The organism is Janthinobacterium sp. MP5059B (assembly GCF_001758645.1).
In the GTDB taxonomy this organism is placed as follows: Bacteria; Pseudomonadota; Gammaproteobacteria; order Burkholderiales; family Burkholderiaceae_D; genus Janthinobacterium; species Janthinobacterium lividum.
Genome location: NZ_LRHX01000003.1, coordinates 1 through 56,620 on the forward strand (window position 1 = coordinate 1; position 56,620 = coordinate 56,620).

52 protein-coding genes, 1 tRNA gene and 1 rRNA gene (1 of these 54 cut by a window edge) are annotated in these 56,620 nt (G+C 63.3%); 34 read left to right on the forward strand and 20 right to left on the reverse strand.

The genetic code is table 11. The annotated features are described in order from the left end of the window. Positions 1-421: ribosomal RNA gene (locus JAB1_RS01925) — 16S ribosomal RNA — on the reverse strand; the annotation flags it as partial. Positions 422-908: 487 nt separating this feature from the next. On the opposite strand from JAB1_RS01925, the gene JAB1_RS01930 reads away from it, so the two are divergent. After that, complete coding sequence (locus JAB1_RS01930) at positions 909-2,288, forward strand: sodium-dependent transporter (protein ID WP_070278398.1); 1,380 nt, start codon at positions 909-911, stop codon at positions 2,286-2,288. Here JAB1_RS01930 and JAB1_RS01935 read toward each other — a convergent pair whose 3' ends face one another. The 7 genes from JAB1_RS01935 to JAB1_RS01965 form a co-directional block, all read right to left on the reverse strand. Then, positions 2,289-2,903, reverse strand: a complete 615-nt coding sequence (locus JAB1_RS01935; RefSeq protein WP_070278400.1) for a M15 family metallopeptidase — start codon at positions 2,901-2,903, stop codon at positions 2,289-2,291. Then, the gene (locus JAB1_RS01940; RefSeq protein ID WP_034782805.1) at positions 2,903-3,805 is read right to left on the reverse strand and encodes a LysR substrate-binding domain-containing protein; all 903 of its coding nucleotides are present in this window, start codon (positions 3,803-3,805) and stop codon (positions 2,903-2,905) included. The genes JAB1_RS01935 and JAB1_RS01940 overlap by 1 nt, the downstream gene beginning before the upstream one ends. 83 nt (positions 3,806-3,888) lie before the next feature. Continuing rightward, positions 3,889-4,689 (reverse strand): N-acetylmuramoyl-L-alanine amidase, encoded by an 801-nt coding sequence (locus JAB1_RS01945; protein WP_034752412.1) that lies wholly within the window; start codon positions 4,687-4,689, stop codon positions 3,889-3,891. Positions 4,690-4,719: 30 nt separating this feature from the next. Next, on the reverse strand, positions 4,720-5,667 hold the full coding sequence (locus JAB1_RS01950) for a BadF/BadG/BcrA/BcrD ATPase family protein (protein ID WP_070278402.1): 948 nt from the start codon (positions 5,665-5,667) through the stop codon (positions 4,720-4,722). A gap of 94 nt (positions 5,668-5,761) precedes the next feature. Continuing rightward, on the reverse strand, positions 5,762-7,423 hold the full coding sequence (locus tag JAB1_RS01955; RefSeq protein ID WP_083299518.1) for a family 10 glycosylhydrolase: 1,662 nt from the start codon (positions 7,421-7,423) through the stop codon (positions 5,762-5,764). Between the two features lie 91 nt (positions 7,424-7,514). Continuing rightward, positions 7,515-8,825: an MFS transporter gene (locus JAB1_RS01960; RefSeq protein ID WP_070278406.1), complete on the reverse strand. Its 1,311-nt coding sequence runs from the start codon at positions 8,823-8,825 to the stop codon at positions 7,515-7,517. Between the two features lie 45 nt (positions 8,826-8,870). Next, a complete protein-coding gene (locus tag JAB1_RS01965) occupies positions 8,871-9,752 on the reverse strand; it encodes an N-acetylmuramic acid 6-phosphate etherase (protein ID WP_070278408.1) in 882 nt (293 codons plus the stop codon). Between the two features lie 191 nt (positions 9,753-9,943). On the opposite strand from JAB1_RS01965, the gene JAB1_RS01970 reads away from it, so the two are divergent. Both JAB1_RS01970 and JAB1_RS01975 read left to right on the forward strand, forming a co-directional pair. Next, positions 9,944-11,002 (forward strand): helix-turn-helix transcriptional regulator, encoded by a 1,059-nt coding sequence (locus tag JAB1_RS01970; protein ID WP_070278410.1) that lies wholly within the window; start codon positions 9,944-9,946, stop codon positions 11,000-11,002. Positions 11,003-11,144: 142 nt separating this feature from the next. After that, on the forward strand, positions 11,145-12,272 hold the full coding sequence (locus JAB1_RS01975) for a nuclear transport factor 2 family protein (protein ID WP_070278412.1): 1,128 nt from the start codon (positions 11,145-11,147) through the stop codon (positions 12,270-12,272). A 2-nt stretch (positions 12,273-12,274) separates the two neighbouring features. Here the strand turns inward: JAB1_RS01975 and JAB1_RS01980 are convergent, their stop codons facing one another. Continuing rightward, positions 12,275-13,015, reverse strand: a complete 741-nt coding sequence (locus JAB1_RS01980) for a GntR family transcriptional regulator (protein ID WP_034782800.1) — start codon at positions 13,013-13,015, stop codon at positions 12,275-12,277. A 226-nt stretch (positions 13,016-13,241) separates the two neighbouring features. Here JAB1_RS01980 and JAB1_RS01985 point away from each other — a divergent pair, with 226 nt between their 5' ends. The 12 genes from JAB1_RS01985 to JAB1_RS02040 all read left to right on the forward strand — a co-directional run bounded on the left by JAB1_RS01985 (position 13,242) and on the right by JAB1_RS02040 (position 27,442). Further along, complete coding sequence (locus JAB1_RS01985) at positions 13,242-14,579, forward strand: serine hydrolase (protein WP_175445005.1); 1,338 nt, start codon at positions 13,242-13,244, stop codon at positions 14,577-14,579. A gap of 81 nt (positions 14,580-14,660) precedes the next feature. Then, on the forward strand, positions 14,661-15,947 hold the full coding sequence (locus JAB1_RS01990; protein ID WP_071653285.1) for a D-amino acid dehydrogenase: 1,287 nt from the start codon (positions 14,661-14,663) through the stop codon (positions 15,945-15,947). A gap of 92 nt (positions 15,948-16,039) precedes the next feature. Next, complete coding sequence (locus tag JAB1_RS01995) at positions 16,040-16,486, forward strand: YchJ family metal-binding protein (protein WP_070278416.1); 447 nt, start codon at positions 16,040-16,042, stop codon at positions 16,484-16,486. A 40-nt stretch (positions 16,487-16,526) separates the two neighbouring features. Continuing rightward, positions 16,527-18,149 (forward strand): carboxyl transferase domain-containing protein, encoded by a 1,623-nt coding sequence (locus JAB1_RS02000; protein ID WP_070278418.1) that lies wholly within the window; start codon positions 16,527-16,529, stop codon positions 18,147-18,149. A gap of 21 nt (positions 18,150-18,170) precedes the next feature. Then, complete coding sequence (locus tag JAB1_RS02005) at positions 18,171-18,959, forward strand: enoyl-CoA hydratase/isomerase family protein (protein ID WP_070278420.1); 789 nt, start codon at positions 18,171-18,173, stop codon at positions 18,957-18,959. 19 nt (positions 18,960-18,978) lie between these two features. Continuing rightward, on the forward strand, positions 18,979-20,307 hold the full coding sequence (bioA, locus tag JAB1_RS02010) for an adenosylmethionine--8-amino-7-oxononanoate transaminase (protein ID WP_070278422.1): 1,329 nt from the start codon (positions 18,979-18,981) through the stop codon (positions 20,305-20,307). A 1-nt stretch (position 20,308) separates the two neighbouring features. Then, positions 20,309-21,505 (forward strand): 8-amino-7-oxononanoate synthase, encoded by a 1,197-nt coding sequence (bioF, locus tag JAB1_RS02015; RefSeq protein WP_070278424.1) that lies wholly within the window; start codon positions 20,309-20,311, stop codon positions 21,503-21,505. Beyond that, entirely contained in the window at positions 21,495-22,286 is a 792-nt protein-coding gene (bioD, locus tag JAB1_RS02020) for a dethiobiotin synthase (protein ID WP_070278426.1), read from the forward strand. The genes bioF and bioD overlap by 11 nt, the downstream gene beginning before the upstream one ends. Positions 22,287-22,344: 58 nt before the next feature. After that, a complete protein-coding gene (bioB, locus tag JAB1_RS02025; protein WP_034782789.1) occupies positions 22,345-23,391 on the forward strand; it encodes a biotin synthase BioB in 1,047 nt (348 codons plus the stop codon). Between the two features lie 156 nt (positions 23,392-23,547). Beyond that, on the forward strand, positions 23,548-25,575 hold the full coding sequence (locus JAB1_RS02030) for an acetyl/propionyl/methylcrotonyl-CoA carboxylase subunit alpha (RefSeq protein ID WP_070278428.1): 2,028 nt from the start codon (positions 23,548-23,550) through the stop codon (positions 25,573-25,575). Positions 25,576-25,584: 9 nt separating this feature from the next. Then, positions 25,585-26,517, forward strand: coding sequence for a glyoxylate/hydroxypyruvate reductase A (locus JAB1_RS02035; protein WP_070278430.1), 933 nt, complete (start codon positions 25,585-25,587; stop codon positions 26,515-26,517). Between the two features lies 1 nt (position 26,518). After that, positions 26,519-27,442, forward strand: a complete 924-nt coding sequence (locus JAB1_RS02040; RefSeq protein WP_070278432.1) for a hydroxymethylglutaryl-CoA lyase — start codon at positions 26,519-26,521, stop codon at positions 27,440-27,442. A gap of 179 nt (positions 27,443-27,621) precedes the next feature. On the opposite strand, the gene JAB1_RS02045 is transcribed toward JAB1_RS02040, so the two are convergent. After that, a tRNA-Pro gene (locus tag JAB1_RS02045) sits at positions 27,622-27,698 on the reverse strand. A gap of 205 nt (positions 27,699-27,903) precedes the next feature. Here JAB1_RS02045 and JAB1_RS02050 point away from each other — a divergent pair. After that, positions 27,904-28,506, forward strand: coding sequence for a hypothetical protein (locus tag JAB1_RS02050; RefSeq protein WP_070278434.1), 603 nt, complete (start codon positions 27,904-27,906; stop codon positions 28,504-28,506). 41 nt (positions 28,507-28,547) lie between these two features. Here the strand turns inward: JAB1_RS02050 and rsmI are convergent, their stop codons facing one another. Beyond that, positions 28,548-29,456: a 16S rRNA (cytidine(1402)-2'-O)-methyltransferase gene (gene rsmI / locus JAB1_RS02055; RefSeq protein ID WP_034782777.1), complete on the reverse strand. Its 909-nt coding sequence runs from the start codon at positions 29,454-29,456 to the stop codon at positions 28,548-28,550. A gap of 165 nt (positions 29,457-29,621) precedes the next feature. Here rsmI and JAB1_RS02060 point away from each other — a divergent pair, with 165 nt between their 5' ends. The 7 genes from JAB1_RS02060 (at position 29,622) to JAB1_RS02090 (ending at position 34,516) form a co-directional block, all read left to right on the forward strand. Next, complete coding sequence (locus JAB1_RS02060) at positions 29,622-30,827, forward strand: penicillin-binding protein activator (protein WP_081345741.1); 1,206 nt, start codon at positions 29,622-29,624, stop codon at positions 30,825-30,827. A gap of 9 nt (positions 30,828-30,836) precedes the next feature. Continuing rightward, a complete protein-coding gene (locus tag JAB1_RS02065; protein WP_070278436.1) occupies positions 30,837-31,196 on the forward strand; it encodes a YraN family protein in 360 nt (119 codons plus the stop codon). Between the two features lie 57 nt (positions 31,197-31,253). Next, positions 31,254-31,850 carry a phosphoheptose isomerase gene (locus tag JAB1_RS02070; protein ID WP_034752465.1) on the forward strand — a complete coding sequence of 199 codons (597 nt, stop codon included), beginning with the start codon at positions 31,254-31,256 and terminating at the stop codon, positions 31,848-31,850. Beyond that, entirely contained in the window at positions 31,843-32,529 is a 687-nt protein-coding gene (locus JAB1_RS02075; protein ID WP_070257900.1) for a BON domain-containing protein, read from the forward strand. Before JAB1_RS02070 ends, JAB1_RS02075 begins: the two co-directional genes overlap by 8 nt. 83 nt (positions 32,530-32,612) lie before the next feature. After that, positions 32,613-33,134 (forward strand): TlpA disulfide reductase family protein, encoded by a 522-nt coding sequence (locus JAB1_RS02080; RefSeq protein ID WP_070278438.1) that lies wholly within the window; start codon positions 32,613-32,615, stop codon positions 33,132-33,134. Between the two features lie 99 nt (positions 33,135-33,233). After that, a complete protein-coding gene (locus JAB1_RS02085; RefSeq protein ID WP_034782766.1) occupies positions 33,234-33,824 on the forward strand; it encodes a sigma-70 family RNA polymerase sigma factor in 591 nt (196 codons plus the stop codon). Next, the gene (locus JAB1_RS02090) at positions 33,821-34,516 is read left to right on the forward strand and encodes an anti-sigma factor (RefSeq protein ID WP_070278440.1); all 696 of its coding nucleotides are present in this window, start codon (positions 33,821-33,823) and stop codon (positions 34,514-34,516) included. The genes JAB1_RS02085 and JAB1_RS02090 overlap by 4 nt, the downstream gene beginning before the upstream one ends. Positions 34,517-34,518: 2 nt before the next feature. Here the strand turns inward: JAB1_RS02090 and JAB1_RS02095 are convergent, their stop codons facing one another. Next, positions 34,519-34,941, reverse strand: coding sequence for a PaaI family thioesterase (locus JAB1_RS02095; RefSeq protein WP_034782761.1), 423 nt, complete (start codon positions 34,939-34,941; stop codon positions 34,519-34,521). An 84-nt stretch (positions 34,942-35,025) separates the two neighbouring features. Next, positions 35,026-36,183 (reverse strand): PepSY-associated TM helix domain-containing protein, encoded by a 1,158-nt coding sequence (locus tag JAB1_RS02100; RefSeq protein WP_070278442.1) that lies wholly within the window; start codon positions 36,181-36,183, stop codon positions 35,026-35,028. 150 nt (positions 36,184-36,333) lie between these two features. Here JAB1_RS02100 and JAB1_RS02105 point away from each other — a divergent pair, with 150 nt between their 5' ends. Next, complete coding sequence (locus tag JAB1_RS02105; protein WP_070278444.1) at positions 36,334-36,690, forward strand: hypothetical protein; 357 nt, start codon at positions 36,334-36,336, stop codon at positions 36,688-36,690. A 92-nt stretch (positions 36,691-36,782) separates the two neighbouring features. Beyond that, a complete protein-coding gene (locus JAB1_RS02110) occupies positions 36,783-38,939 on the forward strand; it encodes a TonB-dependent receptor (protein WP_070278446.1) in 2,157 nt (718 codons plus the stop codon). 68 nt (positions 38,940-39,007) lie between these two features. Here the strand turns inward: JAB1_RS02110 and JAB1_RS02115 are convergent, their stop codons facing one another. From JAB1_RS02115 to JAB1_RS02130, 4 genes are all read right to left on the reverse strand, one after another. After that, complete coding sequence (locus JAB1_RS02115) at positions 39,008-39,670, reverse strand: uracil-DNA glycosylase (protein WP_070278449.1); 663 nt, start codon at positions 39,668-39,670, stop codon at positions 39,008-39,010. A 143-nt stretch (positions 39,671-39,813) separates the two neighbouring features. Further along, the gene (lipA, locus tag JAB1_RS02120; RefSeq protein ID WP_034782748.1) at positions 39,814-40,830 is read right to left on the reverse strand and encodes a lipoyl synthase; all 1,017 of its coding nucleotides are present in this window, start codon (positions 40,828-40,830) and stop codon (positions 39,814-39,816) included. A gap of 39 nt (positions 40,831-40,869) precedes the next feature. Further along, positions 40,870-41,574 carry a lipoyl(octanoyl) transferase LipB gene (lipB, locus tag JAB1_RS02125; RefSeq protein ID WP_070257891.1) on the reverse strand — a complete coding sequence of 235 codons (705 nt, stop codon included), beginning with the start codon at positions 41,572-41,574 and terminating at the stop codon, positions 40,870-40,872. 75 nt (positions 41,575-41,649) lie between these two features. Next, a complete protein-coding gene (locus JAB1_RS02130) occupies positions 41,650-43,122 on the reverse strand; it encodes a PLP-dependent aminotransferase family protein (RefSeq protein ID WP_070278451.1) in 1,473 nt (490 codons plus the stop codon). Between the two features lie 125 nt (positions 43,123-43,247). On the opposite strand from JAB1_RS02130, the gene JAB1_RS02135 reads away from it, so the two are divergent. Next, positions 43,248-44,447: a multidrug effflux MFS transporter gene (locus JAB1_RS02135; RefSeq protein ID WP_070278453.1), complete on the forward strand. Its 1,200-nt coding sequence runs from the start codon at positions 43,248-43,250 to the stop codon at positions 44,445-44,447. Here JAB1_RS02135 and JAB1_RS02140 read toward each other — a convergent pair. The 3 genes from JAB1_RS02140 to JAB1_RS02150 all read right to left on the reverse strand — a co-directional run bounded on the left by JAB1_RS02140 (position 44,440) and on the right by JAB1_RS02150 (position 47,553). Beyond that, positions 44,440-44,736, reverse strand: coding sequence for a DUF493 family protein (locus tag JAB1_RS02140; protein WP_034782741.1), 297 nt, complete (start codon positions 44,734-44,736; stop codon positions 44,440-44,442). The genes JAB1_RS02135 and JAB1_RS02140 overlap by 8 nt on opposite strands. 321 nt (positions 44,737-45,057) lie before the next feature. Next, a complete protein-coding gene (locus tag JAB1_RS02145; protein ID WP_070278455.1) occupies positions 45,058-46,800 on the reverse strand; it encodes a DUF6600 domain-containing protein in 1,743 nt (580 codons plus the stop codon). A 111-nt stretch (positions 46,801-46,911) separates the two neighbouring features. Continuing rightward, entirely contained in the window at positions 46,912-47,553 is a 642-nt protein-coding gene (locus JAB1_RS02150) for a LysE family transporter (RefSeq protein ID WP_070278457.1), read from the reverse strand. Positions 47,554-47,734: 181 nt separating this feature from the next. Between JAB1_RS02150 and JAB1_RS02155 the strand changes: the two genes are divergently transcribed. The 8 genes from JAB1_RS02155 to JAB1_RS02185 form a co-directional block, all read left to right on the forward strand. After that, on the forward strand, positions 47,735-48,682 hold the full coding sequence (locus JAB1_RS02155; RefSeq protein WP_034752497.1) for a DUF808 domain-containing protein: 948 nt from the start codon (positions 47,735-47,737) through the stop codon (positions 48,680-48,682). An 85-nt stretch (positions 48,683-48,767) separates the two neighbouring features. Continuing rightward, positions 48,768-49,199 carry an inner membrane protein YiaA gene (gene yiaA / locus JAB1_RS02160; RefSeq protein WP_034782737.1) on the forward strand — a complete coding sequence of 144 codons (432 nt, stop codon included), beginning with the start codon at positions 48,768-48,770 and terminating at the stop codon, positions 49,197-49,199. Between the two features lie 93 nt (positions 49,200-49,292). After that, complete coding sequence (locus JAB1_RS30150; protein ID WP_254671941.1) at positions 49,293-50,066, forward strand: PAS domain S-box protein; 774 nt, start codon at positions 49,293-49,295, stop codon at positions 50,064-50,066. Then, positions 50,042-51,352 (forward strand): EAL domain-containing protein, encoded by a 1,311-nt coding sequence (locus tag JAB1_RS30155; RefSeq protein WP_254671942.1) that lies wholly within the window; start codon positions 50,042-50,044, stop codon positions 51,350-51,352. The genes JAB1_RS30150 and JAB1_RS30155 overlap by 25 nt, the downstream gene beginning before the upstream one ends. A gap of 195 nt (positions 51,353-51,547) precedes the next feature. After that, the gene (locus JAB1_RS02170) at positions 51,548-53,215 is read left to right on the forward strand and encodes a PAS domain-containing methyl-accepting chemotaxis protein (protein WP_070278459.1); all 1,668 of its coding nucleotides are present in this window, start codon (positions 51,548-51,550) and stop codon (positions 53,213-53,215) included. Between the two features lie 24 nt (positions 53,216-53,239). Next, positions 53,240-54,688: an oxygen-independent coproporphyrinogen III oxidase gene (hemN, locus tag JAB1_RS02175; RefSeq protein WP_070278461.1), complete on the forward strand. Its 1,449-nt coding sequence runs from the start codon at positions 53,240-53,242 to the stop codon at positions 54,686-54,688. Between the two features lie 9 nt (positions 54,689-54,697). Continuing rightward, entirely contained in the window at positions 54,698-55,468 is a 771-nt protein-coding gene (locus tag JAB1_RS02180) for a sulfite exporter TauE/SafE family protein (protein ID WP_070278463.1), read from the forward strand. Between the two features lie 22 nt (positions 55,469-55,490). Then, positions 55,491-56,620, forward strand: partial view of a heavy metal translocating P-type ATPase gene (locus JAB1_RS02185; RefSeq protein WP_070278465.1) — the 5' end (the start) only. Its footprint extends 1,309 nt past the window's final position; only the first 1,130 of its 2,439 coding nucleotides appear in the window; the start codon lies at positions 55,491-55,493; the stop codon falls past the right edge of the window.

A 56,620-nucleotide genomic window follows, 5' to 3' on the forward strand; every position in this document is an offset into this window, starting at 1 on the left:
AACCCGAAGGCCTTCTTCACTCACGCGGCATTGCTGGATCAGGCTTTCGCCCATTGTCCAAAATTCCCCACTGCTGCCTCCCGTAGGAGTCTGGACCGTGTCTCAGTTCCAGTGTGGCTGGTCGTCCTCTCAGACCAGCTACTGATCGATGCCTTGGTAGGCTTTTACCCTACCAACTAGCTAATCAGATATCGGCCGCTCCACGAGCATGAGGTCTTGCGATCCCCCACTTTCATCCTTAGATCGTATGCGGTATTAGCGTAACTTTCGCTACGTTATCCCCCACTCTAGGGTACGTTCCGATATATTACTCACCCGTTCGCCACTCGCCACCAGAGCAAGCTCCGTGCTGCCGTTCGACTTGCATGTGTAAGGCATGCCGCCAGCGTTCAATCTGAGCCAGGATCAAACTCTTCAGTTTAATCTCTGTTACTTTGCCGTTTTACCGGCACCATCATTGCTGATGGGTCGCTCACTCAAAAAACTGACAGGCTACTTCCGAAGAAGTATCCTATTTCATTATTTCTTGTGAACATTTGATATTTTAAGTTTTACAGCGATCCGAAGATCCCTGCTGCACTTACATCAAATGCCCACACTTATCGACTGTTAATTGTTAAAGAACTGTATTCGGTTACTGCTTTCGCGCCATCAACAAAGCGTTGTGTTTGTCAGCTGCGAAGAAGGAAGAGTATGAAGCATTTCAGCACAATCGTCAACACCTTCTTTTCTACTACCCAGCCCCTGAAGGCTGTCCCTTTTCTGCCGCAAACTAGTGCGTCTCATTGGGGAGGCGAACTATAGCAAAGCGCCCCAGCGGAAGCAAGGCTTTTCCCGGGTATTTGCGGCCAACTGCTACAATTTCGCCCCCTCAGCGCACATTCGCGTCCCACCATAGAAGATTCACCATGAAACAACAAGCTCAAAGATCAGGCCTGACCCTGAAACGGGCTGGCTTTACCACTGGCTTCGGCGTGCTCGCCGCCACCCTCGGTTCCGCAGTCGGTCTCGGCAATATCTGGAAATTCCCCTACCTGACGGGCGCCAATGGCGGCGCGGGCTTCCTGCTCATCTATCTGCTCGCCACCTTATTAGTAGGGTTGCCCGTGATGATCGCGGAAATCACCCTGGGACGCCGCGCCAAGGTCAACCCGATCTCCACCATGGAACAGCTGGCGCCCAAGGGCAAGCCCTGGTGGCTGGTCGGCGTCATCGGCATGATCGCCGCCTTCCTGATCGTGGCGTTCTATTCGGAGGTAGTGGGCTGGGTGTTTGCGTATATCGCCAAGGCCATCGATGGTTCCATCCTCAGCAGCGACAAGCTGGTAACAGAAGCGGCCTTCGCTTCGCTGATCAGCAATCCCCTGCAATCGCTGTTGTGGCAATGGGGCGTGCTGCTGTTTATCGGCGGCATATTGATGTTGGGCGTGACCAAGGGCATCGAAGCGATCGCCAAGAAACTGATGCCGCTGCTGTTCCTGCTGTTGCTCCTGCTGTGCGCGGTCAGCCTGTCGCTCGATAAAGCGGGCGAAGGACTGGCGTTCCTGTTCCGCCCTGATTTTTCCAAGCTGACGGCCTCCGTCGTGCTGACGGCCATGGGTCTGGCCTTCTTCAAATTGTCTGTTGGCATGGGTACGATGATGACGTACGGCAGCTATTTCCGTGACGACCAGAATATCCCCGTCACCACCTTGCGCGTGATGGCGGCCGACCTCGGTGTATCCATGCTGGCCGGTATCGCCATCTTCCCCGCCGTGTTCACCTTTGGTTTCGCCCCCAGTGCGGGGCCGTCGCTGGTGTTCATCACCATCCCCGCCGTGTTCTCGCAAATTCCGATGGGACAAGCTCTGATGGTGGTGTTCTTCATCCTGGCTGCCGTGGCCGCCACGGGGGCGATGCTGTCGCTGATGGAAGTGCCCGTCGTGATTTTCCATGAACGTTTCGGCTGGACGCGCACCAGGGCCACCATCGTGACCATGCTGCTGCTGGCCGTGCTCGGTTCCGTATGCGCCCTGAGTAACAGCAGCCTGGCAGACTTCAAGCTGTTTAACTTGAATATGTTTGATCTGTTCGACTTCGTCTCGTCGAATATCTTCCTGCCCGTCGGCGGCATCGCGATTGCCTTGTTTACAGGCTGGGCCTGGGGCAAGGACCATTTCATTGATGCGATCGGCAACCATGGCCAGCTGCAAAATAAAACCCTGGCGCATGTGCTGCTGTTCCTGCTGCGCTTTGTCTCGCCCGTGCTGATCCTGATCGTGATGCTGAAGGGTTTACAGGTCTTCTAATCAGAGAACCCGGGTGTAGGTCTGGCGCACCAGCACCCGGTCGCCGCAATCGAAATGCCACCATTCGCTGTTGATGCCGAAGAAGCCCGCCTGGAACATGGCGTCGCGCAACAGGCGGCGGTGCGCCACGTGTTCCTCGGAAATGTCCCCTTTCTCCAGCAAAACCAACTCCAGTGCCGGGTGCGAGCGCTCACTTAAATCGTCAAAGCCAGTCCCCATGTCCAGTTCCTGCCCATCCGGGCCGACGATGGTGATGTCGAGCGCCATGCCGAACGAGTGGATCGAGCCGCGCGACGGTTCGGCGATATAGCCCAGCAACTCCGTTCCTTGCAACGCATCCCACAATTGCTGCTGCACCCGTTGCGGACGCAGGGCATCGAGCACCAATAAATGATGATCGGGGCGCTTCACGGCCAGCCAGGCCACGGCTTTTTCCAGGGCGGCCGCCGCATCGCGGTGCAGCCAGGCGCAATCGATGGGACTGTATAAGTCGCGGCCGACGAAATTGTCGGGCGTGGCATAGCGCAAGTCGACGGCGATGCCGGCGATGCTGCTCAGGTGGCGAAATTGCGGATCGCTGCCGACCGCTTCTAATTGCAAACTTGCAACAGACATCAGACTCCTCTTTCCAGGCAGTTGCGCGCCGCCACGCCGATGCTGTCGGCCAGGCGCCGCGCGCCATGCGACAGCGGCGAGTGGCTCGCCGTCAATAAATACAGTTGGATGGGGATGGTGGGCGCCCAAGGACGGCGCTGCAGGCGCTCAGGCGAGCCGGACGCGGCAGTAAAAGGATCGACCACGGCCATGCCGGCGCCCGCTTCCACCAGGGAACGGGCGATTTGATAGGTCTGCACCACGGTAGAAAAGACGGGGTGGATATCCTGCGCCTCGCAGGCGGCGACCACCAGTTCGCCCAGTGGATCGTTGTCCGCATGGCCGATCAACTCGCCGTTCAGGCCATGCGCCGTCAACGGCGTGCCGCAATCGGCCGCATGCCAGGTGCCGGCCGGCGCAATCACCGTCATGACGCCCTGCGCGATGGGTTCAGCCACGATGCCCGGATGGCGCGGGTCTTGCAGCGACACGGCCAGATCCGCTTCACCGAGGCGCAGGGTATTGACGATCTCGCCCGTGTGGTGGGTAGCCAGCTGACAACGCGTGTGGGGAAAGTCGCGCCGCCACTCCGTCATGGCAAACGGCAAGACGCTGATGGCGATCGTCGGCGTGGAGACCAGGCGAATGGTTTCCACCGCATGACCCTTCAGGCTGGCTGCCAGGCGGCGGATACCCAATAAATCGCGGTTGAGCTTTTCCGTCTCGACAAACAAGCGGTGTGCCTCGGGCTTCGGATACAACTTGCCCCGTACGCGCTCGAACAGCGGCATACCCAGTTGCAATTCGCAATGCTGCAAGACCTTGGTCACGGCCGGCTGCGAAATATGCAGCACCTGGGCCGCACCGCTGATGGTGCCAACTTGCATGATGGCGTGAAACACTTCGATATGACGCAGCCGCATGAGCTATTCCTTTACCTTGCCGTGGCCACCTGGGCCTTCAACGTTCAGCATATAAGAAAAAGTCATGGGCTGGAACGGCTATGCTACTTTGCAACAACAGCTGGGGCCGGCGTCGTCAGCACTTCCAGCAGGGCCGCCGTTTCGCCATCGGGCGTGCCATCGAACAAGGTGTTGCGGTATTTCATCTGGAAAGCGATCAGCACATTGCGCGTCGCTTCATCGAAGACGCCCGTGTTCGGCGTCGCATAGCCGTGCTGGGCCAGCTTTTTCTGGAACCAGACGGCGTCCGGCACTTGCTGCTCAAAAATGAGGCGCTGCGCGGCAACACGGTTCGCGTCCGGCCAGACGATCAGGCCCGCATCGGCCAGCTGGCGCCAAGGGAACAGGGGGCCCGGGTCTTGCTTGCGCTGTGGGGCGATCTCGTTATGGCCAAGGATATTTTCCGGCGCGATGTTGTAGCGGGCCTGGATATCTTTCAGCAGTGGAATCAACTCATCGATCTGCGCTTGCGGGAATGGATACCAGAGGCGGCCTTCCGGCGTGTCCTTGTAGCCCGGGTTGACGATCTCGATACCGATCGAGCTGACATTCAGCTGTGTATAAGTCTTCCAGTTACTCACACCCGCATGATTGGCCTGGCGCGATTCGTCGACCAGCACGTAAAACTTCGGCTTGTCCGTGTCGGTCAGCAAATAATGGCTGCTGACCACTTGTTCCGTCAGGATCTTGATCGAGCGGGGCAGATCGCTGACCGTGTAATGGATGACGATGAATTTCACGCGCGGACTCTGGCTGCGCGCGTTCAAGCTGTGGTCGAGGTGCGGCGCGGGCGTGGTACAGGCGGAGAGCAGGGCCACCAGCAGGGCGAGGGCGATTTTTTTCATGAAAGATCCGTGTTCGGGTTGGTAAAATGTTCAGTTCTTGCCAGTACGCTGGCTGGCTGCCCGGGCTGCCACCTTGGCCGCAGCCTCATGCGAACGGGCAACTTTTTGCTCCATCATCAACGATACCGGCAAAGCGGCGCGCATGGCAACCGCGATGGACGGGTGCAATTGCGCTGCGCGGCCCGCCAGCACCACAGGACGGGAACCGTAGCGCGTCGTCAAGGCCAGCGCCAAACGCGCCAGTTCCTGTCCCGCGCGCTGCAAAATGTCCAGCGCCAGCGGGTCGCTTTCCGCACTGGCGGCCACGGCCAGCGCCAGCCGGCCGATGGCGCCCCGATCCTGGCCATACATGAAGGCACGCGACAGCGACCAGTCGCTGCCGCCCAATTGCGCAAACACGGCTTCGGCCATGGACGAGTCTTGCCAGCTGCCAGGCGCCTCGTCTTCGCGGCGCCAGATGTGGCGCAAGGCTTCGCGCGCGATCCAGTAACCGCCGCCGCCATCGTCAAGCAGCACGCCGCGCCCGCCTGCGCGGTGAAACACGCCATCCGCATCGATCCAGGCGGCAATCGAGCCCGTGCCAGCGTAGACCAGATATCCTTCGCCGGGTTCAAAACTGTCGCGATAAGCGATATCAATATCGTTGCCCAAGCGCACGTCGCCGGCGTCCAGCGCCAGCAACTCTGCCAGCATGGGCGCCAGCGCCACATCATCGCCGCCAAAGCCCGTCAAGCCCGCCACCACGGCACGCGGTTGGCCAACGGCCAGCACGGCCTCGCACAACCTGGAAAATGCGGCGTGCACGGCCACGCGGCCCGCTGCGCTGCTCATTTGCAAGGCAGACAAGCCCTCCACAGCCCCATCGGCCACGATGACGCCGTCCCCGTTGGCCAGGGCCCAACGCGTCTGCGTGCCGCCCGCGTCGATGCCCAGCCCCAGCACGGCAGTGTCAGTATTGGTTACAGGGAAGGAAATCATGGCATGAGTGTAAAGCCAAGCTGAGCTTGCAGGCATGAAAGCTTGCGCATGTTTCATGCCTGCAGGTTATGGACTAGCGGTGAACGGTCAACAACTACTTGGCGGGGGCCGTAAACGGTGCGCGCACGGTAACGCGGGGGCTTTCATTGCCGAGGCGGTCCACGGCGCTGACCACTACCGCATTGACTTTACCAATGGCATCGTCGACCAGGGTCAGCTCGCCTTGCACGCCCGTGACCACGGTAAAGCGCCAGTCTTCGCCGTAGCGGGCCCAGACCGCGTACTGCGCCACGGCTTTGCCGCCGCCCGCCGTCAATTTGATGTTCAGGCTGGTGGAATCGCGGCGCAAGGCCAGCACGGGCGTACCCGGTGCTTCCTTGCCCAGCCACGGCGTGGCGGGAATCAGGGCAGGGCTTTGATATACGGTCGCCTTGAGTTGCTCGCTGACACCCTTGCGGTTCTGCATCAGCGGCACCATGCTGAAATGCACTTGTCCATTCGCGCCGGGGCGCGTGCGCGTCACTTCGATCTGCTTGATGATCTCTTGCGGCGTGAAGGACTTGGCGGAATTGTCGATGCGGCTCGTGTATAAACCGGGCCACACGTGGCGGCCATACGGATTTTGCGCCAGCCAGTAGTCGAGCAGCACGCCAAACGCTTGCGGTGCCTGCGCCACGGGCCAGTACAACTGCGGCGACAGGTAATCGAGCCAGCCCTTGGCCAGCCACAGTTCCGCATCCGCATACAATTTATCGTACTGGCTGAAGCCAACGATGCCGGAAGGGCGGCGGTCAGGACGGCCGATGCCGAACGGGCTGATGCCGAAGCGCACCCAGCTCTTTTCGCGGTGGATGCCTGTATATAAGGCTTCGATCAGCTGGTTGACATTCTGGCGGCGCCAGGAAGGGCGGTCCAGCTGGCCACCGGCCAGCAAATATTGCTGCCAGGAAGGCTCATCGGGGAACGGCAGTTCGCGCTTGGCGCCGCCATTGCCCGCGTCCAGCGCGGCTGTTTCCGCACCGGCACCGGCGCCAGGCGCATCGATCGGGTACGGATAAAAGTAATCATCGATGTGCACGCCGTCGATATCGTAGCGGCGCACCACGTCCAGCACCACGTCCGTCGTGTGCCTGGAGGCGGCGGCGTCGCCCGGGTCCATCCACAGGTAGCGGCCGTATTGCTTGACGGACGCCGGGTTGGTGGAAGCGAAACTGTCGCGTGCCAGCGGCGACTTGGCCGTCGCGTGACGGGCACGGTAGGGGTTGAACCAGGCGTGCAATTCCAGGCCGCGCGCATGCGCCTGCGCCACCCAGAAGGCCAGCGGGTCATACATGGGCAACGGCGGCTGGCCTTGCTTACCGGTCAGATATTCCGACCACGGCTCCAGTTGCGATGGGTAAATCGTGTCGGCGCTGGGCCGCACCTGCAGCACAATCGCGTTCAGATTCAAGGACTTGGCGCGGTCGAGAATGGCCAGCGCTTCCGCTTGCTGCTTGGCGACAGGCAAATTGCTGCGGCTGGGCCAGTCGATATTGGCGACCGTCGAGACCCAGGCAGCGCGGAACTCGCGCGGCGCCGGCGGCGGCACTTCGCCCGTGATGTGCTGCACGGGCGGCACGGCCGGCAAACCCGCTTCGCCTGGCGTCACTGCGGAGGGCAGCCTGGTGCTGGTACAACTGCTGAGCAATGTGGCGGTGGCCAGCGCGGCCAGCACGCCGGCGGTGGCGCCCAAGCGTTTTTTGAAAGTAGACAACAAAACAATTCCTTGCAGTGGTGAAGCGCAGGTCTATCGGTGCGGGCATTTTACTGTGCGCCCGCCATCCATGCGGGCGCACAGTTCAAAAGAATCAGGCTTCGGCCTTCTTGCCGAATTCGGGATCGATCTTGACCAGCGCGGCCATGATGAAAGCGGGAATGGTAGCGATGCAGACCCAGATGAAGAAATGCTGGTAACCGAGCATTTGCTGGATCCAGCCGCTGGCCATGCCCGGCAGCATCATGCCCAGGGCCATGAAGCCCGTGCAGATGGCGTAATGGGCCGTTTTATGGGCGCCATCGGAGACCATGATCATGTACAACATATACGAAGCGAAACCGAAGCCATAGCCAAATTGCTCCAGGGCGATGCCACTGGCAATCACATAGATGCTGCTGGGCAAAGCGGTGGCCAGATAGACAAACACCAGGTCGGGCAAGTGAACGGACAGCACCATGATCCACAGGCAACGTTTCAAGCCGAAGCGGGAAATGATGAATCCTCCCAGCAAGCCGCCCAAGGTCAGGGCGATCACGCCGATGGTGCCGTAGACGAGGCCCACCTGTTCCGTGCTGAGGCCCAGGCCACCCTTGGCAACGGGGTCCAGCAGGAAGGGCGCGGCCAATTTGAGCAGTTGCGCTTCGCCGAGGCGGAACAGCAGCAGAAAGCCCAGGATGACGAGAATATCCTTCTTCTTGAAAAAGGAAGCAAAGGTGGCGACGAACTCCTGCAACGGAGAAACACCGGCGCCCTGGATGCTGGGACGGTCATCCTGCGGTTTCGGCAGGACAAAATAGTGGTACAGGAAGAGGGCGATGAACAGGCCCGCCAAAATCGCAAACACGACGGACCAGGCCAGCTGCACATTGCCCGTCGCATGCGTCAGATAGCCAGCCAGATACACGAGGCCGCCCTGGCCGGCGATCATCGCCAGGCGGTAAAACGTGCTGCGCACGCCGACAAAGGCCGCCTGCTGGTGTTCTTCCAGGCCCAGCATATAAAAACCGTCGGCGGCAATATCATGCGTGGCGGAACTGAAGGCCATCAGCCAGAAGATAGCCAGGCTGATCTGGAAAAAGTGCGGCAGCGACGTCGTCAGGGCCACCAGCGCCAGCGCGGCGCCGATCACCAGCTGCAAGCCGACGATCCAGAAGCGCTTGGTGCGGTACATATCGATAAAGGGCGACCACAGGGGCTTGATGACCCACGGCAAGTACAACCAGCTCGTATACAGCGCGATATCCGTATTGGAAAAACCGTAGTTCTTGTACATGATCACGGACAGTGTCATGACCACTACATAGGGGATGCCCTGGCCAAAATACAGGGAGGGGATCCACAGCCACGGCTTATTTGACGGCTTACTCGCGCGCGCCGGGGCGGTTTGTTTCACTAGCTCCATACATCCTTCGTTGTCTCCCAGACAGAAGAATGCCGCGCCATCGGATCACGCCGCCAGTGCCGCCCGCACACTGCCGTCCGCGCCGGCCAACAATGCCTGTGCCTGGTTTGTGTTGATTTTTTTGATCAAGGCAACTATCGCCACCTTGACGTGAAATTGGCATTGCTCCAGCACGGTCCTGGCCTGCACTTCGCTGGCGCCGGTGGCGTGCATGGTGAGACGCACCGCCCGCCAGATCAGCTTGGCGTTGGTCGGCTTCAAGTCTACCATCAAGTTTCCGTAAGTTTTATGCAAACCGACCATCAGCGCGCTGGAAATCGTGTTCAGGGTGATTTTTTGCGCCGTGCCCGCTTTCAGGCGGGTGCTGCCGGAAATGACTTCCGTGCCCGTGTCGAGCACAATGCCGCATTGCGCCTCGTGCGCCACGGGCGCATCCACATTGTTGGCGATGCCTATCGTCAAGGCACCCGCCTTGCGCGCGGCCAGCAGGGCGCCCAGCACATACGGCGTGGCGCCGGAGGCGGCCAGCAGGATCACCACGTCATTGTCTTGCGGCTGCAGGGACAGCAAGTCCGCCTCGCCTTGCTGCAAATTATCTTCCGCCCCTTCGACAGCCGTGAACATGGCGCCCGCGCCGCCGGCCAGGATGGCGACGGCCCGCTCGGGCGGCCACGAAAACGTGGGATTGAGTTCGACACTGTCGAGTACGCCCAGGCGGCCCGACGTGCCCGCGCCCACGTACAGCAGGCGTCCGCCGGCAGCGATGCGGGGCAGGGCGGCCGTGATGGCCGCAGCGATGTCGGGCGACGCCAGCCGCACGGCCTCGACGGCCCAGAACTGGTCATCGACCAGCGCCGCCACCAGTTGCTCCACCGGATACAGGTCCAGATCCGGATGCCGCCGGCTCGGAGTTTCAGTTTTCAACATGATTTCAGAACATGGTTGACCGTGAAACCAGTTTAATACCAACGAGCGGGATCAACCATGAAAGGATGGCGGGCGGGCATAACGGGAGTTTATGGCTGGCGCAGGAACGTGATGATGTCCTTACTTGTACTTCGATACGCTCCCGTTTGTGTCTATACTTGGGTTCGACGCCAACATCCACGACACGCCCCATGATCGCTCGCCAATTGCTGTTCCTGTTTAGCGCCCTTGGCGCCATCAACGGCATTTTCCTGGCCGTCTATTTTTTCAGCCGCCGGCCCCGCTGCCTGGCCGACTGCATGCTGGGCGCATTGCTTCTTGCCGTCGGGGTGCGCACCGCCAAGTCCGCTTTCCTCTACTTCAACCCGGCGATCGCAATCGAATTCCGCCAGCTGGGCCTGTCGGCCTGCCTGCTGATCGGTCCCTTGACCTATCTCTATGTGCGCTCTTTCTTGGCCGGGCTCGCGCAATTGCCTGCTGGACAACAATGGCGTTGGCACCTGGGCTTGTCCTTCCTGCTGATCGGCATTGGCGTTGCCTTTCCGTATTCCGCGTATCGTTCTGTATGGAACCAGTCGAGCCATGCCATTCATGTGTTCTGGCTATGCTACCTGCTGGCAACCGCCAGGCTGCTGTGGCAAAGCCGCCGCGCATGGTGGAACGAGGGACAGCGGATGGCGACCAGCAGCGTGCTCCTGCTGAGCGTCTTTGCAGGCAGCTGCGTCATGCTGGCGGCGTACGCGAGCACGCCGTTCACGTCCTATATCGTTGGCGCCTTGTCATTCACCTTCTCGCTGCATGTGGCGGTGATGGTCTTTCTGCTGAGAAAGGAAGGCTTGACACCATCCGAGCCCAAGCAGAAGTACCAGAATAACCGCCTGGCGCACGAAGATACGCTGGCCGTGCTTGCCGCGCTGGAACAACAGATGAGCGGACAGAAATCCTATCTGAATCCGAACCTGACCCTGGCCCAACTCGCCAAGCGGGCGGGATGCACGCAGGCGCAGGTGTCGCAGGTACTGAATGACAAGCTGGGCAAGAGCTTCACGACCTACGTCAACGAATACCGTATCGCCGAAGCGAAACAGGTATTGAGCGACGAGCCGCAATGGAACATGGATACCGTCGCCGAGCGCTGCGGGTTCAATTCCAGTTCCACCTTCTACTCGACCTTCAAGAAAGTGGCTGGACAGACGCCCGCCAGCTTCCGGGCTCAATCTGGCCAGCCGGCCAGGGCCATTTCCGCATGAAAGCACTCCGGAATCGCCATTCCGGAGTCTGAAATCGTGTTTGGCGACATCCATTCCCCTGCACTTCGATAAATTATCGAGCACCAGCGATCTGAAATAGTCGTTGCTCCGATAAACGCAGTTCTATATGCAGGGTACATCCATGATTCAGTTTTTATTGCGAACGATACTCGCCTGTTGCTTCCTGAGCATCACCGCCATCGGCACCGCCGCAGACCAGGACGAAAATGCCATCCGGGAAACCGTGCGCTTGTATATGCATGGCACCAGCTTTAACGTACAAAGCGAGATCAACCAGGCCTTCCATGCAAATTCCCGCCTTTACCTGGACGGCAAAAACGATGCGGAATGGGAGTTGAGCGGTCCGGAATACGCCAAACTCTTTTCCCAGGAGAAAGCAGGGCAATTCAATGGGCGCCACGGGCGACTGATCAAGGTGGATGTGAGCGGCAAGGTGGCCACCGCCAAGGCCGAAATCCACATTCCTGAGCAAGGGGTGCGCTATGTGGATGTCTTTCTGTTGAAAAAGATCGCCGGCAACTGGAAAATCGTCAGCAAGTCGGCCCATCGCGAGCCAGCAGCCCCGCGCCACGCACGCAAGGTGCTGCTGGTGGTGTCGAATGTACATCAGTATCCGGGCACAAAGGTTAACGCTGGCAATAATTTTCCGGAGATCGCGTATACCTATGATGTCTTTCGCAAAGCGGGGTACGCCGTCGACTTCGTCAGTCCCGAGGGTGGCGCCATTCCCCTGGAAATGATCGTCACGTCGGACGCGCTGCTCAAGAAGTACCTGTACGACAGTGATTTCATGTGGGCACTGGCCCATACCAAGCCCGTTTCCGAGGTCCGGGCGGACGAGTATGCGGGCATGGCTTTCGTCGGCGGCGGCGCGGCCATCGTCGGTATCCCGGAAAACAAGGCGCTGCAGGACATCGCCTTGCGTATCTACGAACAACAGGGCGGGGTGATCGCGGCCATCTGCCATGGCACCGAGGGCATCAAGAATCTGAAGCTGCGTGACGGTACCTTCCTGATCCAGGGCAAGGTACTCACCTCGTTCCCCGATGCGTTTCTCAACAAGGAATCACCGGTATACAAGGCCTATCCCTTTTCGGCAGAAGCGAGCATCAAGCGCCATGGCGGCATATTCAGGCACGGCGCCAACGGCAAGAGCCACGTCGAGGTCGATGGCCGGCTGGTGACCGGCATGAGCTGGGAAGCGTCCGTCGGCGTGGCGGAATCCATGATCCGCCTGATCGAGCAGTAAGCTTACGGGGCGCGGCGCATTTCCGCCACAAAGTCGTAATGATCGCTGCGGCAATACGAATGCGTGAGTTCCACCGCTTCGCCCGACTCCAGGTAGGCGATGCGCGTGATGAACAGCACGGCCTGGCCATCGGGGATGCCCAATTGCTTGGCCAGCACGTCCGTCGCATTCATGGCGCGGATGTGCTGCAAGGCGCGCACGGGGGCCTTCTTGATGCTGCTCAAGTATTCATACAGCGAGTCCCCCATCGCCTCAGGCTCCGGCACCACGCTGAACGGCAAGACGCTCACTTCATATGCCATCACGACGTCATCGGCCAGGCGCAGGCGCTCCAGGCGCGCCACTTTCGTGTTCTGCGCCAGGCCCAGGCTCAGCTGTTCATCGCTGCTGGCGATGACGACTTCGCGCTTGAGCCAGCGCGAGCCGGGGCGGTAGCCGCGCTGCTGCAGCTGCTCGGAAAAGCTCGACAGGTTCGATAGTGGCTGCTCGATGCGCGGGGCAATATAGTTGCCCGAACCGCGGCGGCGCACGACGAGGCCTTGCTCGACGAGCTGGTCGATGGCCTTGCGGGCAGTCACGCGCGATACGTCGAGCAGTTCGGACAGGGTACGTTCGGATGGCAGGGCCTGGTCTACCTGGTAGCGGCCGTTGCGTACGTCATCGCTCAGCTTGCGGGCGATCTGCATATATAAAGGCGAATTGTCATTTAAATCGACCTTGAGTTCTACGCTGGTCTGGCTCATACAGTTCTCCTTGTCCTCCTAGTGTAATAGCGATGGCGCCTGCGCGTAGCCCGTCCACCCATGAATAAATGGAAAATGACCATAAATAACGGTTATACACTTAAAAAAACAATGTTTTACCGTACGTATAGCTTTGCATTATGGATAAATAAGCAATTTTCATTAGCGCAGTAAACCATCGCGCCCTATGCTGGTGGCGCCTCCACCACACCGCGAAACAGGGAACATGCACAATAAAATGACGGGTTTACTGGGCTTGCTGCTGCTGGGTACGACGTGGACGGCGCTGGCCGCCCCGCCCGGTAGCGGCAAGGACCAGCAGCGCGCGCTTGATGCCACGCTGGCCGCCATCGTCGATGATGCGGCCCACCCGCTGGCCAGCCTGTCCGTCCTGGCCATCCGCCACGGCAAGGTGTCGTATCAGCAACAATTTGGCTACCGGCACATAGCCGCCACTCCGGCGGACAGCTTGCCCGTGACGCCGGCCACCCTGTTCCGCATCGCTTCCGTCTCGAAGATGATGACCACCCTGGGCCTGATGCGGCTGGTCGAGCAGGGCAAGCTGAGCCTGGACCAGGACGTGGGTATCTATCTGGGTTTTTCCCTGCGCAACCCGCATTTCCCCCAGCAACCGTTGACCTTGCGCAGCCTGCTCAGCCACACTTCCTCGCTGCGCGATGCGGGCGGCTATGCCTGGGGCCCCGAACGCAGCTTGCGCGACGTGTTTACGGCCGGCACCGATACGATGTGGGATGCGGCCGCGGCGCCGGGCCGCTATTTCACGTATGCCAACCTGAACTGGGGCGTGATCGGCACCGTGATGGAAAAAGTCACGGGCGAGCGCTTCGACTTGCTGATGCGGCGCCTGCTGCTCGATCCCCTCGATGTGCGCGGCGGCTACAATCCGGCCGCCTTCCCGGCGGAGGACGTGGCAAACACGGCTACTCTGTACCGCAAGCGCACGCTCGACACGGAGATCTGGCAGCCACACGGCCCCTGGATCGCGCAAGCCGATGATTTTTACCAACGCCCACCGGCCGCGCCAGCCGGCCTCGAACGGTATGTGATCGGCAGCAATGCCACCGTCTTCAGCCCCACGGGCGGCTTGCGCATCTCTGCTGCGGGACTGGGCAAGGTCATGCAGATGCTGCTCGACGGCGGGCGCTATCAGGGAAAACAACTATTGCAGCCGGCCAGCATCGCGCTGATGTTTGGCCGCCAATGGCAGCTGGCGCCAGACGGACGCAATGGCGACAGCGAACGGGGCCTGTACCACGCCTGGGGCCTGGGCAACCAGCAATTCGATGCGGTGGCAGGGCAGGGCAACCGCCTGGTCGAGGGTGCCGGCTTCACGGCCGTGGGCCACCTGGGCGACGCGTATGGCCTGGTCTCCGCCTTCGTGCTCGATTTCAAGAGCAGGAACGGCCTGGTGATGCTGGTGGGCGGCACGGGCAGCGATCCCGAACACTATCCTGGCACGTATTCCGCCATGGGGCGCAACGAGGAATTGATACTCACCGCGCTATACCGTGGTGCGATTGACAACAATCCATCCTTGCATTGAAATGGTGCATTCCTGAAAGTTATGGCTGCACCATGATGTTTCATTGGCTGCGCTGACGGCCAGCCTCTAAGCTCTTCCCGAATGCTCCCGCACCATGGGAGCGCAACGCAGCGAGGCAACATGCAGCAACAAGTCATCATCATCGGCGGCGGCATCGTCGGTCTGACATCGGCCTGGTGGCTGGCCGAGGCCGGCTACAAGGTCACCTTACTGGAACGCAATGAGCAGGTGGCGATCGCCGCCAGCTACCGCAATGGCGGCCAACTCAGCTATCGCTATGTAGCCCCGCTGGCCGATGCGGGCGTGCCCTTCAAAGCCCTGCAATGGCTGCTGCAGAAAGACGGTCCGCTGCGCTTCCGTCCCGAAGCGGACTGGCGCCAATGGCGCTGGATGGCCAGTTTCTTGCGTAATTGCAACAGCGCCAGCAATGCCCGCACGACGGCCAAGCTGCTGCAACTGGGAGAATGGAGCCGCGCCGGCATGGCGCAGCTGGAGCTGACCGTGCCGCCCGAAGCGTATGCCTGGCGCGATGCGGGCAAACTCATCGTCTACCGTTCGCCCGCCATCTTTCAGCGGGCCGTGGCCCGGCCCGAGTCGGAAGAGGCGCGCATCGTCTTGTCTCCGGCGGAAGCCGTGCAGCGCGAACCGGCGCTGGCGGCCTTGCAAGGCGCCCTGGCGGGCGGCATTTTTACGCAAGGCGAGGCGGTGGCCGATTGCCACGCCTTTTGCCTGGCGCTGGAAGCGCGCCTGCTGCAGCACCCGAATTGTTCGCTCTTATTAAAAGGCGAGGCGCGCCGCCTCGTCACGCACAAGGGCAGGATCACGGGCGTCGATACGAGCCTGGGCTTGCTGCAAGCGAATCACTATGTGCTGGCGGCCGGCATCCAGAGCCGCGACCTGGCCGCCACGGCGGGCATCTACCTGCCCCTGTACCCGCTGAAGGGCTACAGCCTGACGGCGCCCATCCGCGCGCAGCACCGGGCGCCCGAGATCAGCATCACGGATTTCGAACGCAAGGTACTGTATGCGCGCATCGGTGGCGACTTGCGCGTGGCCGCCATGGTCGACATGGTGGGCGCCGACAACAGCATCGACTGGGGCCGCATCGCGGGCCTGACGCGGCTGGCGCGCGAAGCCATGCCGCAGGGCGCCGATTACGACCAGGCCACGGCCTGGGCCGGCCTGCGCCCCGCCACGCCGAACAGCGCACCGCTGGTGGGCGCCAGCAAATATGCGAACCTGTGGCTCAACTTGGGCCATGGCCCCTTGGGCTTTACCTTTGCCGCCGGCACGGCGCGCATCCTGGCCGACCTCATGGCTGGCAAGGCGCCGCCGTTCGCGCTGGACTTCCTCAGCCCCACAAAGTAGCCAGGCAAGGCGCGGCGCACGCGCCGCTGCCGATATGGCGGATAATTGCGGAACTTTTCAGTTCCCTCTTTTCTGTTCCTGATTGCCAGCGCATGCCCACACTCTCGACATCTGCCGCCTGCCCCTGTGGCGGCGCCTCCTACGCCGGCTGCTGCGGCCCGTATATCGCGGGCGACGCCTTGCCGCCCACGGCCGAAGCCCTGATGCGATCGCGCTACACGGCGTTCACCCTGCGCAACGAGCCCTATCTGCTTGCCACCTGGCACGCCAGCACCCGTCCCACCGACGCTTTATTTGCCGAAGAAGAAAAAGTCCACTGGCTGGGACTTGAGGTAAAATCTGCTTTACGTTTACGTCAACGTAAAGCAGTATCAGCAGATCAAGCCGAAGAGATACAGCGCGACAGCGTGGAATTCGTGGCCCGCTACAAGGTCAACGGCCGCGCGCACCGCCTGCATGAAGTGAGCCGCTTCGTGCGCGAAGCGGGTGAGGGCGGCGCCCTGCGCTGGTTTTATCTCGACGGCAGTTTTCCCGAATAGCGCGACCCGAGAGACCGGGCGATAATAAAAAGGAACCGCAATGCCGCACATCGAAAGCAAACTCAATCCGCGTAGTGAAGATTTCAAGGCCAATGCCGCGGCCATGCAAGCCATCGTCGACGATTTGCGCGACAAGGTCGAGAAAATCGCGGCCGGCGGCGGCGAAGCGGCTGCCGCCAAGCACCTGGCGCGCGGAAAGCTGCTGCCGCGCGACCGCGTGCAGATGCTGCTCGATCCCGGCACGCCCTTCCTCGAGTTTTCCCAGATGGCGGCCTACGCCATGTACCAGGACGCCAAGGGCGTCGATGCGGCGCCTTCCGCCGGCATCATCACCGGCATCGGCAGGGTCTCGGGCCAGGAATGCGTCATCGTCTGTAACGACGCCACCGTCAAGGGCGGCACGTATTATCCGATGACGGTGAAAAAGCACTTGCGCGCCCAGGAAATCGCCGACCAGAACAACCTGCCCTGCATCTACCTGGTCGACTCGGGCGGCGCCAATCTGCCGAACCAGGACGACGTCTTCCCCGACCGCGACCATTTCGGCCGCATCTTCTACAACCAGGCGAACCTGTCGGCCAAGGGCATCCCGCAGATCGCCGTCGTGATGGGCTCTTGCACGGCCGGCGGCGCGTACGTGCCGGCCATGAGCGATGAGTCGATCATCGTCAAGGAGCAGGGCACGATTTTCCTCGGCGGCCCGCCACTGGTCAAAGCGGCCACCGGCGAAGTGGTGACGGCCGAAGACCTGGGCGGCGGCGACGTGCACACGCGTTTGTCCGGCGTGGTCGACCACCTGGCGCAGAACGATCTGCACGCGCTGTCGCTGGCGCGCACCATCGTCTCGAACCTGAACCGCACCAAGCCGCAACAGATGGCGATGCGCGAGTCCGTCGAGCCAAAATATCCGACGCAGGAACTTTATGGCGTGATCCCCGTCGATACGCGCAAGCCCTTCGACGTGCGCGAAGTGATCGCGCGCATCGTCGACGGCAGCGATTTCGACGAATTCAAGGCCCGCTATGGCACCACCCTGATCTGCGGCTTCGCGCATATCTATGGGGTGAAAGTCGGCATCATCGCCAACAACGGCATCTTGTTCTCCGAATCGGCCCTGAAAGGCACGCATTTCATCGAATTGTGCTGCCAGCGCAAGATCCCGCTCGTCTTCCTGCAAAATATCACGGGCTTCATGGTGGGCCGCAAATACGAAAACGAGGGCATCGCCCGCAATGGCGCCAAGATGGTCACGGCCGTCGCCACGGCCGCCGTGCCGAAATTCACGGTGATCATCGGCGGCAGCTTCGGCGCCGGCAACTACGGCATGTGCGGCCGCGCGTTTTCTCCCCGTTTCATGTGGATGTGGCCGAATGCGCGCATTTCCGTCATGGGCGGCGACCAGGCCGCTTCCGTGCTGGCGACCGTCAAGCGCGACGGCATCGAAGGCAAGGGCGGCGAGTGGAGCGCGGACGAGGAAGCGGCCTTCAAGCAGCCGATCAAGGATCAATACGAACACCAGGGCCACCCGTACTACGCCACCGCGCGCCTGTGGGACGATGGCGTGATCGACCCGGCCGATACCCGCATGGTGCTGGGCCTGGGCCTGTCGGCTGCCTTGAACGCGGAAATCCCGGACACGAAGTTCGGCGTATTCCGCATGTAAGCGGCATTCAGGGAGAAGAGAATGGAATTTGAAACCTTAAAGCTGGTCATCGAGGGCAATGTCGCCACCGTGACCCTGAACCGGCCCGACGTGCGCAATGCCTTCAACGAGACGACGATCGCCGAACTGGCGCGCGCCTTCGAGGGCCTGGGGCGCAGCGACATGGTGCGCGCCATCGTGCTGGCGGCGAATGGCGCAGCCTTTTGCGCCGGCGCGGACCTGAACTGGATGAAGAAGATGGCAGGCTACACGCATGCCGAAAACCAGGCCGACGCGCTGCAGCTGGCGCAGATGCTGCGCACGATTTACCTGTGTCCCAAGCCCGTGGTGGCGAAGATCCAGGGCGACTGCTATGCGGGCGGCATGGGCCTCGTCGCCGCATGCGATATCATTCTGGTTGCGGAAGACGTGCATTTCTGCCTGAGCGAAGTGCGGCTGGGACTGATCCCGGCCACTATTTCACCGTATGTCATCAAGGCCATGGGCGAAAACGCGGCACGCCGCTATTTCCTGACCGCGGAGCGATTCTCCGCGCAAGAGGCGCTGCGCATCGGCTTTGCCCACGAGGTAGTCGCTGGCGACACGCTGGACGCGAAAACGGCCGAGGTGCTCAAAGCGCTGACGGGCAACAGCCCGCACGCGGTGGCGCAAGCAAAAACGCTGGTGCGCGAGATCGTTGGCCAGCCGGTTGACGATGCGCTGCTGGCCGACACGGCCGAGCGCATCGCGCAGATCCGCGCCTCGGAGCAGGGACGCGAAGGCGTGCAATCGTTCCTCGACAAGCGCAAGCCGAGTTGGCTCATGGGCTAGCAATATCATTGGAGCAGTTTTGAAAGCAGAAAAACAATCGGGCTGGGTCGAACGCAGTCTGCGCAGCGTGTGGCATCCGTGCACGCAAATGCAGCACCACGAGACTGTACCGCTCATCCCCGTCAGCCATGGCCGCGGCGCCTGGCTGTATGACCACGAAGGCCGACGCTACCTGGACGCCATCAGCTCCTGGTGGGTGAACCTGTTCGGCCACGCGAATCCGCGCATCAATGCGGAATTGAAGGACCAGTTGGACCGCCTGGAACATGCGATGCTGGCCGGTTTCACGCATGAACCGGTGATCGAACTGTCGGAAAAACTCTCCGCCTTGACGGGTGGCGTGCTCGGTCACAGCTTTTACGCGTCCGATGGGGCGTCCGCCGTGGAAATCGCCCTGAAAATGAGTTTTCACGCCTGGCGCAACAGCGGCAAGAGTGAAAAGCAGGAATTCGTCTGTCTGAAAGGCAGCTACCACGGCGAAACCATCGGCGCGCTGGCCGTCACCGATGTCGCCCTGTTCAAGGATGCCTACGGCCCCTTGCTGCGCGCCACGCAGACGGTGATGTCGCCCGACTTCCGCCAGGCGGCCGAGGGCGAGTCCGCCCAGGACGTGGCGCGCCGCGCCGCCGCCGAAGTCGAACAGCTTTTCCAGCAAAAAGCGGACAAGATCGCCGCCATCATCATCGAGCCGCTGGTGCAGTGCGCCACCGGCATGGCCATGCACGATCCCTTGTACCTGTCGCTGGTGCGCGCCCTGTGCGACCGTTATCAAGTCCATTTGATCCTCGATGAAATCGCCGTCGGCTGCGGACGCACGGGCACTTTCTTTGCGTGCGAACAGGCCGGCATCTGGCCCGATTTCGTCTGCCTGTCGAAAGGCATCAGCGGCGGCTATCTGCCCCTGTCCCTGGTGATGACGCGCGAAGACATCTACCAGGCTTTCTACAGCACCGACGTGCGCCGCGGCTTTTTGCATTCGCACTCGTACACGGGCAATCCGCTGGCCTGCCGCGCGGCGCTGGCGACCCTGTCGATTTTCGAGGAAGACGATGTGCTGGCGGCCAACCGGGAACGCGCCGCCAGGATCACGCGCGCCCTGGCGCCGCTGGCGCAGCATGAAAAAGTCAAACACTTCCGCCAGCAGGGCATGATCTGGGCGTTTGACGCCGTCGATGCGGCGCCCGACTTTTCGCGCCGCTTCTTCAGCACGGCGCTGGAACACGAACTGCTGATGCGCCCCATCGGCTCCACCGTCTACCTGATGCCGCCGTACATCCTCGACGACGAGGAAATCGCGGGCCTGGGCCAGCAGACGCTGGCCGTCTTCAATCATGTGATCGGGGCCTGAGATGGAACTGATCGCGCGATTACAACAACAGTTGCAAGGACTGGAAGAGCGCAGCCTGATCCGCCGCCGCCGTACCGTCGACACGCCGTGCGCGCCGCGCCTGACGGTGGACGGGCGCGCCATGCTGGCCTTTTGCAGCAATGATTACCTGGGCCTGGCGTCGCATCCGCGCATCGTCGCCGCGCTGAAAGAGGGCGCCGACCTGTATGGCGCCGGCAGCGGCGCTTCGCATTTGATCAGCGGCCATAGCCGCGCCCACGCGCAGCTGGAAGAACGGCTGGCGGCTTTCGTGGGCGCCAACCTGGAGCAGGCGCGCGCCCTGTATTTCTGCACCGGCTACATGGCGAATCTGGCCGTGCTGACGGCCCTGTCGGCGGGCGACACGGACGCGGAGATGTTCTCGGAAGCGCTGAACCACGCTTCGCTGATCGACGGCACGCGCCTGGCGCGCGTGAAGACGCGCGTGTATCCGCACGCCGACCTCGATGCCTTGGCGGTTCTGCTGGCGGCCAGCACGGCGAAAACCAAGATCGTCGTCACCGACAGCGTCTTCAGCATGGATGGCGACCTGGCGCCGCTGCCCGCGCTGCTGGCCCTGTGCGAACAACATGGCGCCTGGCTGGTGGTCGACGACGCGCACGGCTTCGGCGCACTGGGAGCCCATGGCCGCGGGGCGCTCGAACACTTCGACCTGCATTCGCCCTACCTCGTGTATGTGGGCACCCTGGGCAAATCGGCCGGCGTGGGCGGCGCCTTTGTTGCCGCGCACGAGGCCGTGATCGACACCCTGATCCAGAAGGCCCGCCCGTACATCTTCACCACGGCGGCAGCGCCGGCGCTGGCGCATGCGCTGCTGGCCAGCCTGGACATCATCGCCGGTGAAGAAGGAAAACAACGCCGGATGCACCTGGCGGCGCTGGTGGCGCAATGGAACGACGGCTTGCAGCTGCAGCGCTGGCAAGCCTTGCCATCCGTGACCGCCATCCAGCCCGTCATCATTGGCGAGAATGCGGACATGCTGGACATCGCCGCCACCCTGTACCAGCAGGGCCTGTGGGTCGGCGCCATCCGCCCGCCCACCGTGCCAGCGGGGTCGGCGCGCCTGCGCGTGACCCTGTCGGCCGGCCACACGGCGCAGGAAGTGGCGCAATTGATCAACGCAGTCAACACCCTGGAAAGGAATCGCCATGAGCCTTGATGATCCTATCGCGGCGGAAGTGCTGGCGGACCTGGCGCCGGCCGTGCAGCCGGCTCCGGCCGCCACCGGCCTGCCATCGCGCTTTGCCTGTTTCGTCACCGGCACCGACACGGAAATCGGCAAGACCCTGACGTCGTCGGCCCTGCTGCACGCACTGGTGGCGCGCGGCGTGCGCGCCTGCGGCATGAAACCTGTCGCCGCCGGCGCCGAAATGCGCGACGGCGAACTGCATAATGAAGACGCCGACAGCCTGATCGCCGCCGGCAACGTCACCATGCTGCGCAGCCTGACGACACCCTACATGCTGAAGGAGCCGGCCGCGCCGCACATCGCCGCCGCGCTCGAAGGCGTCAGCATCGAATCGGTGCCGATTCTGGCCGCCTACCTGGAAATCGCCGCCGCCTCGGACGCGGTCGTGGTCGAAGGCGTGGGCGGATTCCGCGTGCCGCTGTCTCCCGGCTTTGATTCGGCCGACCTGGCGCAGCAGCTCGATCTACCCGTGATCCTCGTGGTCGGCATGCGCCTGGGCTGCATCAGCCAGGCCTTGCTGACGCTGGAAGCCGTCGAGGCGCGCGGCTTGACGGTGATCGGCTGGGTCGCCAACACCCTGGAAGTGGAAATGCGCTTCCTCGACGAAAATATCGATGCGCTGATCGAGCGCATCCCGGCGCCGCTGCTGGGCAAGGTGCCGCGCCTGGCGCAACCGAGTGCGGAAGCGGCGGCGGCGTATCTCGATTTCAGCAGCTTGCCGAACTGGCCGGCGCAGCAGTCGCAGAACTAGACCAAACAATTAAGCCAAACAACTGAACGTACTCAAAAATAGAAGCGAAGGAATCACCATGTCTTTAGTCCAAGAAGCAGCAAAAACCGTCGAACTGCACCGCCCTGCGGCGCGCATCACCCTGCCCGAAGCGGCCACCTGGCCCATCGATGATGTGCTGGCCCTGTTCGACCTGCCTTTCAATGACCTGATGTTCAAGGCCCAGCAAACGCACCGCATCAACTTCCCCGATGGCGACGTGGAACTGGCGACCCTGTTGTCGATCAAGACGGGCGGCTGCGAGGAAGACTGCGGCTATTGCCCGCAGGCGGCCCGCTACGACACGGGCGTGGAAGCGAAAAAAATCCTCGACATCGACACCGTGCTCGACGCGGCACGCCAGGCAAAAGCCAACGGCGCCACGCGCTTCTGCATGGGCGCCGCATGGCGCGGCCCGAAGGACCGCGACATGGACAAAGTCGAAGAGATGGTCAGCAAAGTGAAAGCGCTGGGCCTGGAAACCTGTGCGACTCTGGGCATGCTGGAAGAGGGACAGGCGGACCGCCTGAAAAACGCGGGCCTCGACTTCTATAACCACAACCTCGACACGGCGCCGGAATTCTACGACAACGTCATCTCGACGCGCGAATACCAGGACCGCCTGGACACCCTGGGCCGCGTGCGCGAAGCGGGCTTGAAAGTATGCTGCGGCGGCATCGTCGGCATGGGCGAAACACGTCTGCAACGCGCGGGCCTGATCGCCCAGCTGGCCAATCTGAATCCATATCCGGAATCGGTGCCCGTGAACCATCTGGTGCAAGTGGAAGGCACGCCATTGTTTGGCCTGGAAGCGCTCGACCCGTTCGAATTCGTGCGCACGATCGCCGTTGCCCGCATCACCATGCCGAAAGCGCGCGTGCGTTTGTCGGCCGGCCGCCGCCAGATGGGCGAAGCCGTGCAAGCCATGTGCTTCCTGGCTGGCGCCAACTCCATCTTCTACGGCGACAAGCTGCTTACCACCGACAACCCGGAAGCGGAAGACGACCGCACCTTGCTGGGCAAACTGGGCCTGCAGACGCGCGGCGCCATGCTGGACTCGGTACAGAAAGAGAAGTGCGGCTGCTGATCCAGCCCTGTCGGGTTACGCCATGCCGGCTAACCCGACCTACGAATACCGCCTCACCATCCGTAGGTCGGCTTAGCGCGCAGCGCGTAAGCCGACAAGCCAACAGACCAGGTCCATCAAGAGACCGCTGCACCTTTGAGAGAATAGAGAGAGACCATGTTCACTAAAATCCTGATCGCCAACCGCGGCGAAATCGCCTGCCGTGTCGCCGCTACCGCGCGCCGCATGGGCATCCAGACCGTCGCCGTCTATTCGGAAGCGGACGCCAACGCCAAGCACGTCGCCGTGTGCGACGAAGCCGTGCTGATCGGCCCCGCGCCGGCCAAGGAAAGCTATCTGTGCGGCGACAAGATCATCGCCGTGGCGCTAGCGACAGGGGCGCAGGCTATCCACCCCGGTTATGGTTTCCTCTCCGAGAATGCCGACTTCGCCGACGCCTGCCACGCGGTGGGCCTGGTCTTCATCGGCCCGCCGGCGTCCGCCATGCGCGCCATGGGCTCGAAGTCGGCCGCCAAGTCGCTGATGGAAAAAGCGAATGTGCCGCTGGTGCCCGGCTACCACGGCGAGGAACAGGATGCGGACTTCCTGCACGGCCAAGCCGACAAGATCGGCTACCCCGTGCTGCTGAAGGCATCGGCCGGCGGCGGCGGCAAGGGCATGCGCGTCATCGACAACAGCGCCGACTTCAAGGCCGCGCTGGCATCGTGCAAGCGCGAAGCGATCAGCTCTTTCGGCGACGACAAGGTGCTGGCCGAAAAATACCTGTCGCGCCCGCGGCATATCGAAATCCAGGTGTTTGCCGACACGCTCGGCAACTGCATCTACCTGTTCGAGCGCGATTGCTCGGTACAGCGCCGCCATCAAAAGGTGCTGGAAGAAGCGCCGGCGCCCGGCATGCCGGCTGACCGCCGCGCGGCCATGGGCGAGGCGGCCGTCGCCGCCGCCAAGGCAGTCGGCTATGTGGGCGCGGGCACGGTGGAATTCATCGCCAACCAGGATGGTTCGTTCTACTTCATGGAGATGAACACGCGCCTGCAGGTCGAGCATCCGGTGACGGAAATGATCACCGGCACCGACCTGGTGGAATGGCAGTTGCGCGTCGCCTTTGGCGAGCCGCTGCCGAAAAAACAGAGCGAACTGACGATCCACGGCCACGCCATCGAAGCGCGCATCTATGCGGAAAATCCGGAAAAGGGCTTTTTGCCATCGATCGGCACGCTGCGCCACATGCAGTCGCCTTCCGCCGTGACGTTCGAGCTGGGTGGCACGCTGGTTCCGGCCGCCGTGCGCATCGATTCCGGCGTGCGCGAAGGCGACGCCATTTCGCCATTCTACGACCCGATGATCGCCAAGCTGATCGTCTGGGGCGCGGACCGCCGCGAAGCGCTGGCACGCATGGCGCAGGCGCTGGCCGACTACCAGATCGTCGGCCTGGCCAGCAATATCGCCTTCCTGAAACGCCTGGTCGAAGGCCAGGCGTTTGCCAGCGCCGACCTCGATACGGGCCTCATCGAACGCAATCAAGCGTCGCTGTTCCCCGCCCTGCAGGCGACGCCCGACACGGCCCTGGCGCTGGCGTCCGTCGCCCTGCTGCTGGAAGAAAAAGCGGCCGCCGAAGCACAGTCGGCCAACCGCGCCGACCCGTGGGGCAATGCCCTGGGCTGGCGCCTGAACAGCACCCTGGGACGCAGCCTGGCGTTTGCCGATGAATTCGCGCTCACTGGCGACAGCAAGGCCTATGCCGCGCGCATCGCCTACAAGACGGATGGCTGGCTGTTCAACGGCCAGCCCCTCACCCTGACGGCGCGCAAAGGCCTGGAACTGCACATCAAGCTCGGCGAGCGTGCCGTGCATGGCACCGTGCTGCGCGACGGGGAACAGTTCCACGTGTTCAGCGGCGGCTTGCACTACACACTGCACTACAGCGATCCGATGGCGCATGCGGGCGAAGTGGAAGCGGAAGGCGGGCGCCTGACGGCGCCGATGCCGGGCAAGGTCGTCGCCGTGCTGGTCAACAAAGGACAGGACGTCAAGAAGGGCGAACCTTTGGTCATCATGGAAGCGATGAAGATGGAACACACGATCGCCGCGCCGCACGACGGCCTGGTGGAAGACGTGCTGTATGCCGTTGGCGACCAGGTGGCCGATGGCGCACCGCTGCTGGCCTTCAAGGCTGCCGCGTAAGAGAACGCCATGCGCATCCTTTTACAACGTTCGGACGGCAAGGAAGCGGCGTGGATCAGCGACTTCCGCGACTTGCTGCCCGAGGCCGACATTATCTTCTGGCGCGAAGGCGAAACAGTGGCGCCGTGCGACTACGCCGTCGTGTGGCAGCCGCCCGCCGCCATGCTGCCCGAGCTGGCCCACGTGAAAGCCATCTTCAACACGGGTGCCGGCGTCGACGCGCTGTTGAAGTTTGGCGAGGCGCTGCCCGCCCACGTGCCGCTGGTGCGCCTGGACGACGCGGGCATGGGCGTGCAGATGGCCGAATATGTGAGCCACGCCGTGCTACGCCACTTCCGCCGTTTCGACGATTACGAGGCGCAGGGCCGCGCCGGTATCTGGCAACCGCTACCCGCATTCGACAGGGTGGATTTTCCCGTCGGCGTGCTGGGCATGGGCGTGCTGGGCACCCGCGTGCTGCAAGCGCTGGCGCAGTTCGAATTCCCCTTGCGCGGATGGAGCCGCAGCCGCAAGCACGTCGATGGCGTGCAGTGCTATGCGGGAGAAGAGGGACTCGAAGCATTCTTGCGCGGCACGCGCGTGCTGGTGTGCATGCTGCCGCTCACGCCGGACACGCACAATCTGCTCGACCGCGCGCGCCTGTCGATGCTGCTGCCGGGCGCCTATGTCATCAACGTGGCGCGCGGCGCGCATATCGCCGAACCGGATCTGCTGACCCTGATCCGCTCCGGGCATCTCGCCGGGGCGACACTGGACGTGTTCCGCAACGAACCGCTGCCGCAGCAGCACCCGTTCTGGCAAGAACCGCGCATCACCATCACGCCGCATATTTCAGCGGCCACCCTGCGCCGCGAAAGCGTGGCGCAGATTGCCGCCAAGATGCGCCGCCTGCAAGCCGGAGACTCTGTCGCCGGCATCGTCAACCGTTTGCAAGGATATTGAAATGCATGCTCAAGCTAGTTTGCCGAAACAGGTCAAGATCGTCGAAGTAGGTCCGCGCGACGGCCTGCAAAACGAGAAGGACACCATCAGCGCCGCCGTCAAGATCGAACTGGTCGACCGCCTGACCCTGGCCGGCTTCGCCAATATCGAGGCGGCGTCCTTCGTGTCGCCGAAATGGGTGCCGCAGATGGCCACCAGCGCGGAAGTCATGGAGAAAATCGCGCGCCGCCCCGGCACGATCTATTCGGCGCTGACGCCGAACATGCAGGGTTTTGAGGCGGCGCTGGCGGCCAAGGCCGATGAAGTGGTGATCTTCGGCTCCGCCTCCGAGGCGTTCTCGCAAAAGAACATCAACTGCTCGATCGCCGAATCGATCTCCCGCTTCGAAGGCGTGGCGAAGGCGGCCAAGGAACACGGTCTGCGCCTGCGCGGCAGCATCAGCTGCGCCTTCGGCTGCCCCTACCAGGGCGATGTGCCGCTCGACGCCGTGGCCGACGTGGTGGGGCGCATGCGCGACCTCGGCTGCGACGAGATCGACATCGCCGACACCATCGGCGTGGCCACGCCGCGCAAAACGCAGGCGGTGATGCAGCGCGCCATCGCAGCCTTCCACGTGAGCGGCCTGTCCGGCCACTTCCACGACACCTATGGACAGGCGCTGGCGAATATCTACGCCAGCCTGGAAACGGGTATCGCGATCTATCACTCGTCCGTGTCCGGCCTGGGCGGCTGCCCCTACGCCAAGGGCGCCACCGGCAATGTGGCGACCGAAGACGTGCTGTACATGATGCAGGGACTGGGGATTGCCACCGGCATCGACCTGGACCTGGTGGTCGATGCGGGGCAGTTCATCTCGCAGCAGCTGGGGCGCAAGGGTTCCAGCCGCGCGGGCAATGCCATCGCGGCGAAACGCCTCGCTGCGTAGGTCGGATGAGCGTGGCAACGCCACGCGTAATCCGACGTCACCAAGGTCATGGCCAACACTGTTGTCGGGTTACGCGCTTGGCGCTAACCCGACCTACGCCAACTTATTCCGTCCTGCCTGAACCGTACAGACGAAAAAAAACCCAAGAGCCGAAACTCTTGGGTTTTTTTCTACAAATTTGGTCGGAGTACAAGGATTCGAACCTTGGACCCCCTGGTCCCAAACCAGGTGCGCTACCGGGCTGCGCCACACTCCGAAGACCAAGATAATACAGGCCGTATCGACTTCGGTCAAGGGTCAGGTGAAACTCTATGTAAATTATTTACGGGCGGCACTGGAACCCATGTATTTTTCAAAACGATTGAAGTATGCGACACTGGCTTGGCAAGTTTTCCCGATCAGACATGAAGGCGACGACGGCAATGGAGTTCAGGATAGAAAGAAGCGACGGTGGCCGGCCCATGCCGAACCGCCGCGGCATCGTGCTGGGCATAGCCGTGTCCTTGCTGCTGCATGGCGCCTTGCTCTATCTGTGGCGCCATGTGCAGCCGCCTGTCCAGCAGGACACGGCACCGCGCGTGGAATCAATCGCCGTGTGGATACGTCCGTTAGCCGCCAAGGCGCCTCCGCCGCCTGTCGAAGTCGTCAAGCCGAAACGCGAACCCAAGCCCATCAGCAAGCCGAAACTCGCCACTGCCCGGGAAACGCCGGCGGCGGCCACGGCGCCGGCGGCCAGCCCGCAAGCCATCACTGTCGTGCCGGCATCACCGGCCGCGCCGGCGGCCAGTACCGATACCTTCAGGCAAGAAACCCCGGAAACGCCGAAATTCGATATGGAAGCGGCCAGAAGAACGGCGCGCAAGATGGCCGGCGAGCGCGATCCATCCAAGGTGGGCACGGCCGTGGGACAAATCCCCGACAAGCCGCTGCAAACGGAAACCCAGCTGGCGCGCGACATCGCGCAAGGCAAGCGCGGCGATTGCCGCACCGCCTATTCAGGCGCAGGCTTGCTGGCGCCCGTGCTGATGTTGCTCGACAAGAAAGATAGCGGCTGCAAATGGTAACGATTTAACAATAAACCCATTTTGGCTGGGCCGTCATCCGCTTATTCCTGCCCCTTCAACTGCAACGCCCGTTCATACAGGGCGTTTTTCTTGCGGCCCGTGATCTGCGCCGTCAAATTCGCCGCCTGCTTGACGCTGCATTCGGCCAATAAAATGTTCAGGATGCGTTCCGCTTCCACATCTTCCGCGTCCTGCGCTTCCGTGGCGCCTTCCAGCAGGACGACGAACTCTCCCTTTTCGCGGTGCGCATCGGCGCGTATCCACGCCTCCGCCTCGGACAGGGGGCAGCGGTGGATTTCCTCGAACAGTTTCGTCAGTTCGCGCGCGAACACCACCTGGCGCGTCGGCTCGAACGCTTCCACCAGGGCCGTGGCGCAATCGAGGATGCGGTGCGGCGCCTCGTAAAACACCATCGTTGCGGTCACGCCACGCAGGCTGTGCAGCATATTTTCGCGCTGCTTGGCCTTGGCCGGCAGGAAGCCGACAAAGTAAAACTGGTCATTCAACAGGCCGCTGGCGGAAATGGCGGTAATCGCCGCCGAAGGGCCGGGCAGGGGCAGCACGCGCAGGCCGGCCGCGCGCACGGCGTCGACGATGCGCGCGCCGGGGTCGGAAACGGCCGGCGTACCCGCGTCGGAAACGAGGGCGATGCGCTCGCCGGCGTGCAGGCGGGCAATCAGGGTCTGCGCCACTTCGCGCTCGTTATGTTGATGCGCCGCAATTAACGGCTTGTTCAGGCCAAAGCGCGTCAGCAGGTGCGCCGTGTTGCGCGTATCTTCACAGGCGACGGCATCGGCAAGGCTCAGCAGATGCAGCGCGCGCAGGCTGATATCGGTCACATTGCCGATCGGCGTGGCCACTATATACAATGTTGCGATAGGATAGACCTGGTGCGCCGCCTCTGTCATGATGGGCAGGCTGGCGATGGAACTGATTTCTTGTACGGTCATTTTGGAGGTTAAATGCTTGCTAATAGTGTGAAGTTACTGCTTGTTTGTGCCGCGACCGGCATGCTGAGCGCTTGCAGCACGCCTTGCGACGCGCCCGGGCAATTGTGCGCGCCTATTGAATCTAACACAAGGGCGCTGCCGCCACCGAAGCCGCTGCCACCGCCCGTGCCGCCCAAGCCGCCCGCACCCGAACCGGTGACGTTTGCCGTGGCCGTGCCCGATATCACCGCGTACGACGGCAATGGCGCCCCGCTGGCGCCCATCAATACCAAGCCGGCGACCGGCACGCCGCAAGACATGCCGGCCGCCACGGCACCGGCACCGTCCGACGGCAAGGCCCACCACATCGGCCTGCTGCTGCCGCTGCGCTCGGCTTCGCTGGGTCCGGCCGCCGAACTGCTGCGCGCCGGTTTCATGGCCGCATACGAGCGCGACCGAAGCGGCTTTGAAGTGACGGTGATCGACACGGGCGACGGCAGCAGCGACGTCCTGAACAAGTTTGCGCAAGCACAGGAGGAACAGGACATCGTCGTGGGGCCTTTGTCACGCTCGGCCGTCACGGCCGTGGCGAATAGCGACCTGGTGCGCAAACCGACGATCGCCCTGAACCACCCGGACAACCGCGGCGAGGCGCGCCTGCCGGCCAAGCTGCTGGTGATGGGCCTGTCGATCGAGGCGGAAGCGCGCCAGGTCGCCGCCTGGGCCGCCAGCGAACAGCCTGGTGCCAGCGCGCTGGTCCTGTCGGCCGGATCGCCCTCGCAGCGCCGCATCAGCGCCGCCTTCAAGCAGGAATGGCTGCGCCAGGGCGGCAAGATCGAGACGATGGACTTGACGGCCACGAATGGCTACCTGAGCGATGCCGAACTGGTACAACTGCGCGCGCGCCTGGCCGCCACGCCGCCGGGACTGCTGTTTGCCGCGCTCGACGCCGACCAGGCGCGCCAGCTGCGCGTGGCCATCGGCGGCGACTTGCCCCTGTATGGCACCTCGTCCTTGAATCCCGGCGCCGGGCGCGGCGCCAGCGGCCCCGAGCTCGATGGCGCGCGCCTGCTGGATCTGCCGTGGCAAGTGCAGCGCGACCATCCACAAGTGATGGTCTATCCACAGCCGCCGCAACCGGCCGACACCCGCCTGACGGCCGACATGGAGCGCCTGTACGCGCTGGGCATCGATGCCTTCCGCGTGGCGCGCGAAGTGGCGCTGCGCCCGAACGCACCATTTACCCTTGATGGCGTGACGGGCCGCCTGGCCGTGCGCTTCGAGGGTGATCAAAGCGTGTTCGAACGCACGGAACAGGCCGCCACCTACCAGCAGGGCGTGCTGGGTACCTGGCCACCGGCCGCGCCTGTCGCCGTGCCGCCGGCCCAATAAGGTCACGCCATGCCACCCCTGCCGTTCCAGAATAAACAGGCACGGGGACGGCAAGGGGAAGACGATGCGCTCGCGTATCTGCTGCTGCAAGGCTTGGTGCTGCTACAACGTAACTATCTGTGCAAGGGCGGCGAACTGGACCTGATCATGCGCGATGGCGCATCGGTCGTGTTCGTGGAAGTGCGGCTACGCAGCAGTGCCACCTTCGGCGGCGCCCTGGCCAGCATTACGCCGGCCAAGCAGCGGCGCATGGTGGTGGCCGCGCAAACCTGGCTGCTGGGGCAAAAGGCGCTGCCGCCGTGCCGCTTCGACGCGCTGGCCATCGATGGCGGGCGCATCAGCTGGCTGAAGAACATCCTCGATATGTAAGCATTTTTAACAGTGCTTGTCCGCCATGCCGCGCGCCTGCACTATAATCGGCAGACTATGAATAATCAACGCATCCTCTCGCACTTCCACGAAAGTGCCGAACTCAAGATCCAGGCCGCTACCGTACTGGCGCAACCCATTGCGCAGGCGATCGACCTGATGTTTTATGCATTGTCCAACGGCAACAAGATCCTCGCCTGCGGCAACGGCGGTTCCGCCGCCGACTGCCAGCATTTCGCAGCCGAGCTGGTCGGACGCTTCGAACGCGAGCGCTTTCCGCTGCCGGCCCTGGCGCTGACGACGGATACGTCGATCCTGACGGCCGTGGCGAACGACTACAGCTACCGCGAGATCTTCTCGAAGCAGGTGCAGGCCTTCGGCCAGGCCGGCGACATCCTGCTGGCCATCTCCACGTCGGGCAATTCGGCCAACGTGATGGCCGCCGTGGAAGCGGCGCTCGAGCGCGAAATGCGCGTCGTGGCGCTGACGGGCAAGGACGGCGGCGCCATCGGCAAGATGCTGACGGACGCCGACGTGCATATCTGCGTGCCGGCCGAGCGCACGGCGCGCATCCAGGAAGTCCATCTGACCACCATACATTGCATCTGCGACGGCATCGATGTCGCCCTATTCGGAGGAGACGTGAATGACTAAATTCGGTACTGGCCCAGGCTGGAAACGCGTACAACGCCCGCTGGCCACCGCACTGCTGTGCGGCGCCATGCTCACCTCGCTCACCGGCTGCATCGAACTGATGGTCGGCGGCGCGGTGATGGGCGGCGTTGCCGCAGCGGACCGCCGCACCCTGGGCGCGCAGACCGAAGACAAGTCGATCGCCCTCAAAGGCGAGTCGCGCATCCCCTCCATCGTCGGCGACGTGGGCCACGTGAATGTCACCAGCTTCAACCGCCGCGTCCTGCTGACGGGCGAAGTGCGCGATGAAGCGATGAAAAATGCCGTCGAGCGCGAAGTGCGCAATATCGAGGGCGTGGAATCGGTGGCCAATGAACTGATCATCGCCGGTCCGGCCAGCTACACCTCACGCTCGAACGACGCGCTGATCACCACCAAGGTCAAGGCCAGCCTGGTCGACATGAAAACCATTTCGGCTGCCTCGTTCAAGGTCGTCACCGAGAACGCCACCGTCTTCCTGATGGGCAGAGTCACCCAGCGCGAAGGCACGGTCGCGGCCGACGTGGCGCGCGGCGTGGGCGGCGTGCAGAAAGTGGTCAAGCTGTTCGACTACATTTCGGAAGCGGAACTGAAGCAATTGCAACCCGATCCGGCGCCAGCACGCACGACGAGCAGCGCCAGCGACACGGTACAGCAATAAGCGGCATCCCCCATCCGGCCTACGGCGCCAGACTGATGATGCGTCTATAATGGACGCATCGTAGCGCTACTCTATTGAAAACCATGTCAACTTCGCCATCCGCAAGCAAGTCCTGGATCAAACCAGCCCTGATCGCCGTCTTCGTGGCGGGCGTGGCGGCGGCAGCCTACCTGTCGCTGAATGACAAGCAAAGCGCGCCGGACGTGACGTTCCACGGCATCCATGGCGAGAAAATCACCTCGGCCAGCCTGCGCGGCAAGGTGGTGATGGTCAATTTCTGGGCTACCTCGTGCACCACCTGCGTGGCGGAAATGCCGGACATGGTCGATACCTACAACAAGTACAAGGGGCAGGGACTGGAATTCGTGGCCGTGGCCATGAAATACGATCCGGCCAACTACGTGCTGAACTTCGCCGAAACGCGCCAGCTGCCGTTCAAGGTGGCGCTCGACGTGACGGGCGAGGCGGCCAAGGCCTACGGCGACGTGGCCCTGACGCCCACCACCTTCGTGCTCGACAAGCAGGGCAAGATCCTCAAGCGCTATGTGGGCAAGCCGGAATTCGCGGAACTGCACAAGCTGCTCGAGTCCGCCATCGCAGGCTAAGACAGCGCGCAAACACTGCACAAAACCTTGTTGCTAAAGGTTGCCAACTTGTTATAACCTTCCCAAGTGTGATTTCCACTCACCTTGTGAAGGCCAGCCGTGTCCCCAGCCGCCCAATCGCTCGACCCGCAGCAACTGAAAACCTGGCTGCTTGCCGCCGGCAACAAGGACGCCACCGCGTTCCGCCAGCTCTATCACTCCACCTCATCGAAACTGTTTGGCTTTGCGCTGCGTATATTGCATAAGCAAGAGCTCGCTGAAGAAGCCTTGCAAGAGGGGTTCGTCGCCATCTGGAACAATGCCGCCACTTACCAGAGCCATCTGGCGGCGCCGATGACCTGGATGGCCACCATCGTGCGCAACAAGGCGTTCGATGTGCTGCGGCGCAGCGACGATACCGTGGAAATCGATGCCGAACAATTTGATAGCGAAGTCATGAATGCACTCCGGGATCCCCAGGCCACGCCGATCGAGTCGCTGCAACTGAGCGGTGACGCCAAGGCGCTGGCGTTTTGCATGTCGGCCCTGGAAGGGCTGCACCGGCAGGTGGTCGCCCTGGCGTTCTATCACGACCTGTCGCACAGCGAAGTGGCGCAGCAGATGTCGCTGCCGATCGGCACCGTGAAGACCTGGATACGCCGCAGCCTGGAACGGCTGCGCACGTGCCTGGCGAAACGGGAGGCATCATGAATATCCGCGGCAATGACGTGCTGCGCCAGAAACTGGCATCCGAATACGTGCTGGGCACCCTGAAAGGGGGCGCGCGGCGGCGTTTCGAAGGCTGGCTGCACAACGACGCCGACTTGCGCAATATCACGGCCGAATGGCGCCAGCGCCTGGAACCGATGGCGGAATTTGCCACGCCCGTGGCGCCGCCCAAACGCGTGTGGCAGCAGATCGAGCAGCGCCTGCACCTGGCGCCGCAGGGCGGCTGGTCGTTGTGGCGCGATTCGCTGTCGTTCTGGCGTTCGCTGGGCATGGCGTCGAGCGCCATCGCCGCGCTGCTGGTCATCGTCGTGGCCACGCGCGTGATGGACGCGCCGCAGATCAGCTATGTCGCCAGCCTGACGGACGAGAAAGCGCAAACGGCCCTGCTGCTGACGGCCGACAGCCGCCACGGCGCCCTCGAGGTGCGCATGGTGGGCAACGCGCCCGTGCCTGCTGATCGCGATCTGGAACTGTGGGCCGTGCCGAAGAGCGGCAACCCGCGCTCCTTGGGCCTGCTGGCCGACAAGGGCAACGTGAAACTGGCGTTGTCCCAGCGCGCCATCGGCAACGACGTGGCCCTGCTGGCCGTTACCCTGGAGCCGAAAGGCGGTTCGCCGGATCCGAATGGACCGACGGGACCGATCTTGTACAAGGGTAACTGGGTGAAAATATAGTCTTACTTGGGATACAGAATCATCTGCGTGCAGCGGAACAGGGCAATCGTCTTGCCCGTTTCCTTGCTTTTCACCACGGCATCCCACACCTGCGTGTTGCGGCCCTTGTGCTCGACCTTGGCCGTGCAGGTGAGCGTGCCTTCGCGCGCCGTGCCCAGGTGGTTCGATTTCAGTTCGATGGTCGTGAAATTGCTCGCGCCCTCGGGCAAGTTGACGATGCAGCCATAACCGGAAGCCGTGTCGGCCAGGGTCACCACGCTGCCCGCGTGCAGGTAGCCATTCGGCGCCAGCAAATGCGGCAGCACGGGCAATTCCGCCGTCAGCTGGCCGTCGCCCACTTCCGTGATGACGATGCCCAGGTGGCCGGGCAGGCGGCCGGTGCCGCGTTCATTCAACATTGCTACGGTAATCTCGGGATTGCTCATGCTGGTCCTTGTGCGGGTGAATCCGGGATCCGCCGGAAAATACTATGATGATAGCAACTTTCCCCGCATCGGTTTGGCGGCCGCTTATTTCCGGCCGCGCCGCCGTTTCCACCACACCAGCGTCCCCGTCAGCATGAACAGCAGCGGCATCAGGCCAAAGACGGTAATGAAGGCGCGCCCGGCCGCGCCGAACGCCTGGCCCGAATGCAAGGGGAATTGCCAGCCCAGGAAGACGTCGCCGGCCGGCGCCCGCAAGGGATCGCGTATGCGCAGGGGCAAGCCGCTGCGCGCATCCAGGGTGATGCGCGTGGCGCCGTCGCCGTGGGCGATTTCACCGGGCTGGCGCACGCGCACGTCATACGGCTGGTCCTTTTTCGCCGGCAGCACGATGCGCGACACCCGCGCCTGCGGATACAGCTTCTGCGCGGCGGCCATGGCCTGGCCCGCATCGAGCACGGCGCCGTCCTGCTGCACATTCTTCAGTTTGGCCGTGTCCGGCACCGTCGACACGAGCGCCACCAGCGGCACGATCAATTGCGGCAAATTAAAATAAATGCCGGAAAAGGCGAGCATGGCCAGCACGGGCGCGGCAAAGAAACCGGCTGCCTTGTGGAACGTATAGTTGAAGCGCGGCCAGGAGCCGCCATGCGACACCGTCAAGGCGCGCTTGATCGCCAGCCACTGCAGGCGCGGCCACCACAGATAGATGCCGCTCAAGGCCATCAGCAGCAGCATCACGCCCGAGATGCCCGTAATGGTCTTGCCCGCGTCGCCCGACAGCAGATAGCGGTGCAAATGAAACATGCCCGACATCAGCAGCGGGCGCGTGAGGCCGAAACGGCCCCAGTCGCGCTCGCCTTTGACTTGCAAGGTGTAGGGATCGACCATCACCTGGCGCACGATGGCCTGGCTGAACGGCGATGGCGTGCCCGCCTGGCGGTATGAGGCCACGTACACGTCGCGCGCATCGGCCGGTGGATTGAGCTGGCTCGGCTTGCCGTAGGCAGGGTCGGCCGTGAGCCCGTCCACCACGGCTTGCAGCGTGCGCGGCGTGACCTGGAACACCTGGCCAGGCGCGGGCGTACTCGCCTGCAACAGTGTGGGATTGAGCCAGGCATCGAGTTCCGGCATCCAGGCGATGGCGGAGCCCGTCAAGCCCAGCAGGACGAACAGGGCGCCAAACCACAGTCCCGCATACAGGTGCAGCTTGGCAAACAACCACTTGATCGAACGTTGCGACATGGAAACTTTGGGAAATTTGGGCTGCGAAACGATAGCATGAAAGGCCCGGAGTGAAAATCATTATCAGCTGGCATTCTGTCCTGCCCGCGCAGCGCAAATGAATTGCAACAAGCGCTGACAGCGGGGCGATTTTCTTGCTACTATGCGCCCATGTCTTCCCGCCAGCCCACCCGCACGCCTTACGGCGAGCCTGCCCATCACGGTGCCGCCGCCCTCGCGCGCACGCCGTGGCGGCTGTGCGTGGCGCTGTTCAGCGCGCTGGCCCTCGTGTTCCTGCTGTCGACGGCCGCCTCGCACCTGCACAAGACGACCCTCGACGCGGAAGAGTGCGCGCTGTGCGCCACCGTCATCGACAAGGTGGCCGACATCGCCGTGCCGCCGGCCATCGTCGAGCCGCCCGCCCAATTACTGCCGTACCGCCTGCTGGCCCTGGCTCCCGCCACCCTGGCCCCCATCACCGCGCTCATCTTGCCGCCCGTGCGCGGCCCGCCTGCCGCCTCGTTGTAGTTCCCACGCTGTTTTTATCCTTTTTTCAGGCTGCACCGCCGCGTCCTCATGCGCGCCGGGCTGCCTGGCGTAGACTATTTTCGAGGTTCACCATGCAACACACACCACGCTTGAGCGCGCTGTCGCTCGCCCTTGCCAGCCTGTTCAGCTTTTCCGCCCACGCCGCCGAGCCTGCCGAAGCCAGTGCCGATACCGCACCGCAAGACATGCAAAAGGTGGAAGTCACTTCCGCCCATTTGAAAAGCGCCCGCATCGAGCTGTCGCCGAAAGTCGGCACCACCATCTACAGCATCGACAGTCACATGGTCGACATGCTGGGCCAGGGCGACAACACGCCATTCAATGAAGTACTGCTGCGCCTGCCGGGCGTATCGCAGGATTCTAAGGGTTCCGGCGCCCTGCACGTGCGCGACGATCATGCCAACGTGCAATACCGCATCAATGGCGTGCAGTTACCGGAAAGCATCAGCGGCTTCGGCCAGTCGATCGATACGCGCCTGATCGACAAGACGGATTTCATGACGGGCGCCTTGCCGGCCCAGTTCGGCCTGCGCACGGCGGGCATTGTCGATATTGAAACGAAAGAGGGCGGCTTGAGCCCTGGCGGGCGCATCGGCATCATGGTCGGCAGCCACGACCATGTGGAGCCGAGTGCCGAATTTTTCGGCAGCGTGGGCAAGTTCAATTACTACCTGTCCGGCAGCTACCTGGGCAATTCCCTGGGCGTGGAAAACCCGCAAGACACGCGCAGCGCCCTGCACGACAAGACGCGCCAGAACAAATCGTTCGGCAGCCTGTCGTATTTCCTCGACGACAATACGCGCCTGGGCGCCATGTTCGGCACCTACAACGGCCGCTTCCAGATACCGAACAATCCGGATCAGGCGCCGGGCTTCTCGCTGGCTGGCCACAGCGATGCGCAGGCGGGCACGTCCAGTATCCCGTCGTCGCAGCTGAATGAAAACCAGCGCGAAGTGAACCGCTTCCTCGTGCTGTCGCTGCAAAAGAGCCTGGGCGACCTCAATTACCAGGTTTCCGCCTTCCACCAGTATTCGGAACTGCACTTCACGCCGGACGCCATCGGCGACCTGATCTACAACGGCGTGGCATCGGACTCGCGCCGCGCGAACAGCGCCTCGGGCGCCCAGTTCGACATCAGCTACAAATTGCATCAGGACCACACCGTGCGCGCGGGCCTGGCCTACACGCGCCAGAAGACGACCAGCGACAACACGGTGGCCGTCTTCCCCGCGATGGATGGCGCGCAAACGTCCACCACACCCATCACGGTACTGGACAACAGCGGCAAGACGGGCACCCTGGCCAGTTTCTACCTGCAGGATGAATGGCATATCAGCAAACCCCTGACCCTGAACTATGGCGCGCGCTTCGACAAGGTCTCGGCCTACACCAGCGAGCAGCAATGGAGCCCGCGCGTCAACCTGGCGTATCAACTGGCGCCGGGCACGGCTCTGCACGCCGGCTATTCGCGCTATTTCACGCCGCCGCCGCAGGAGCTGGCCGCGCAAGGCAGCATCGACCTGTATGCGAACACGACGAATGCGCCGGAAATCGGCCAGTCGGACAACGTCAAGGCCGAGCGCACGCACTACTACGACGTCGGCATCAGCCATCAGGTGAATGCGAAACTGACCGTGACGGCCGATGTGTACTATAAAAAGATCAACAATCTGCTGGACGAAGGCCAGTTCGGCCAGGCGCTGATCCTGACGCCATTCAACTATGCGGACGGCTACGCCAAGGGCCTGGAATTGTCGGCTATCTACAGCGAGAAAAACTGGGGCCTGTTCCTCAACGCCAGCACGCAAAAGGCGCAGGGGCGCAACATCAATTCAGGCCAGGCCCTGTTTGGCGCCGATGAGTTGAACTACATCAGCAAGAACTATGTCTACCTCGATCATGACCAGAAATACACGCTGTCGGGTGGCGGCCATTATCACTTTGGCGATTCGCAAGTGAGCGCTGACTTCCTTTACGGCAGCGGCCTGCGCATGACGCCGGACGGCGGCGCACCAAATTCCGGCCATCTGCCCGGCTATTTCACCGTCAACACGGCGCTTACGCACACGTGGAAAAATACGCCGGTCGGCAAGGTCGAGGGACGGCTGGCCTTGATCAACCTGTTCGACAAGTCCTACCTGCTGCGCGACGGTTCCGGCGTGGGCGTAGGCGCACCGCAGTACGGCGCCCGCCGCAGTTTCTATGCCGGCTTGTCGACAAGCTTCTAAGAGTTACGCGCGAAGACAGCGGCAGGGAGCAACGCCTGCCGCTGTCGGTTGCCGTACGGTTCCAGGAATTATGCCCAGGCGATGGCCGCCTGGCCATGCGCTTGCAGGTAAGCATTCGCCAGGCTGAATGGCTTGCTGCCAAAGAAACCTTTGCTTGCCGACAAGGGAGACGGATGGGGCGCCGCCAGCACCAGGTGCTTGCCGGGGTCGATCAGGCTGCGCTTGGCTTGCGCGTAGCCACCCCACAGGATGAAAACCAGGTGCTCGCGCTCGGAGGACAGGTGGCGGATCGCGCTGTCCGTCAATTTCTCCCACCCCTTGGCCGCGTGCGAACCGGCCGTGCCCGCGCGCACCGTCAGCACACTGTTGAGCAAAAATACCCCTTGCTCGGCCCAATCGGACAAATCCGTACGCGTGCGCACCACGCCTGCGTCGCTATGTAATTCCTTGAAGATATTCTGCAGGCTCGGCTGCGGCGGCTTGCCTTCGGGTATGGAAAAACACAGGCCCATGGCCGCGCCGGGCGTGTGATACGGGTCTTGTCCCAGGATCACCACCTTGACTTGCTCGAACGGCGTCAGGTCGAACGCCCGGAAGATGGTTTTACCCGGCGGACAACACGGCCCTGCCGCATACTCTTCCTTCACGAAGGCGGCCAGGCGTTCCCAGTAAGGCTGGGCAAACTCGCCTTCCAGCCGCGCCTTCCACGATGCGTCGATGCGTACGTCCATGCCTCACCTCATCACTTATCCGTCAATCATGCTTTTTCAGCATGCCAGTATAGGACGCCCGGCCGGATGAGGCACATACGATTCGAACAGGCAAAAAAAAAGCCGCCAGCGCGAGCGGGCGGCTTTGATACAGCACAAGGTGCTTAGAAATTCAGCGCCGATTCCACGCCGGCGCTGTGCGCCTGTTCATCCGCGTGGTACGAGCTGCGCACCATGGCGCCCACGGCAGCGTGGGTGAAGCCCATCTTGTACGCTTCTTCCTCGAACATTTTAAAGACGTCCGGGTGCACGTAGCGGCGCACGGGCAAGTGGCTGTTCGATGGCGCCAGGTATTGGCCGATGGTCAGCATGTCGATGTCGTGCTCGCGCATGTCGCGCATGACTTGCAGGATTTCCTCGTCCGTCTCACCCAGGCCCACCATGATGCCGGACTTGGTTTTCACGTCCGGGTACATGGCCTTGAAATCTTTCAGCAGCTTCAGCGAGTGCATGTAGTCGGAGCCGGGACGGGCTTCCTTGTACAGGCGCGGCGCCGTTTCCAGGTTGTGGTTCATGACGTCAGGCAAGCCATCCTTGAACAGGTTCAGGGCTTTTTCCAGGCGGCCGCGGAAGTCGGGCACCAGCACTTCGATGCGGGTGTTCGGCGACAGGGCGCGCGTTTGCTGGATGCACTCGACGAAATGGCCGGCGCCGCCGTCGCGCAAGTCATCGCGGTCGACGGAAGTGATGACGACGTAGTTCAAACGCAGCTTGGCGATGGTTTTCGACAGGTTGGCCGGCTCTTCCTTGTCCAGCGGGTCCGGGCGGCCATGGCCGACGTCGCAGAACGGGCAGCGGCGCGTGCACTTGTCGCCCATGATCATGAAGGTGGCCGTGCCCTTGCCGAAACATTCGCCGATGTTCGGGCAGCTGGCTTCCTCGCACACCGTCACGAGTTTGTTTTCGCGCAGGATGTCCTTGATTTCATAGAAGCGCGTCGATGCCGAGGCGGCCTTGACGCGGATCCAGTCCGGCTTTTTCAGGCGCTCGACTTGCTCGATCGGAATGATCTTGATCGGGATGCGCGAAGTCTTGCTGGCGCCTTTTTGCTTTTCGCTCGGGTTGTACGCGGGAGCGGCAGTAGCGGCGGGGGCGGTGCTGGAAATGGTCTCAGAAGTCATGGCTGCAAGCCCTTGAGGGGCAAAGTTTGGTTTGTTTGCTCAGGCATCCGCTGCCTGAGGCGCGCCTGCGGCGCTGTTTGCTTCGCTTACATCGAGTAATACGGTCAATTCATGGGCCAGGGCACGCTGCACCTCGGCCAGCGGCACCACGACGCCCATGCTGCGCATGTCCACCGTCTTCAGGCCGGAATAGCCGCACGGGTTAATCCAGGAAAACGGCGCCAGGTCCATCGCCACGTTGAGCGATACGCCATGGTAGGTGCAGCCGTTGCCGCGCACTTTCAACCCCAGCGCGGCGATCTTTGCACCCTTGTCTGGTCCGCCGGCAAGATAGATGCCAGGCGCGCCATCGATGCGCTCGCCAGCGAGATTATACGCCGCCAGCACGTTGATGATGGCTTGCTCGATTTTATGCACGAACTGGCGCGCATACAGCTTGCCGCCCGGCTTGTTGCGGCGCAAGTCCATCAGCAGGTAAATCACCACCTGGCCGGGACCGTGGAACGTGACTTCGCCGCCACGGTCCGTCTGCACCACGGGGATCGCGTCAGCTCCCGCCAGCAAATGGCCGCGGTCGGCAGCCAGGCCCAGGGTGAACACGGGCGGATGCTCGACGATCCACAATTCGTCGCGCGTCTCCGTCGTGCGCGCGTCGGTGAAGGCGCGCATGGCGGCAAAGGTGGGCTCGTAATCGACGCGGCCCAGCTCGCGGATCAGCGCCGTTTCGGTTCGGGTGGTGGTCATGACGGATTCTGTAATCAGCTGCCGGCGCCCTGCGGACGCTGCGGCGAAGCCGTGATTATAAGCCAGGCAGCCGTTTCATTCCGGGACGGACTCTGGCAACAGCAGCAATCTGCCCAATTTTTGTGCAGCATGGCGTATCTGGGCCGCATTCAGGGCCGTGTAGCCGAGCAGCACGGCCGGCGCCAGCTTGGCGCTATGGCAAAAATCGCCGAGCGGCTGCAGCGCCAGCCCCTCTTGCGCCGCGCGCGCGCAAAATGCCCGCTCGTCGCTGCCTGGCGGCAGCCACAGCACGCAATGAAAGCCCGCCTGCTGGCCGGAAATGGCGTAGCGGCCGGGGGCCGTCTGCTCGAGGCAGGCCAGCAGCAGATCGCGCCGTTCCTTGTAGGCCAGCCGCGCCTGGCGTAAATGGCGCACGAAAGCGCCGTCTTCCATCCAGGCGGACAGCGCCAGCTGCTCCGTCACGCCCACGGACCTGCCCGTCAACTGCAGGGTGCGCAGCAACTGCGGGCGCAAGGCGGGCGGCAGCACCATGAAGCCCACGCGCAGGCCGGCAAACAGGGTCTTGTTGAAACTGCCACAGTAAATCACGCGCTGGTACTGGTCCAGCGCCTTCAGGGCTGCCAGCGGGGCGCTCTGGTAATTGAATTCGCTGTCGTAATCGTCTTCCACCACCCAGGCGCCGCTGTCGTTCGCCCATTCCAGCAAGGCCAGGCGGCGCGTGACGGACATGGTCACGCCCAGCGGCGACTGGTGCGCCGGCGTCACATACGCGAGGCTGGCGTCCGCATGCGCGGCCAGGGCGGCGCAATCGATGCCTTCGGCGTCGACGGCAATGTCCACCGGCACGGCGCCAGCCAGGGCGAACAGGGCGCGCGCGGCCGGGTAGCCGGGCTCTTCCAGGCAAACCTTGTCGCCATCGCGCACGATGCTGCGCGCCAGCAAGTCGATCGCGTGGCGGATGCCGGTCGTGACAACGATGTCCTGCGGGTCGCAGCGGATGCCGCGGTACTTGGCGAGAAAATCGGCGATCTGCTGGCGCAGCTGGGGCAGGCCGGCCGGATCGGCGCTGCACAGCTGTTCCGGCGTGGCGGCGGCCAGGGCCCGCGTGGCGCACTTGGACCAGGCGGCCATGGGAAACAGGCTGGCGTCGGCGCGCCGCGCCACGAAGGGCAAGCCGTCGCGCACACCCGTATCGGACACAGGTATCGGCGCGGAGAATGTCCCGGCTGGGGTGGCATCCGCAAATCCTGCCATCAAGAAGCGTTCCGGCACGACGGCGCACACGCGCGTGCCGGAACCGGGCACGCGCGTCACGTACGCTTCCGCGTGCAGGCGGTCGAACACGGTTTCGATGGTGCCGCGCGACAACTCCCACCGTTCCGCCAGGGTGCGGCTGGACGGCAAACGGCTGCCCGCCGGCAGCATCTTCGTCAGGATGGCCGAGCGCAGCGCTTCATACGCGCCATCCTGCTTGTTGACGCCCGCCTTGTCGAGCCAGCTGGTGGGACGAGGCAAGTCCAGGGCGTGCGGTGATTTTCCTCGCGGCATGATAATCGTCCAAGTGGTCCAATGAGTTTTCTGATGACTGGCACTTCGCATTACACCACAAACATTCTACTCTCACCGTTCCGGTGCGCCAGCGGGGCGCACGCTTGCATGGATCGTGTAAAACAATGCAGAAACAAATCGCTTTATGGGCCTGGGGCGGCATCGTGCTGCTGCTGGTCTGCCTGTCGCGCATCAGCATCGACATCTATCTGCCTTCGCTGCCGGCCATGGCCGATGCCCTGCACGCCAGCGATGCACAGTTGCAACTGACCCTGAGCCTGTTCATGGCCGGCTCGGCCGTCTCGATGCTCGCTTGCGGGCCGCTGGCCGACCGTTACGGGCGCCGCCCCGTGCTGCTGGCCGGCACTTTCATTTATGTGCTCGCCAGCATCGTCTGCACCGTGACCACCGACGTCCACGTGCTGATCGCCGCGCGCGTGCTGCAGGCGTTCGGCGGCTGCAGCGGCACCATCATCGGCCGGGTGATGGTGCGCGACCGTTTTGATCCCGCCACGCAGGCGCGCATGCTGGGGAGAATATCGATGGTGATGGGCTTGTCGCCGATCCTGGCGCCGCTGGCCGGCAGCCTGCTCGATGCGGCGTTCGGCTGGCGCGCCGTGTTTGGCGTGCTGTGCCTGCTGGGAGCGCTGTCGCTGGGACTGATCGCCGCGTATATGCCGGAAACCAGGCCGGCCAGCGTCGTCCCCCAAGTAAATACCCTGGCACTGTACCGCCGCCTGCTGGGCGACGCGTATTTCCTGCGCTATGCGCTGGCCATCGGCTGCGTGTATTGCACGTATTTCCCGTTCATCGCGGAATCGTCCGTGCTGTTGCAAAGGGGCATGCATCTGTCGCCGCGCGCGTATGCGCTGGTGTTCGCGCTGACGGTCAGCGGCTATGTGGCGGGATCGAGCCTGTTCCGCGCGCTAGGACCGCGCCTGGGCGCCGATTACATGCTGGGTGTGGCGGTGCTGATCAATGTGGCGGGCGCGGCCAGCCTGTTGCTGGCGGGGACTTTGGCGCCGCAGCACGTGGCGTCGCTGGTGGCGCCCATGCTGCTGGTGATGGTGTCGGTGGGCATGGCCATCCCGGCCTGCCAGCTGGCCGTGCTGCAGCCGTATGGCGATCAGGCGGGCAGCGCCTCGGGCCTGTTCTTCTTCGTGCAGATGCTCATCACGGCCGCCTGCGGCGCCGTCATCGCCGCCATCACGGACGGCAGCGAAAAGCCGCTGCTGTGGGTAACGGCGGCGGCCAGCGCGGCCTTTGCCCTCGTGTGGCGGCTGACGAAACGCCAGCCCGCCAGGGCAACAGCATGTCTTACATGACGATCTTGACCATCGGGTGGCCCGACAGCGCCATGTACAGGGCGTCGAGCTGCTCGCGGCTGACGGCGCGCACGGTGACGGTCAGGCCCGTGTAATTGCCCTTGCCCGATGGGCGCTCTTCCATGCGGCCCGCGTGAAAGGTCGGATCGTGGCTGATGACCAGTTCCAGCATGGTCGGCGCGAAGTCGACATGCGTCGGGCCCATGATCTTGATGGGAAAGTCGCTCGGGTATTCGATCAGCGATTCGCTGGGAGGAATCGTCACTTCGGTGGGTGGGGTGGTTTGCATGGGAAATCCAATCAGTGCCGGTCAGAACAGACGGCGCAGCGCATAGCGCGCGGCGGCTGCATAAAAACGTATTGTAGCCAACTTTGAGGGCGGCTGCGCCCGTTGCGATGACACACACGGCATGGCAAAAAAAAAGCCAGCTGGGTAAGCTGGCGAAAAACTATTTCGTTTGGACAAAATAGCCGGAAAATCGGTGCTGTCACTTGGAGGATAAGCAGTGGTCGTACTGTAGACAAACCACGGCAGCTTTACCTCCGGTATGTGACGAACTGCGCATTTTGCGGCTTGAACGTCGATACGGCGCGACAGACGGCGCGGCCGTCAGCGCTCCACTTCCTGCATCCGGCCATTACGGCCGGGACCGCCGCGCTCATGGTTGCGCTCACGCGGCGGCATCGGGCGCTCGGCACTGCGCGCCTCCTGTGGCGCACGCGCGGCAGGCGCAGGCATGGCTGGCGGCGGCGCCGTTTGCAGCACTTCGCGGCGGGGGCCACGTTCTGCGCGGTCCGGGCGCGGCGCATCAAATTGGCGTTCCATGACGGGGCGCGGCAGTGGCCGTTCGGCACGGGGCCGCTGCTCGCCACGCCAGCCGGGGTGCGCCACCTGGTCTTGCACGGGTGGCAAGGCCGGCATCGCCGGCATCACGGGCTGGGGCGGCACCGGCGGCTGTTGCGGCTGTGCCGGCACGGGCGGGCGGTTCGGCTGCATGGGACGGGGCGCCATGTGCGTCTGGCCATCGTCCGTCTGCAAGCGGCCAGGGCGGTTGACCCAGTCGCGCCGGAACTCCCTGTCGCCGCGCGGCGCATCGGAAGGACGCTGCCAGTTGCCCGCTGGCGCAGGCGCCGTGCTCAACGGTAAGCTTTGCATGACGGGCGGCGGCATGGTGGTGCGGTTGCGGCGCGGCACGTCGACCGTGCGCGAGCCGCCAAAACGCTCGCCCGGCAGCATCGTCATGCCTGCACGGCGTTCGCGTTCGCCAGCCACAGGGCGGCGCCCCTCGGCGACGCGGTTGATGCGGCGTTCATACTCGGCGCTGGCGCGGTAGCCGGGCACGTAGCGCTCGTGCGGCGACAGGGGAAACCAGCCGACGCCAGGGCGCTGGCCATGCTGCGAACCGCGATCAGGCCTGCCGCCGACCCAGCCCACCAGGGCCGGCGCCCAGGGCACGCGGCCGCGCTCGCGCCCCGGTGCCCAGCCCCAGCGGTGGCCCAGCAGCACCCAGCGGCCGTAGTGCGAGGGCGCATAGCCCCACGGCGCATTGTCCACCCAGGTCCAGCCCCACGGCGCGATCCACGTCCAGCGCCCGTCGCTGTACGGCGCCCAGCCGGCCGGCACCGTGCTCGGCAGCCACAAGGGGCCGTATTCCGCGTCGTCCTGCCAGGCACCGTAGCGGTCCAGCTCTTCATAGCCGGTGGTATCGTCCGTGACATAGCGCAAGGCCGGCGCGGCGGCGGGCAAGGCTTCGGGCCAGTTGTCGAAGGCGATCCTCTGCAAGGCGCCCGTGCGCAATTCCTCGTCCGTCAGCTCGGCGCGCTTGCCGGCGCGCAAGGTCACGCTGCCCGTCGCCCCATCCACGTCGGCCGCACCGTCGAGCACGCTGACGATGCTGGTGCCGGGCTGGCGCCCCGCCTCGATGCGCACCCAGCCCGGCTGGGTCAGGATCACGCGGGCCTGGGCCGTGGTCAGCTCGAAGCCGCGCAACGCGTCGGGATTGCGCACGCGCACGCTGACCGTGCCATAGCTGAGATGCAATTTGAAACTGTCGTCATCGAGCTCGCTCACTTCCAGCTCGGAATCGCCATCGAGACGCACGGCGGCCGCGCCCACGCGCAACTCCGCCAGCGCACCGCGCTGGGTGGTCAAACGGTTATCCGTGGTGACGGGCCAGTTCAGCAGGGCGTTTTGCGCCTCGCCATCGCCGGCGCGCACCAGCACCTGCCCTTCGACGGTGGAAATGCGCCCCACGCGGGCGGGCGGGTCCTGCGCCAGGGCCAGGGAGCACGCCGACGACAGCAGCACGGCGCACACGGTGTTCAAGAAGGGGGAAGACAGGATCGGACGCATGGCGCGCTCCAGGCAGGACGGACAGAGATGAAAGGTAGACAACACCCCGATTACAGTCCTATCGGGCGGGCATCGCAAGCGGGCTTACAAATGTTTGCAACTTGATCTGGCTCAGGATGCCGCCTGGCCACCGCGCTTGACGAAGAACAAGGCCGTGCCGACAGCCATCAGCAAGCCGCCAAAGAAGCGGTTCTGCTTTTTCACGGCCCTGGCATCGCGGAAAAAGCGTTGCATCGACGAAGCCAGGAAGGCATAGCTGTGCATCACGACCTGATCGATCGTGCACATGGTGACGGCCAGGATCAGCAGTTGCGGCAGCAGGGGTGCAGCAGGGCTGATGAATTGCGGCAATACCGCCACCATGAAAATGATGCCTTTCGGATTCGTCACATTGGTCAAAAAACCCGTCAGCACGCGCCGGCCCATGGAGGGCACCACGGCGTCGGCATGCAGGTCGCCCGCCACCGCCACCTTGGCGCGCCACTGCGACAGGCCCAGGTAGATCAGGTACAAGGCGCCCACCGTCTTGACGATATTGAAGGCCACTTCGGAGGCCAGCAGCAAGGAACCGACGCCGGCGCCGGCGATGCCCAGCACCACCAGCAGCCCCAGCTGCAAGCCGAGAATGGTGGCGCTGGCCTTTTTCACCCCGTACGACAGGCCGTGCGACATCGACAGCACGGCGCCCGAGCCGGGCGAGACGGCGATGATGGAGGCGGCGATGACAAAGGTTATCCAGGTGGCGAAGTGCATGCGGTTTCCAAAAAATGGTGACGATGAACAATTTTAACCCGCTCAGTGCGGCCTTGCCGGCCCGCCCTGAGGTAAGATCGCACTCACACACCTCCTTGCCGTACAACCAAGAATAACATCATGAAAAACAACACTTTCCTCGCTCCGCCATGCCCTGCCACCACCGTGGGAGCACGCTGAGATGGCCGGCTCCAGCCTGCTGGCCCTGCTCGACGACATCGCCAGCATCCTCGACGATGTTTCCCTGATGACCAAGGTAGCCGCCAAGAAGACGGCTGGCGTGCTCGGTGACGACCTGGCACTGAACGCGCAGCAGGTGGCCGGCGTGCGCGCCGAGCGCGAACTGCCCGTCGTGTGGGCCGTCGCCGTCGGCTCGCTGAAGAACAAGGCCATCCTCGTGCCCGCCGCGCTGGCCATCAGCGCGTTCGCGCCGTGGGCCATCACGCCGCTGCTGATGGTGGGCGGCGCCTACCTGTGCTTCGAAGGCTTCGAAAAGATCGCGCACAAGTATCTGCACCCGGACGACAGCCACAAGGCCGAGCTGGCACAGGCGCTGCGCGACCCGCAGGTCGACCTCGTCGCGCTGGAAAAGGACAAGATCAAGGGCGCCATCCGCACCGATTTCATTTTGTCGGCGGAAATCATCGTCATCGCCCTGGGCACGGTGGCCGCGGCCACCTTCGCCGAGCAGGTGGCCGTCGTCGTCGGCATCGCCCTCATCATGACGGTGGGCGTGTACGGCCTGGTGGCGGGCATCGTCAAGCTCGATGACGCGGGCTTTTACCTGGCGGCGCGCAAGGGCGCGGGCGCGCTGATGGATGGCGTGCGCGGCTTTGGCCGCATGCTCGTGTCGGCGGCGCCGAAACTGATGAAATTTCTCTCCGTCGTGGGCACCCTGGCCATGTTCATGGTCGGCGGCGGCATCCTGACGCACGGCTGGCCGTGGGCCAGCGGCATGCTGCACCATGCGGAAGCAGCCGTCGGCGGCGTGGCCGGCATCGGCCCCGTGCTGGCCGCCGTCACGCCCAGCCTGATCAACGCGGTGGCCGGCCTCATCGCCGGTGGCCTGGTGCTGGCCGGCGTTACGGCCGTGTCGGCTTTATTGCGCATGGTCAAGCCAAGCAAATAAACTTTCTGGTCTGATGGGACGGCAGGCGCATCCGTGCCTGCCGCCCCGGCCATGCCGGCGGCGCTTGCCTGCCCATGGAGACCCTATGCAGACTTCCCCCATCCAACGTCCCAGCAGCGCCTTTATCGGCGCTTCCTGGGCGGCATTGCTGATCGGCGCCATCACCTACCTGTCCGGCCTGTGGAACGCCAGCATGGCGCTCAACGAAAAGGGCTATTACTTCACCATCCTCATGTATGGCCTGTTCGCCGCCATCTCGCTGCAAAAATCCGTGCGCGACCGCGCCGAAGGCATCGCCGTGACGGGCATCTATTTCGGCCTGTGCTGGATTTCCGTGCTGCTGGCCTTGCTGCTGCTCACGGTCGGCTTGTGGAACGCCACCCTGCAGAACAGCGAAAAGGGTTTCTATGCCATGGCATTCCTGCTCAGCCTGTTTGCCGCCGTCGCCGTGCAAAAGAATGTGCGCGACGTGGCGCGTGCCTCGGCCGCCTCGCCCGCCGAGGCACCGGGAACTTAAATAGAAGCAGCGCGTCTATTCCTGTATCCATGTCGGGAGAGGATGATGGGCGACCAGCAGAAACGTTTACAGATGGCACTAGAGGCAGCGCACATGGCGATCTGGGATTCGCGCATCGTCGCTGGCCAGGTCATCGACGGCACGGTCAGCTGGTCGGCCAAGGGCGCCACCTTGCTGGGCCTGGAAGAGCGCGCGCTGACGCAGCCATTTCGCAGCTTTCTCGACTGCGTGCACACCGGCGACCGCGACAAGGTGATCAAAGTGCTGCAGGACGGCGTGCGCCGGCGCGGCGGCTACGCCCTGCAATACCGCGTCGTCTGGCCCGACGGCAGCGAACACTGGCTGGCGGCCAAGGCGCACATCTTCATGGATGCCGGCGGGAAACCCGAACGCACCCTGGGCATCATCTGGGATATCACCGAACACATGGCGCGCGAGCTCATGATCGCCGAGCGCAAGGAACTGGCCGAAGTGACGCTCAGTTCCATCGGCGACGGCGTCATCACCACCGATCCGCACGGCAAGACGCGCTACCTGAACCGGGTGGCCGAGCAATTGACGGGCTGGAGCAACGCGCTGGCGCAGGGCAGGGACATCGGCCAGACCATGCCGCTGGCCGATGAACGCACGGGCGAAGCGCGCGAACACGTGGCCATGCGCTGCCTGCAACAGCGCCAGGCCATCGGCATTTCGCCCCGCTCGCAACTGATCACGCGCGAAGGGCGGCGTATCGCCATCGAAGAATCGGCCGCGCCCATCTGGTCGCGCGACGGCGATATCCTCGGCGCCGTCGTCGTGTTTCGCGACGTCAGCCACGAGCGCAAGCTGAGCCAGCAACTATCGTGGCAAGCCACGCACGACGCCTGACGGGGCTGATCAACCGGCGCGAATTCGAACACCTGGTGGCCGGCGCCCTGCACACGGCCAAGCAGGATGGCCACATGCATGCGCTGCTGTACCTGGACCTGGACCAGTTCAAGGTCATCAACGACACCAGCGGCCATGGCGCCGGCGACGTGCTGCTGCAGCTGCTGGCCAAGATGCTGCAGGCGCGCATGCGCGACAGCGACATCCTGGCGCGCCTCGGCGGCGATGAACTGGGCGTGCTGCTGCCGCACTGTCCGCTCGAGCATGCGCGCCAGATCGGCGAACAGCTGCGCCAGTCCATCCGCGATTTCCGTTTCGCCTGGGATAACCGCAGCTTCGAGCTGGGCGTGAGCATCGGCATCGTGGAAATCAACGAGGACAGCAAGTCCATGAGCGAGCTGCTGAGCGCCGCCGACCAGGCTTGCTACCTGGCCAAGGAGCAGGGCCGCAACCGCATCCATGTCTACCAGGAGTCCGACGTCATGCTGGCGCAGCGGCATGGCGAAATGCTGTGGATCTCGCGCCTGAACGAAGCGTTCGCACACGATTATTTCCGCCTGTACGCCATGCCCATCGTGCACCTGCACGACAGCCCGGAACACCACGACGAAGTGCTGATCCGCATCCACAACAGCCAGGGCGACCTGATCTTGCCGGGCGCCTTCATTCCGGCCGCCGAACGCTACGACATGATGCTGTCCATCGACCGCTGGGTCATCCGTGCCGTCTGCCACCATATCCAGAGCGTGCGCGACAGCCTGCCGCCTTTGGACGCGCTGGCGGAAAGCCGGCGCCGCGCACCGGCCCTGTATTCCGTCAACCTGTCGGGCATGTCGCTGGCCGATGCCGGCTTGCACGACTACATCACCGAGCAGTTCGTAGAATTCGCGATTGCTCCCGAGCAAATATGCTTTGAAATCACGGAAACGGCCGTCATCGCCAACCTGCCCAAGGCGCAGGTGTTCATGCGCCAGCTCAAGGCCCTGGGCTGCCGCTTTTCGCTTGACGACTTCGGCAGCGGTTTTTCCTCGTTCGGCTACCTGAAGGCCCTGCCCGTCGACTATTTGAAGATCGACGGCGTCTTCGTGCGCGACATCGCCACCAATGCCATCAACCGCGCCATGGTCAAGGCCATCAATGAGGTGGGCCACGTGATGGGCTTGGAAACGGTGGCCGAATACGTGGAAGACGATGCCACCCTGGCCGTCATCCGCGAACTGGGCATCGACTACGCGCAAGGCTACGCCGTGGGCAGCCTGCGCCCCCTGACGGCGGGTGTCGATTAGCCGCTGCCGACAACCAGTGCCTTTAAAACAATGCCGCATTGCTATCGCTAAATGCGTGCAAGCACGACCAATCTGGAGGATTTTGATCTACATCAATAAATTTGCGCAGGCGACTCCTTACACTGATCTCCATTCTTGCAATCGTGCAAGTCTTACTCACCAATTGCTTGTTTAACTGATCAGGAAGCCGCGACCATGCGACAAAATTTGCCAGTGACTAACCGTGAAGTCCTCGTCCTGGACGATCAGGCCATCGTGTCGAAAACGGATATGAACGGCAATATCGTATATGTGAACCCCTACTTCAGCCAGGTCAGCGGCTTCAGCGAGGCAGAGCTGCTCGGTTCGCCCCAGAACATCGTGCGCCACCCGGACATGCCGGCAGAAGCGTTTGCCGACCTGTGGGCCTCGATCCAGGCCGGCACGCCGTGGACGGGCCTGGTCAAGAACCGCTGCAAGAACGGCGACTTTTACTGGGTGCGCGCCAACGTCACGCCCATCCGCGAAGCGGGCAAGACCATCGGCTACATGTCCGTGCGCGTGAAAGCGGACAAGGACCAGGTCAAGACGGCCGAAGAAGCCTATGCGGCCATCCGCAACAAGGAAGGCGGCAACATCGTCATCAAGAACGGACAGATCGTGCGCCCGGGCCTGGCGCACCTGCTGCACAACCTGACGCACATGTCGCTCAACCTACGCATCTGGGCCGCCACCTCCATCGTCAACTGTCTGCAGCTGCTGGTGTGCGTCATCAGCCTGTTCGCCAGCGGCGGAAAGATCACCAATTACGCCATCTTCGGCGCCACCCTGTTCGGCTTCCTGATCAACGTCTTCCTCTGGTACACCTTGCGCATGTCCGTGCTCAAGCCGCTGGGCAAGGCCCTGAACGGCGCGCGGGCCATTGCCGCCGGCGACCTGTCGGGCAGTTTTGAAACGGAAAGCACGGATGAAGTGGGGCAACTGCTGCGCGCGCTGCAACAGATGAACAGCAACCTGATCGCCACCATCCGCGACGTGCGCATCAACGTGGAAACCATGGCCGTGGCCACCAAGCAAATCGCCGTCGGCAATATGGACCTCTCGGGCCGCACGGAATCGCAGGCCGCCAGCCTGGAAGAGACGGCCTCGAGCATCGAGGAATTCTCGTCGACCGTGAAACAGAATGCGGACAACTCGGTGCAGGCGAATGAACTGGCCGTGGCCGCCTCGAAAGTGGCCGTGCAGGGCGGCGAGATCGTTTCCGAAGTGATCACCACCATGGACGAGATCAACACCTCGTCGAAGAAAATCGTCGACATCATCGGCCTGATCGAAGGCATCGCCTTCCAGACCAACATCCTGGCCTTGAACGCGGCCGTGGAAGCGGCGCGCGCCGGCGAGCAGGGCAGGGGCTTCGCCGTCGTGGCGGGTGAAGTGCGCAACCTGGCGCAGCGCTCGTCCGTGGCAGCCAAGGATATCAAGCAACTCATTGAAATTTCCGTCGGCAAGGTGGGCGCCGGCATGCTGCAGGTGAACCGCGCCGGCGCCACCATGGAACAAGTGGTCAGCTCCGTCAAGCAGGTGACGGCCATCATGCAGGAAATTTCCATCGCTTCGCGCGAACAGAGCATCGGCGTCGACCAGGTCAACCAGGCCATCGCCCATATGGACCAGGTGACGCAGCAGAATGCGGCCCTGGTGGAAGAAGCCGCCGCGGCCGCCACGCGCCTGGCGGAAGAAGCTGCCAGCCTGTCGCAAGCCGTGAGCCTGTTCAATTTCGGCAAGATGCCGCCACCGCGCCGCGTCGCCATGCCTGGCGGCAAATCGGGTGCTGCGGGCGCCGCGAACGCCGGCAAACCCGCCATGAAACGCCTGGCCGCCTAAACCTTTCAAGACTTCATACACACCATGCCTACACTACTCAGCAGTGCTTCCGCCGACCTGGACGCCGTCGTCGAATTCGACCCGGTCATCATCGGCAAGATGAGCCAGTCCGGCCCGCGCTACACGTCCTATCCGACCGCCGACCGTTTCCATGCCGACTTTGGCTACGGCAACTTCCTCGAAGCGCTGGCCGCCTTGCGCATGCGCGGCGGCCGCCGTCCGCTGTCGCTGTACGTGCATGTGCCGTTCTGCGACACCCTGTGCTACTACTGCGCCTGCAACAAGATCATCACGAAAGACCGCAGCAAGGCCGCTACCTATCTCAGCTATCTGAAACAGGAAATCGCCATGCAGGGCAAGCTGTTTGCCGGCATGAACCAGATCGAGCAGCTGCATTTCGGCGGCGGCACGCCCACTTACCTGAGCGAAAAGCAGATGGACGAACTGATGGCGCATTTGCGCCAGCATTTCGAGTTCGCGTCCGATGAAGACGGGGAATATTCGATCGAGATCGATCCGCGCACCGTGTCGCGCGAGCGCGTGTTTTCCCTGCGCGCGCAAGGTTTCAACCGCATCAGCCTGGGCGTGCAGGATTTCGACGCCGACGTGCAAAAGGCCGTCAACCGCATCCAGCCGGAAGCGGAAACGGTGGCCATCATGCAGGCGGCGCGCGATGCCGGTTTCCGCTCGATCAGCATCGACCTGATCTACGGCCTGCCCAAGCAAAGCCTGGATACCATGACGGAAACCTTGCGCAAGGTCATTTCCGCCAGCCCCGACCGCATCGCCCTGTACCACTACGCGCACATGCCGCACCTGTTCAAGCCGCAGCGCCGCATCCTCGACGCCGACATGCCCGACAGCGCCACCAAGCTGGCCATGCTGGGCCTGTGCATCGCGCGCCTGACGGCCGCCGGCTATGTCTACATCGGCATGGACCATTTCGCCAAGCCGACGGACGATCTGGCCGTGGCGCAGCGCCAGGGCCGTTTGCACCGCAACTTCCAGGGCTATTCCACGCGCGCGGAAGCGGACCTGATCGCCTGCGGCGTGTCGGCCATCAGTTCCGTCGGCGCCGTGTACAGCCAGAATGAGAAAACGCTCGACGCGTATTATGAAAAGCTCGACGAAGGCGTGCTGCCGATCGCGCGCGGCATCAAGCTCGACACGGACGATTTGTTGCGCCGTATCATCATCCAGATGCTGATGTGCAATTTCGAATTGTCGATCGCCAGCATCGAGCAAGCGCACCCCGTCAAATTCCGCAGCTATTTCGCCGCCGAACTGGACAAGCTGCGCGAACTGGCGCGCGACGGCTTGCTCGTCATCGAGGAAGACTGGCTGACGGTGACGCCGAAAGGACGCTTGCTGATCCGCAATATCTGCATGGTCTTCGACCGCTACCTGACCCTGGCGCGCGCCAACACGGCGCCCGACGCCGTGCAGCCGCTGCGCTACTCGAAAACGGTGTAGCGCAGCGCGATGAATGCCCTCAGCCTCGTGCCCATGTTCCTGGTCGGCCTGGCCGGCAGCGTGCACTGCATCGGCATGTGCGGCGGCATCGTCGGCGCCTTGTCGCTGGGCGGGGGCGCACCGGCGGCGCCCGTGCGCCCCGTCATTTCCATCGCCGTGGCGCGCCCCGCATTGCAGACCAGCGTGCAAGCGAACGTGCTGCGCGTGCTGGCGTACAACGGCGGACGCATAGGCAGCTACATGCTGGCTGGCGCCATGGCCGGCAGCCTGGCGGGCGCCGGCATGCTGCACCTGGCGTCATTGCAGGTGGCCGGCTACTGGCTGGCCAACCTGATGCTGGTGGCTTTGGGGCTGTACCTGATGGATGCCTGGCGCGGCCTGGCCCATCTGGAAGCGGCAGGCAATGTCGTCTGGCGCCGCGTGCGCCCGCTGCTGAAACCGCTGATGCCGATGGATACGCCGTTCAAGGCGCTGGCCGTGGGCGGCCTGTGGGGCTGGGTGCCGTGCGGCATGGTCTACAGCGCGCTGCTGACGGCCATGATGCAAGGTTCTGCCCTGAACGGCGCGGCCGCCATGGCCGCCTTCGGCCTGGGCACCCTGCCCACCCTGCTGGGCATGGGCTTGCTGGGCACGCGCTTGCGCACGCAGATGCAGCGCCGTCCCGTGCGCATCGCCAGCGGCTTGCTGGTGCTGGGCTTTGGCGTGCTGGGCCTGCTGCGCGCCGCGAATGGCGTATCGCTGGGCTGGCTCGACGCCCTGTGCGTCACGGGCCATCCATGAAAAGACGCATGAAACCAAACCTATGAATGCTGTTTTACAACCCTCCGCCTGCTTCCATTGCGGCTTGCCCGTCCCGAGCGGTTCCAGCTGGAACGTCACCATCGACGACGTGCCGCGCGCCATGTGCTGCCCCGGCTGCGAAGCGGTGGCGCAAACCATCGTCGACATCGGCCAGAGCGCGTACTACCGCGACCGCGATGAATACGCCGTCAACGCGTTTGATGCCACCCTGATGCCGCCCGAGCTGCGCCTGTACAGCAATGACGATGCACAATTCGCGCGCGACGCCAGCAGCTGCGAAGCGACCCTGTCCGTCGAAGGCATCCGCTGCGCCGCCTGCGTCTGGCTGATCGAGCGCCAGCTGACGCGCCTGCCCGGCGTGCAGGCAGCCAGCCTGAACGTCGCCACGGAGCGCCTGTACGTGCGCTGGAGCCGCGCCGAATGCGAGCCGGGCGACATCCTGCAAGCCGTGCGCCAAGTCGGCTATACGGCCTATCCGTACGACGCCGTGCGCCATGGCGAACGCCTGCAAAAAGCCAGCAAGACCCTGGGCCGCCAGCTGTTCGTGGCCGGCCTGTCGATGATGCAGGTGATGATGTACGTGGCGCCCGCCTATCTGGCCGAGGATGGCACGCTGGACGACAATATGGCCAGCCTGATGCGCTGGGCCAGCCTGCTCCTGACCCTGCCGGCCATCTGCTATTCGGCCATGCCGTTTTTCCAGGGCGCCTGGGCCAGTTTGCGCGCGCGCACCCTGGGCATGGATGTGCCCGTGGCGCTGGGCATCCTGGCGGCCTTCTTCGGCAGCGTGGTGGCGACCTTTACGGGCCGCGGCGAGGTGTATTACGACTCGGCCACAATGTTCATCTTCCTCTTGCTGTGCAGCCGCTATTTCGAGCTGCAGGCGCGCCGCAAGGCCGCCTCGGCGCTCGAGCGCCTGCAGCACGCCTTGCCCGCCTCCGCGTCGCTGATGGCGGGCTTCCCGGACAACCGCGCCACCACGCTGGTGCCTGCCGGCAGCCTGGCCATCGGTGACGTCATCCTGGTAAAACCGGGCGAGGCGATTGCCGCCGACAGCATCATCGTCGAAGGCACGAGCGCGCTCGATTTATCCCTGCTGACGGGCGAGAGCGCGGCGCAGCGCAGGAAAAC

What these genes read in the sequence shown, in the direction of transcription:
- JAB1_RS02030 (WP_070278428.1), top strand. Translation starts at nt 23,548, where the DNA reads ATGTTCACTAAAATCCTGATCGCCAACCGCGGCGAAATCGCCTGCCGT.
- bioB (WP_034782789.1), top strand. Translation starts at nt 22,345, where the DNA reads ATGTCTTTAGTCCAAGAAGCAGCAAAAACCGTCGAACTGCACCGCCCT.
- JAB1_RS02155 (WP_034752497.1), top strand. Translation starts at nt 47,735, where the DNA reads ATGGCCGGCTCCAGCCTGCTGGCCCTGCTCGACGACATCGCCAGCATC.
- JAB1_RS01930 (WP_070278398.1), top strand. Translation starts at nt 909, where the DNA reads ATGAAACAACAAGCTCAAAGATCAGGCCTGACCCTGAAACGGGCTGGC.
- JAB1_RS02110 (WP_070278446.1), top strand. Translation starts at nt 36,783, where the DNA reads ATGCAACACACACCACGCTTGAGCGCGCTGTCGCTCGCCCTTGCCAGC.
- yiaA (WP_034782737.1), top strand. Translation starts at nt 48,768, where the DNA reads ATGCAGACTTCCCCCATCCAACGTCCCAGCAGCGCCTTTATCGGCGCT.
- JAB1_RS02065 (WP_070278436.1), top strand. Translation starts at nt 30,837, where the DNA reads ATGCCACCCCTGCCGTTCCAGAATAAACAGGCACGGGGACGGCAAGGG.
- JAB1_RS02070 (WP_034752465.1), top strand. Translation starts at nt 31,254, where the DNA reads ATGAATAATCAACGCATCCTCTCGCACTTCCACGAAAGTGCCGAACTC.
- JAB1_RS01960 (WP_070278406.1), bottom strand. Translation starts at nt 8,825, where the DNA reads ATGGAGCTAGTGAAACAAACCGCCCCGGCGCGCGCGAGTAAGCCGTCA.
- JAB1_RS01970 (WP_070278410.1), top strand. Translation starts at nt 9,944, where the DNA reads ATGATCGCTCGCCAATTGCTGTTCCTGTTTAGCGCCCTTGGCGCCATC.
- JAB1_RS30150 (WP_254671941.1), top strand. Translation starts at nt 49,293, where the DNA reads ATGGCGATCTGGGATTCGCGCATCGTCGCTGGCCAGGTCATCGACGGC.
- JAB1_RS01935 (WP_070278400.1), bottom strand. Translation starts at nt 2,903, where the DNA reads ATGTCTGTTGCAAGTTTGCAATTAGAAGCGGTCGGCAGCGATCCGCAA.
- lipA (WP_034782748.1), bottom strand. Translation starts at nt 40,830, where the DNA reads ATGACTTCTGAGACCATTTCCAGCACCGCCCCCGCCGCTACTGCCGCT.
- JAB1_RS02145 (WP_070278455.1), bottom strand. Translation starts at nt 46,800, where the DNA reads ATGCGTCCGATCCTGTCTTCCCCCTTCTTGAACACCGTGTGCGCCGTG.
- JAB1_RS02140 (WP_034782741.1), bottom strand. Translation starts at nt 44,736, where the DNA reads ATGCAAACCACCCCACCCACCGAAGTGACGATTCCTCCCAGCGAATCG.
- JAB1_RS01975 (WP_070278412.1), top strand. Translation starts at nt 11,145, where the DNA reads ATGATTCAGTTTTTATTGCGAACGATACTCGCCTGTTGCTTCCTGAGC.
- JAB1_RS02180 (WP_070278463.1), top strand. Translation starts at nt 54,698, where the DNA reads ATGAATGCCCTCAGCCTCGTGCCCATGTTCCTGGTCGGCCTGGCCGGC.
- JAB1_RS02135 (WP_070278453.1), top strand. Translation starts at nt 43,248, where the DNA reads ATGCAGAAACAAATCGCTTTATGGGCCTGGGGCGGCATCGTGCTGCTG.
- rsmI (WP_034782777.1), bottom strand. Translation starts at nt 29,456, where the DNA reads ATGACCGTACAAGAAATCAGTTCCATCGCCAGCCTGCCCATCATGACA.
- JAB1_RS02035 (WP_070278430.1), top strand. Translation starts at nt 25,585, where the DNA reads ATGCGCATCCTTTTACAACGTTCGGACGGCAAGGAAGCGGCGTGGATC.
- JAB1_RS02040 (WP_070278432.1), top strand. Translation starts at nt 26,519, where the DNA reads ATGCATGCTCAAGCTAGTTTGCCGAAACAGGTCAAGATCGTCGAAGTA.
- JAB1_RS02115 (WP_070278449.1), bottom strand. Translation starts at nt 39,670, where the DNA reads ATGGACGTACGCATCGACGCATCGTGGAAGGCGCGGCTGGAAGGCGAG.
- bioD (WP_070278426.1), top strand. Translation starts at nt 21,495, where the DNA reads ATGAGCCTTGATGATCCTATCGCGGCGGAAGTGCTGGCGGACCTGGCG.
- lipB (WP_070257891.1), bottom strand. Translation starts at nt 41,574, where the DNA reads ATGACCACCACCCGAACCGAAACGGCGCTGATCCGCGAGCTGGGCCGC.
- JAB1_RS02005 (WP_070278420.1), top strand. Translation starts at nt 18,171, where the DNA reads ATGGAATTTGAAACCTTAAAGCTGGTCATCGAGGGCAATGTCGCCACC.
- JAB1_RS02100 (WP_070278442.1), bottom strand. Translation starts at nt 36,183, where the DNA reads ATGTCGCAACGTTCGATCAAGTGGTTGTTTGCCAAGCTGCACCTGTAT.
- JAB1_RS01995 (WP_070278416.1), top strand. Translation starts at nt 16,040, where the DNA reads ATGCCCACACTCTCGACATCTGCCGCCTGCCCCTGTGGCGGCGCCTCC.
- bioF (WP_070278424.1), top strand. Translation starts at nt 20,309, where the DNA reads ATGGAACTGATCGCGCGATTACAACAACAGTTGCAAGGACTGGAAGAG.
- JAB1_RS01980 (WP_034782800.1), bottom strand. Translation starts at nt 13,015, where the DNA reads ATGAGCCAGACCAGCGTAGAACTCAAGGTCGATTTAAATGACAATTCG.
- JAB1_RS01940 (WP_034782805.1), bottom strand. Translation starts at nt 3,805, where the DNA reads ATGCGGCTGCGTCATATCGAAGTGTTTCACGCCATCATGCAAGTTGGC.
- JAB1_RS01965 (WP_070278408.1), bottom strand. Translation starts at nt 9,752, where the DNA reads ATGTTGAAAACTGAAACTCCGAGCCGGCGGCATCCGGATCTGGACCTG.
- JAB1_RS01985 (WP_175445005.1), top strand. Translation starts at nt 13,242, where the DNA reads ATGCACAATAAAATGACGGGTTTACTGGGCTTGCTGCTGCTGGGTACG.
- JAB1_RS02170 (WP_070278459.1), top strand. Translation starts at nt 51,548, where the DNA reads ATGCGACAAAATTTGCCAGTGACTAACCGTGAAGTCCTCGTCCTGGAC.
- JAB1_RS01950 (WP_070278402.1), bottom strand. Translation starts at nt 5,667, where the DNA reads ATGATTTCCTTCCCTGTAACCAATACTGACACTGCCGTGCTGGGGCTG.
- JAB1_RS02130 (WP_070278451.1), bottom strand. Translation starts at nt 43,122, where the DNA reads ATGCCGCGAGGAAAATCACCGCACGCCCTGGACTTGCCTCGTCCCACC.
- JAB1_RS02080 (WP_070278438.1), top strand. Translation starts at nt 32,613, where the DNA reads ATGTCAACTTCGCCATCCGCAAGCAAGTCCTGGATCAAACCAGCCCTG.
- JAB1_RS02095 (WP_034782761.1), bottom strand. Translation starts at nt 34,941, where the DNA reads ATGAGCAATCCCGAGATTACCGTAGCAATGTTGAATGAACGCGGCACC.
- JAB1_RS01990 (WP_071653285.1), top strand. Translation starts at nt 14,661, where the DNA reads ATGCTCCCGCACCATGGGAGCGCAACGCAGCGAGGCAACATGCAGCAA.
- JAB1_RS02075 (WP_070257900.1), top strand. Translation starts at nt 31,843, where the DNA reads ATGACTAAATTCGGTACTGGCCCAGGCTGGAAACGCGTACAACGCCCG.
- JAB1_RS01945 (WP_034752412.1), bottom strand. Translation starts at nt 4,689, where the DNA reads ATGAAAAAAATCGCCCTCGCCCTGCTGGTGGCCCTGCTCTCCGCCTGT.
- hemN (WP_070278461.1), top strand. Translation starts at nt 53,240, where the DNA reads ATGCCTACACTACTCAGCAGTGCTTCCGCCGACCTGGACGCCGTCGTC.
- JAB1_RS02150 (WP_070278457.1), bottom strand. Translation starts at nt 47,553, where the DNA reads ATGCACTTCGCCACCTGGATAACCTTTGTCATCGCCGCCTCCATCATC.
- JAB1_RS02000 (WP_070278418.1), top strand. Translation starts at nt 16,527, where the DNA reads ATGCCGCACATCGAAAGCAAACTCAATCCGCGTAGTGAAGATTTCAAG.
- JAB1_RS02050 (WP_070278434.1), top strand. Translation starts at nt 27,904, where the DNA reads ATGCCGAACCGCCGCGGCATCGTGCTGGGCATAGCCGTGTCCTTGCTG.
- JAB1_RS02105 (WP_070278444.1), top strand. Translation starts at nt 36,334, where the DNA reads ATGTCTTCCCGCCAGCCCACCCGCACGCCTTACGGCGAGCCTGCCCAT.
- JAB1_RS02090 (WP_070278440.1), top strand. Translation starts at nt 33,821, where the DNA reads ATGAATATCCGCGGCAATGACGTGCTGCGCCAGAAACTGGCATCCGAA.